General features: G+C 66.6%; 56 protein-coding genes, 2 tRNA genes, 1 other RNA gene and 1 pseudogene (2 of these 60 cut by a window edge). 44 read left to right on the top strand and 16 right to left on the bottom strand.

Annotated elements, in window-relative coordinates; all coding sequences use genetic code 11:
- The 5 genes from gspL to ASG11_RS17410 all read left to right on the top strand — a co-directional run.
- Positions 1-470 carry the final stretch of a type II secretion system protein GspL gene (gene gspL / locus ASG11_RS17430; RefSeq protein ID WP_055783291.1) on the top strand. It extends 625 nt beyond the left edge of the window, so only the last 470 of its 1095 coding nucleotides appear in the window; its start codon lies beyond the left edge, outside the window; its stop codon occupies positions 468-470.
- Positions 467-946 carry a type II secretion system protein GspM gene (gene gspM, locus ASG11_RS17425; protein ID WP_055783288.1) on the top strand — a complete coding sequence of 160 codons (480 nt, stop codon included), beginning with the start codon at positions 467-469 and terminating at the stop codon, positions 944-946. Before gspL ends, gspM begins: the two co-directional genes overlap by 4 nt.
- A complete protein-coding gene (locus tag ASG11_RS17420; protein WP_055783285.1) occupies positions 943-1662 on the top strand; it encodes a type II secretion system protein N in 720 nt (239 codons plus the stop codon). Before gspM ends, ASG11_RS17420 begins: the two co-directional genes overlap by 4 nt.
- Before the next feature lie 189 nt (positions 1663-1851).
- Positions 1852-1928 (top strand) — tRNA-His (locus ASG11_RS17415).
- Positions 1929-1950: 22 nt separating this feature from the next.
- Positions 1951-3003 (top strand): Glu/Leu/Phe/Val family dehydrogenase, encoded by a 1053-nt coding sequence (locus ASG11_RS17410; RefSeq protein ID WP_055783282.1) that lies wholly within the window; start codon positions 1951-1953, stop codon positions 3001-3003.
- 19 nt (positions 3004-3022) lie between these two features.
- Here ASG11_RS17410 and ASG11_RS17405 read toward each other — a convergent pair whose 3' ends face one another.
- A complete protein-coding gene (locus ASG11_RS17405; RefSeq protein WP_055783279.1) occupies positions 3023-3766 on the bottom strand; it encodes an HAD-IIB family hydrolase in 744 nt (247 codons plus the stop codon).
- A gap of 148 nt (positions 3767-3914) precedes the next feature.
- On the opposite strand from ASG11_RS17405, the gene ccmC reads away from it, so the two are divergent.
- The 6 genes from ccmC to ASG11_RS17375 all read left to right on the top strand — a co-directional run bounded on the left by ccmC (position 3915) and on the right by ASG11_RS17375 (position 8936).
- Complete coding sequence (gene ccmC / locus ASG11_RS17400) at positions 3915-4655, top strand: heme ABC transporter permease CcmC (RefSeq protein ID WP_055783622.1); 741 nt, start codon at positions 3915-3917, stop codon at positions 4653-4655.
- A 100-nt stretch (positions 4656-4755) separates the two neighbouring features.
- Positions 4756-5202, top strand: coding sequence for a cytochrome c maturation protein CcmE (gene ccmE, locus ASG11_RS17395; RefSeq protein WP_055783276.1), 447 nt, complete (start codon positions 4756-4758; stop codon positions 5200-5202).
- A 233-nt stretch (positions 5203-5435) separates the two neighbouring features.
- Entirely contained in the window at positions 5436-7256 is a 1821-nt protein-coding gene (locus ASG11_RS17390) for a heme lyase CcmF/NrfE family subunit (RefSeq protein ID WP_082472946.1), read from the top strand.
- Positions 7253-7780 carry a redoxin family protein gene (locus ASG11_RS17385; protein ID WP_055783271.1) on the top strand — a complete coding sequence of 176 codons (528 nt, stop codon included), beginning with the start codon at positions 7253-7255 and terminating at the stop codon, positions 7778-7780. Before ASG11_RS17390 ends, ASG11_RS17385 begins: the two co-directional genes overlap by 4 nt.
- A 125-nt stretch (positions 7781-7905) precedes the next feature.
- On the top strand, positions 7906-8292 hold the full coding sequence (locus ASG11_RS17380; protein ID WP_082472945.1) for a cytochrome c-type biogenesis protein: 387 nt from the start codon (positions 7906-7908) through the stop codon (positions 8290-8292).
- Positions 8253-8936, top strand: coding sequence for a tetratricopeptide repeat protein (locus tag ASG11_RS17375; RefSeq protein ID WP_236697580.1), 684 nt, complete (start codon positions 8253-8255; stop codon positions 8934-8936). Before ASG11_RS17380 ends, ASG11_RS17375 begins: the two co-directional genes overlap by 40 nt.
- Positions 8937-9042: 106 nt before the next feature.
- On the opposite strand, the gene ASG11_RS17370 is transcribed toward ASG11_RS17375, so the two are convergent.
- Positions 9043-9261: a DUF3072 domain-containing protein gene (locus ASG11_RS17370; protein WP_055783262.1), complete on the bottom strand. Its 219-nt coding sequence runs from the start codon at positions 9259-9261 to the stop codon at positions 9043-9045.
- Positions 9262-9300: 39 nt separating this feature from the next.
- Entirely contained in the window at positions 9301-10407 is a 1107-nt protein-coding gene (gene ald, locus ASG11_RS17365; RefSeq protein WP_055783259.1) for an alanine dehydrogenase, read from the bottom strand.
- Positions 10408-10541: 134 nt separating this feature from the next.
- Here ald and ASG11_RS17360 point away from each other — a divergent pair, with 134 nt between their 5' ends.
- The 4 genes from ASG11_RS17360 (at position 10542) to ASG11_RS17345 (ending at position 13733) form a co-directional block, all read left to right on the top strand.
- Positions 10542-11018: an Lrp/AsnC family transcriptional regulator gene (locus ASG11_RS17360; protein ID WP_236697579.1), complete on the top strand. Its 477-nt coding sequence runs from the start codon at positions 10542-10544 to the stop codon at positions 11016-11018.
- 178 nt (positions 11019-11196) lie between these two features.
- Entirely contained in the window at positions 11197-13071 is a 1875-nt protein-coding gene (locus ASG11_RS17355) for a potassium transporter Kup (RefSeq protein ID WP_055783618.1), read from the top strand.
- Positions 13068-13589, top strand: coding sequence for a 2'-5' RNA ligase family protein (locus ASG11_RS17350; RefSeq protein WP_055783254.1), 522 nt, complete (start codon positions 13068-13070; stop codon positions 13587-13589). Before ASG11_RS17355 ends, ASG11_RS17350 begins: the two co-directional genes overlap by 4 nt.
- A gap of 67 nt (positions 13590-13656) precedes the next feature.
- Positions 13657-13733: transfer RNA gene (locus tag ASG11_RS17345), tRNA-Met, on the top strand.
- 13 nt (positions 13734-13746) lie between these two features.
- Here ASG11_RS17345 and ASG11_RS17340 read toward each other — a convergent pair.
- A complete protein-coding gene (locus ASG11_RS17340; RefSeq protein WP_082472943.1) occupies positions 13747-14334 on the bottom strand; it encodes a peptidylprolyl isomerase in 588 nt (195 codons plus the stop codon).
- 257 nt (positions 14335-14591) lie between these two features.
- On the opposite strand from ASG11_RS17340, the gene trxB reads away from it, so the two are divergent.
- Positions 14592-15557, top strand: coding sequence for a thioredoxin-disulfide reductase (gene trxB, locus ASG11_RS17335; RefSeq protein WP_055783249.1), 966 nt, complete (start codon positions 14592-14594; stop codon positions 15555-15557).
- A gap of 3 nt (positions 15558-15560) precedes the next feature.
- Here the strand turns inward: trxB and ASG11_RS17330 are convergent, their stop codons facing one another.
- From ASG11_RS17330 to ASG11_RS17320, 3 genes are all read right to left on the bottom strand, one after another.
- A complete protein-coding gene (locus ASG11_RS17330; RefSeq protein WP_055783246.1) occupies positions 15561-16340 on the bottom strand; it encodes a hydrolase 1, exosortase A system-associated in 780 nt (259 codons plus the stop codon).
- The gene (locus ASG11_RS17325) at positions 16328-16969 is read right to left on the bottom strand and encodes a hypothetical protein (RefSeq protein WP_236697578.1); all 642 of its coding nucleotides are present in this window, start codon (positions 16967-16969) and stop codon (positions 16328-16330) included. Before ASG11_RS17325 ends, ASG11_RS17330 begins: the two co-directional genes overlap by 13 nt.
- A gap of 71 nt (positions 16970-17040) precedes the next feature.
- Positions 17041-17283 carry an acyl carrier protein gene (locus ASG11_RS17320; RefSeq protein WP_055783239.1) on the bottom strand — a complete coding sequence of 81 codons (243 nt, stop codon included), beginning with the start codon at positions 17281-17283 and terminating at the stop codon, positions 17041-17043.
- Positions 17284-17422: 139 nt separating this feature from the next.
- Between ASG11_RS17320 and ASG11_RS17315 the strand changes: the two genes are divergently transcribed.
- The 12 genes from ASG11_RS17315 (at position 17423) to ASG11_RS17260 (ending at position 33082) form a co-directional block, all read left to right on the top strand.
- The gene (locus ASG11_RS17315; protein ID WP_055783236.1) at positions 17423-18922 is read left to right on the top strand and encodes an acyl-CoA ligase (AMP-forming), exosortase A system-associated; all 1500 of its coding nucleotides are present in this window, start codon (positions 17423-17425) and stop codon (positions 18920-18922) included.
- Complete coding sequence (locus ASG11_RS17310; RefSeq protein ID WP_055783233.1) at positions 18919-20151, top strand: pyridoxal-dependent decarboxylase, exosortase A system-associated; 1233 nt, start codon at positions 18919-18921, stop codon at positions 20149-20151. Before ASG11_RS17315 ends, ASG11_RS17310 begins: the two co-directional genes overlap by 4 nt.
- 95 nt (positions 20152-20246) lie before the next feature.
- A complete protein-coding gene (locus tag ASG11_RS17305) occupies positions 20247-20891 on the top strand; it encodes an XrtA/PEP-CTERM system exopolysaccharide export protein (RefSeq protein ID WP_055783231.1) in 645 nt (214 codons plus the stop codon).
- Between the two features lies 1 nt (position 20892).
- Positions 20893-22413: an XrtA system polysaccharide chain length determinant gene (locus ASG11_RS17300; protein WP_055783228.1), complete on the top strand. Its 1521-nt coding sequence runs from the start codon at positions 20893-20895 to the stop codon at positions 22411-22413.
- A 5-nt stretch (positions 22414-22418) separates the two neighbouring features.
- Positions 22419-23318, top strand: a complete 900-nt coding sequence (locus ASG11_RS17295; RefSeq protein WP_055783616.1) for an AAA family ATPase — start codon at positions 22419-22421, stop codon at positions 23316-23318.
- Positions 23315-24916 carry a hypothetical protein gene (locus ASG11_RS17290; RefSeq protein WP_055783224.1) on the top strand — a complete coding sequence of 534 codons (1602 nt, stop codon included), beginning with the start codon at positions 23315-23317 and terminating at the stop codon, positions 24914-24916. Before ASG11_RS17295 ends, ASG11_RS17290 begins: the two co-directional genes overlap by 4 nt.
- A gap of 276 nt (positions 24917-25192) precedes the next feature.
- Positions 25193-26389 (top strand): AAA family ATPase, encoded by a 1197-nt coding sequence (locus tag ASG11_RS17285; protein ID WP_055783220.1) that lies wholly within the window; start codon positions 25193-25195, stop codon positions 26387-26389.
- 7 nt (positions 26390-26396) lie between these two features.
- Complete coding sequence (locus ASG11_RS17280; RefSeq protein WP_055783219.1) at positions 26397-27236, top strand: XrtA system polysaccharide deacetylase; 840 nt, start codon at positions 26397-26399, stop codon at positions 27234-27236.
- Positions 27237-27238: 2 nt separating this feature from the next.
- Positions 27239-28306: a FemAB family XrtA/PEP-CTERM system-associated protein gene (locus tag ASG11_RS17275; RefSeq protein WP_443024506.1), complete on the top strand. Its 1068-nt coding sequence runs from the start codon at positions 27239-27241 to the stop codon at positions 28304-28306.
- Between the two features lie 8 nt (positions 28307-28314).
- A complete protein-coding gene (locus ASG11_RS17270; protein WP_055783212.1) occupies positions 28315-29529 on the top strand; it encodes a TIGR03087 family PEP-CTERM/XrtA system glycosyltransferase in 1215 nt (404 codons plus the stop codon).
- On the top strand, positions 29526-31070 hold the full coding sequence (xrtA, locus tag ASG11_RS17265; protein ID WP_055783614.1) for an exosortase A: 1545 nt from the start codon (positions 29526-29528) through the stop codon (positions 31068-31070). The genes ASG11_RS17270 and xrtA overlap by 4 nt, the downstream gene beginning before the upstream one ends.
- Before the next feature lie 125 nt (positions 31071-31195).
- Positions 31196-33082, top strand: a complete 1887-nt coding sequence (locus ASG11_RS17260) for an XrtA/PEP-CTERM system amidotransferase (protein WP_055783209.1) — start codon at positions 31196-31198, stop codon at positions 33080-33082.
- 101 nt (positions 33083-33183) lie between these two features.
- Here ASG11_RS17260 and ASG11_RS17255 read toward each other — a convergent pair whose 3' ends face one another.
- Positions 33184-33609 (bottom strand): MAPEG family protein, encoded by a 426-nt coding sequence (locus ASG11_RS17255; RefSeq protein ID WP_055783206.1) that lies wholly within the window; start codon positions 33607-33609, stop codon positions 33184-33186.
- A 184-nt stretch (positions 33610-33793) separates the two neighbouring features.
- On the opposite strand from ASG11_RS17255, the gene ASG11_RS17250 reads away from it, so the two are divergent.
- Entirely contained in the window at positions 33794-34006 is a 213-nt protein-coding gene (locus ASG11_RS17250; protein ID WP_055783204.1) for a hypothetical protein, read from the top strand.
- A gap of 54 nt (positions 34007-34060) precedes the next feature.
- On the opposite strand, the gene ASG11_RS17245 is transcribed toward ASG11_RS17250, so the two are convergent.
- The 3 genes from ASG11_RS17245 to ASG11_RS17235 form a co-directional block, all read right to left on the bottom strand.
- Positions 34061-35032, bottom strand: coding sequence for an alpha/beta hydrolase (locus tag ASG11_RS17245; protein WP_055783201.1), 972 nt, complete (start codon positions 35030-35032; stop codon positions 34061-34063).
- Positions 35032-36081 (bottom strand): 1,9-bis(guanidino)-5-aza-nonane synthase, encoded by a 1050-nt coding sequence (locus ASG11_RS17240; RefSeq protein ID WP_055783198.1) that lies wholly within the window; start codon positions 36079-36081, stop codon positions 35032-35034. The genes ASG11_RS17245 and ASG11_RS17240 overlap by 1 nt, the downstream gene beginning before the upstream one ends.
- 126 nt (positions 36082-36207) lie before the next feature.
- The gene (locus ASG11_RS17235) at positions 36208-37428 is read right to left on the bottom strand and encodes a type III PLP-dependent enzyme (RefSeq protein WP_055783196.1); all 1221 of its coding nucleotides are present in this window, start codon (positions 37426-37428) and stop codon (positions 36208-36210) included.
- A gap of 203 nt (positions 37429-37631) precedes the next feature.
- Between ASG11_RS17235 and ASG11_RS17230 the strand changes: the two are divergent.
- Positions 37632-38534 (top strand): annotated as a pseudogene (locus ASG11_RS17230) (threonine ammonia-lyase); the annotation flags it as partial.
- 673 nt (positions 38535-39207) lie between these two features.
- Here the strand turns inward: ASG11_RS17230 and ASG11_RS17225 are convergent.
- Positions 39208-39864, bottom strand: coding sequence for an alpha/beta hydrolase (locus ASG11_RS17225; RefSeq protein WP_055783193.1), 657 nt, complete (start codon positions 39862-39864; stop codon positions 39208-39210).
- 103 nt (positions 39865-39967) lie between these two features.
- On the opposite strand from ASG11_RS17225, the gene ASG11_RS17220 reads away from it, so the two are divergent.
- The 7 genes from ASG11_RS17220 to ASG11_RS17195 all read left to right on the top strand — a co-directional run bounded on the left by ASG11_RS17220 (position 39968) and on the right by ASG11_RS17195 (position 45245).
- Positions 39968-41059 carry a cysteine desulfurase family protein gene (locus ASG11_RS17220; protein WP_055783612.1) on the top strand — a complete coding sequence of 364 codons (1092 nt, stop codon included), beginning with the start codon at positions 39968-39970 and terminating at the stop codon, positions 41057-41059.
- Complete coding sequence (locus ASG11_RS17215; protein WP_055783191.1) at positions 41056-42258, top strand: cysteine desulfurase family protein; 1203 nt, start codon at positions 41056-41058, stop codon at positions 42256-42258. Before ASG11_RS17220 ends, ASG11_RS17215 begins: the two co-directional genes overlap by 4 nt.
- Positions 42255-42587 carry a 2Fe-2S iron-sulfur cluster-binding protein gene (locus ASG11_RS17210; protein ID WP_055783188.1) on the top strand — a complete coding sequence of 111 codons (333 nt, stop codon included), beginning with the start codon at positions 42255-42257 and terminating at the stop codon, positions 42585-42587. The genes ASG11_RS17215 and ASG11_RS17210 overlap by 4 nt, the downstream gene beginning before the upstream one ends.
- Positions 42588-42629: 42 nt before the next feature.
- Entirely contained in the window at positions 42630-42905 is a 276-nt protein-coding gene (locus ASG11_RS17205) for a hypothetical protein (RefSeq protein WP_055783184.1), read from the top strand.
- Between the two features lie 42 nt (positions 42906-42947).
- Positions 42948-43043, top strand: an RNA gene (ffs, locus tag ASG11_RS18500) — signal recognition particle sRNA small type.
- Between the two features lie 211 nt (positions 43044-43254).
- Positions 43255-44925, top strand: coding sequence for a DNA polymerase III subunit gamma/tau (locus ASG11_RS17200; RefSeq protein WP_055783181.1), 1671 nt, complete (start codon positions 43255-43257; stop codon positions 44923-44925).
- Positions 44922-45245 carry a YbaB/EbfC family nucleoid-associated protein gene (locus ASG11_RS17195; RefSeq protein ID WP_055783178.1) on the top strand — a complete coding sequence of 108 codons (324 nt, stop codon included), beginning with the start codon at positions 44922-44924 and terminating at the stop codon, positions 45243-45245. Before ASG11_RS17200 ends, ASG11_RS17195 begins: the two co-directional genes overlap by 4 nt.
- A 121-nt stretch (positions 45246-45366) precedes the next feature.
- Here the strand turns inward: ASG11_RS17195 and ASG11_RS17190 are convergent, their stop codons facing one another.
- From ASG11_RS17190 to ASG11_RS17175, 4 genes are all read right to left on the bottom strand, one after another.
- Positions 45367-46005 (bottom strand): CAP domain-containing protein, encoded by a 639-nt coding sequence (locus tag ASG11_RS17190; RefSeq protein ID WP_055783175.1) that lies wholly within the window; start codon positions 46003-46005, stop codon positions 45367-45369.
- Positions 46006-46007: 2 nt separating this feature from the next.
- Positions 46008-46745 carry a monofunctional biosynthetic peptidoglycan transglycosylase gene (mtgA, locus tag ASG11_RS17185; RefSeq protein WP_082472942.1) on the bottom strand — a complete coding sequence of 246 codons (738 nt, stop codon included), beginning with the start codon at positions 46743-46745 and terminating at the stop codon, positions 46008-46010.
- A gap of 193 nt (positions 46746-46938) precedes the next feature.
- Complete coding sequence (gene rpoH, locus ASG11_RS17180) at positions 46939-47841, bottom strand: RNA polymerase sigma factor RpoH (RefSeq protein WP_055783172.1); 903 nt, start codon at positions 47839-47841, stop codon at positions 46939-46941.
- Between the two features lie 52 nt (positions 47842-47893).
- Positions 47894-48844: an RluA family pseudouridine synthase gene (locus tag ASG11_RS17175; protein WP_055783169.1), complete on the bottom strand. Its 951-nt coding sequence runs from the start codon at positions 48842-48844 to the stop codon at positions 47894-47896.
- Positions 48845-48887: 43 nt separating this feature from the next.
- On the opposite strand from ASG11_RS17175, the gene ASG11_RS17170 reads away from it, so the two are divergent.
- The 7 genes from ASG11_RS17170 to ASG11_RS17140 all read left to right on the top strand — a co-directional run.
- The gene (locus ASG11_RS17170; protein WP_330218916.1) at positions 48888-49253 is read left to right on the top strand and encodes a M67 family metallopeptidase; all 366 of its coding nucleotides are present in this window, start codon (positions 48888-48890) and stop codon (positions 49251-49253) included.
- An 86-nt stretch (positions 49254-49339) separates the two neighbouring features.
- Complete coding sequence (locus ASG11_RS17165; RefSeq protein ID WP_055783165.1) at positions 49340-49984, top strand: histidine phosphotransferase family protein; 645 nt, start codon at positions 49340-49342, stop codon at positions 49982-49984.
- A gap of 63 nt (positions 49985-50047) precedes the next feature.
- The gene (locus tag ASG11_RS17160) at positions 50048-52426 is read left to right on the top strand and encodes a chemotaxis protein CheA (RefSeq protein WP_082472941.1); all 2379 of its coding nucleotides are present in this window, start codon (positions 50048-50050) and stop codon (positions 52424-52426) included.
- Positions 52423-52854: a chemotaxis protein CheW gene (locus ASG11_RS17155; RefSeq protein ID WP_055783163.1), complete on the top strand. Its 432-nt coding sequence runs from the start codon at positions 52423-52425 to the stop codon at positions 52852-52854. The genes ASG11_RS17160 and ASG11_RS17155 overlap by 4 nt, the downstream gene beginning before the upstream one ends.
- Positions 52855-52925: 71 nt before the next feature.
- On the top strand, positions 52926-53291 hold the full coding sequence (locus ASG11_RS17150) for a response regulator (RefSeq protein WP_055783161.1): 366 nt from the start codon (positions 52926-52928) through the stop codon (positions 53289-53291).
- 13 nt (positions 53292-53304) lie between these two features.
- Complete coding sequence (locus ASG11_RS17145; RefSeq protein WP_082472940.1) at positions 53305-54417, top strand: chemotaxis protein CheB; 1113 nt, start codon at positions 53305-53307, stop codon at positions 54415-54417.
- A gap of 65 nt (positions 54418-54482) precedes the next feature.
- A protein-coding gene (locus ASG11_RS17140; protein WP_055783606.1) for a CheR family methyltransferase crosses the window boundary here: on the top strand, positions 54483-54602 show its beginning. The gene runs 675 nt beyond the window's last position; the window shows 120 of its 795 coding nt (coding positions 1-120); the start codon lies at positions 54483-54485; its stop codon lies beyond the right edge, outside the window.

Genomic DNA, 54602 nt, shown 5'->3' with positions numbered 1-54602 from the left:
TCGCGATCGATTGGGCGCTGGTGCGGCGGCTCGGCTGGTTGTCGGCCGCGATCCTCGCCGTCACGCTGTGCATCGTGCTGGTGGACCTCGTGAAGTACAGCTTCGCCGCCGACGCGCTCGAGCAGCGCACCGATCTCCTCGCGCGGCAGGGGCTGCCGCGCGGCGAGACGATCAACGATGCCGATCGCCAGTTGGACGAGCGCCTGTCGCGGCTGCGCGGCGCGGGGCTGGGCTTCACGCGCACCGGCGCGGCTTTGTTCTCGGCGGTGCGTGCGGTGCCGGGGGCGGAGATTTCGACGCTGGCGTTCGATCCCAATGGCGACGTCCGCGCGACGCTGTCGACCGAACGCGAGGGGCAGGCGACCGACGTGCGCCTGCGGGTCGAGGCGCAGGGCTTCACGGCCCGGCTGAGCACGCTCGAAGCCGCCGCCGGACGCGTGAGCGGCCAGATCACGGTGAGTGCGAAATGATCGCCAATCTGAAGACCTGGTTTGATGGCCGGTCGCTACGCGAAAAGCGCCTGCTGCTGGTGATGGCGGCGCTGGCGCTGCTGACGATCGTGTGGGGCGGCATCATTCGCCCCCTTAGCGACGCTTTGTCCTCGAGCCGCGAACGCTTCGCCAGCGCGGTAGTCCGGCTGGGCGACACCGAATCGCGCGTCGGGGCGGTGCAGGCGCTTCAGGCGAACAAGCCGCCCACCTTGTCCGGCCCGCTCGACGCGATCATCCGCGCGCGCGCCGATGCCGCCGGATTCCCGCTCGCCTCCACCAATCCGCTGGCCAACGACCGGGTGCAGATCGCGATCAATTCGGCGCGGCCGGCGGCGCTGCTTGCGTGGATCGCCGATCTGGAAGCGTCGGGCATTCTGGTCGATTCACTGAACGTCACCAACAATGGCGACAAGACCGTCGCGGTGCAGATGACGCTGAAGGTGCGCGGGCTGTGAGGCGGATCCGCCTGACGACCGGGCCGGGCCTGCTGTTCGCCGCCGCCTTCGTCGTCGCGCTGATCGCGTTCCTGCCGATGCGGCTCGTGCTGGGCTGGATCGGGCTTGGCGAGCAGGGGCTCAGCGCGCGGTCGGTGAATGGCAGCGTGTGGTGGGGCACGCTGAGCGAGGCGCGGTTCGGCGAACTGTCGGTCGGGGACCTGGATGCCGGCCTGTCGCCGTTCCAGTTGCTGGTCGGGCGGGCGCGGGTCGGGCTCGACAGCCGGGGTGACGCGCGCGCGCTACACGGCGCGATCGGCGTCAGCCGGCACAGTTACGGGCTGGACGACATGACCGGGGCGCTCTCGGCCGGCACGGTGTTCGCGCCGGTGCCGGTCACGGGAATCGAACTCGACGACGTGTCGGTGCGCTTCCAGGACGGATCGTGTCAGCGCGCCGAGGGTCGGGTGAAGGCATTGCTGTCGGGCGATGTCGGCGGATTGCCGCTGGCGCAGGGCCTCAGCGGCACGGCGAAGTGCGAATCGGGCGCGCTGCTGCTGCCGCTCGCCAGCCAGTCGGGCAACGAGACGGCGGCGATCCGCCTGTGGCCGTCGGGGCGCTTCCGCGCGGAACTGACGGTGCGGCCGGGCGATCCGGCGGACGGCGCGAAACTGATGACGAGCGGGTTCCAGCAGTCGGCCGGAGGGTATACGCTGGCGGTCGAGGGGACGCTTTAGCGATCACGCCTGCCCCAACCCCGTCTGTGCTGAGCTTGTCGAAGCACTGCCCTTCCTTCGCCCGGTTGGACAGAAGGACAGCCCTTCGACAAGCTCAGGGAAGACGGGATGGGGGAGGGGGACGTCCATAAACGCGAATGGCAATCTTGACGCATCCACCCGCCAGCCGCTAGGGGCACCCGCTCTGCGGCGATCGTAGTTCAATTGGTTAGAGCGTCGGCTTGTGATGCCGGATGTTGCGGGTTCAAGTCCCGTCGGTCGCCCCACTTTCTTCCCCGAGAGCATTTCATGACCAGCAGCTGGGGCTTCCCCGATTTCGACGCGCATGAGGGCGTGCACCTGTTCACCGACGCCGCCAGCGGCCTGCAGGCGGTGATCGCGGTGCATTCGACGCATCTTGGACCGGCGGCGGGCGGCGTGCGCTTCTGGCATTATGCCGATAGCGACCGCGCGATCACCGATGCGCTGCGCCTGTCGCGCGGCATGAGCTTCAAGAATGCGATGGCCGGCCTGCCGATGGGCGGCGGCAAGGGCGTCGTGCTGGCGAGCAAGCCGGGCGACACGATCTCGCAAGCGCAGCTCGAGGCATTCGGCCGCGCGGTCGAATCGCTCAACGGCAAGTACGTGACGGCCGAGGATGTCGGCATGTCCGAAGCGAGCATGAAGGTCATCGCCACGCAGACACGCCACGTGTCGGGCCTGCCGGTCGCAGCGGGCAGCGCGGGCGGCGATCCGGGCCCGTATACTGCGTATGGCGTGTATCTCGGCGTGAAAGCGGCAGCGAAGCGTGGCCTCGGGGCTGATTCGATGCAGGGCGTGCATGTCGCGATCCAGGGTGTCGGCAGCGTCGGCGGCGGGCTGGCCAAGCTGCTCGCCAAGGATGGCGCGCGGCTGACGCTGGCGGACGTCAACGCCGGTCGCGCGCAGGCGCTGGCCGACGAGCTCGGGGCGCAGACGGCGGCGGCGGATGCGATTCTGGGCGTCGAGGCCGACGTGGTGAGCCCCAACGCCCTGGGTGCGATCCTGACCGAATCGTCGATCGCCGCGCTGAAGACGAAGGTGATCGCCGGTGGCGCCAACAACCAGCTCGAAAAGCGCGAAGACGGCGCGCGGCTGGCCGAGCGGGGCATTCTGTACGCTCCCGATTACGTGATCAACGCGGGCGGCATCATCAATGTCGGCCTCGAATATCTCGGCCAGGGCGACGAAGCCGAGGTCATGGCGCGGATCGAACGCATCCCGGCCCGTTTGATCGAGGTGTGGGACGAAGCCGACCGCAGCGGCGCACCGAGTTCCGACGTGGCGGACATGCTGGCGCGGCGGCTGATCGGGCGAGGCTGATCAGGGTGATGCGTCGGCGTTACACCATGAACGCCAGCATCCCCGTCAGCGCCGTCACCGTTTCCTCTGGATCGCGCACCTTGATCGTGTCGATGCCGGCCGCGCGCACCGGATCGTCATTGCCGCCGGGATAGATCGCGTCGCCCAGGAAGATCATGTCGGCGGTCGCGATGCCGGAATGGTCGGCCAGCTTGGCCATCGCGGTCGCCTTGTCGGTGCCTTCGCGAGTGATGTCGATCGAGGTCGAACCGCCGACGTTGATCGCGAAACCTTTCAACTCGCCCTGCAGGATGCTCTGCAATTTTCTGCGCTTGGCGAAGTCGGGATCCCATGCCTTCTTGGCGTCGATCGGCGCATCCTGGCCGAGGCCGGAGAATGTGATCTGGCTGCCGCGGTCCTCGATCTTCTCGCCCCAGGTCTGCTGATCGGCGAAACCCGCCGTTTCCATCGCATCGTCCAGCGCCTTCAGGATATGGTCGTGCTCTTCCTTAGAAAACACATCGGCATAGATCGCGCGCCATTCGCCGTCATAGCGATACAGTTTCGTGCCGGTGGTCGGCATGATGTAGAGGTTTTTGAGCTTGGCGTCGGCGGGCAGGCGGGCGACGATCTGCTTCTCGAATTGCGGCCAGTCTCCGCCCGAGATCACCGCGAGGGGGATGTGCGCGGTGATCTTCGCCAGCAACGCGGCCATGTCGGCCCCGATCGCCTGCTTGCTCTCGGCGAGCGTTCCGTCGAGATCGAAGGCGACGAGTTTCTTCATGGGAGCAGACCTTTGCGTGGGAGTGTGTGGTGGCATTCTGGGGGCACAACCGACGAGCGGCGATATGGTCGCACGCCGCACACCGTCTGGTCGGTTGAGTAGCACGCCAACTCGCTCTAGACGCGGGATCATAGTGCCCAGCCTTCCCATCCCCCGCTTTCACGCGTTAGCCAACCCCGCTCGTTTCCTGAAGATCGCGCGGCCGCTGACGCCCGCTCTGTTCTGGGCCGGCGTGGTGCTGATCGCGTTCGGCGCGTGGGCGGGGCTGACGCAGACGCCGCCGGACTTCCTGCAGCGCGATTCGGTGCGGATCATGTACATCCATGTGCCGACCGCGTGGCTCGGCATGGGCGGCTGGACCGGCATCGCGGTGTCGAGCCTCGTGTTCTTGGTCTGGCGCCACCCGCTGGCCGGGATCGCGGCGCGAGCGATCGCCTTGCCGGGCGCGGTGTTCGCGGCGTTGTGCCTGGTCACCGGATCGATCTGGGGCCGACCGACCTGGGGCACGTGGTGGCAATGGGACGGGCGGCTGACCTCGATGCTGCTGCTGTTCTTCGTTTATCTCGGCTATATGGCGCTGGCTCGCGCCGATGCCGATCGCGGCGGCGACGGTCGGATTCCGGCGCTCTACGGCGTGGCGGGATCGGTGCTGCTGCCGATCATCCGCTATTCCGTGGTGTGGTGGAACAGCCTGCATCAGGGGCCGAGCATCGGGTTGACCGGTTCGACGATCGACCCGTCGATCCTGTGGCCGTTATGGTTCACGCTGGCCGGGTTCAGCCTGTTCTTCAGTGGCGTGGTGCTGATGCGGATGCGCGCGATACTCGCTGTCGCCAAAGCCGAAGCGCGGATGCGGCGGATGGCGGCAAAGGATTGGGTGGGGGCATGAACCACTGGCCGTTCATCATCGCCGCTTACGGCGTGACGCTCGCCGGTGGCGGTGCGCTCGCACTCGTCAGCTATCTGGCGATGCGCCGGGCGGAGCGGAAGTGAAGGCCAAGCATCAGCGATTGACGCTCGCCTTGCTCGCCGTCGCGGCGGTGATCGGGGCCGGGCTGCTCGCGCTCTCCGCGCTCAAGGATCAGGCGGCGTTCTTCTATGCGCCGGGCGATGTCGCCAAGGCCGGGCCGCCGGTCGGCCGTGCGGTGCGGCTGGGCGGGATGGTCGAGAACGGATCGATCAGGCGCCAGCCGGACGGCGTGTCGATCGCGTTCGTCGTGACCGATGGCGTGGCGACCGTGCCGGTCCGCTTTCGCGGCGTGACGCCGGACCTGTTTCGCGAGGGATCGGGCGTGGTGGCGGAGGGTCAGTTCAACGCCGACCGCAGCTTCATCGCGACCAACCTGCTCGCCAAGCATGACGAACGCTATATGCCGCCACAGGCGGCCAAGACGGCGCAAGGCGACATGCACGAGACGAAGACGCTGGAGCCATGATCGCCGAGGCTGGCCTTGCCGCTTTGTGGTTCGCGGCCGCGCTGGCGGCGTTGCAATTGGTGCTGGCGATTGTGGGTATTAGGCTCAACTCCCGCGCCGTCGGTCCTGAGCTTGTCGAAGGACTGCCTTTTTCCTCGGCGGCGGAAAAACAGGACAATGCTTCGACAGGCTCTGCACAGACGGGTTTGAGGAGCGGGGGGGGGAGTCAAGCAGGCGTAAGTGCGCACGAGATCATGGCCGCGGTCCGCCCGGTCGCCTTCGTGCAGGGCCTGCTCGCTCTGCTGGCGATGGGGCTGCTAATCGCCGTATTCATGCGATCGGACATGTCGGTCCTGCTCGTCGCGCAGAACAGCCATTCGGACAAACCCCTGCTCTACAAGTTCGCCGGGGCGTGGGGGAATCACGAAGGCTCGATGCTGCTGTGGGTCACGATCCTCGGCCTGGCGGGGGCGGCGGTGGCCATGCTGGAACACAATCTGCCCAAGCCGACGCTGATCGCGACGCTCGGCGCGCAGGCGGCGATTGCGCTGGGTTTCTATGCCTTTCTGCTTTTCTCCTCCAACCCGTTCGCAAGGTTGGACCCAGTGCCGGCGGATGGGGCCGGGCTCAATCCCTTGTTGCAGGACCCGGGCTTGGCGTTCCATCCGCCGACGCTCTACATCGGTTATGTCGGCATCTCGGTCGCCTTTTCCTTCGCGGTCGGCGCACTGGTGACGCGCGACGTCGGCCCGGCGTTCGCGCGGGCGATGCGCCCCTGGGCGCTGGGCGCGTGGATATTCCTGACCTTGGGCATCACCGCCGGAAGCTATTGGGCCTATTACGAACTCGGCTGGGGCGGCTGGTGGTTCTGGGATCCGGTCGAGAACGCCTCGCTGATGCCGTGGCTGGCGGCGACGGCGTTGCTGCATTCGGTCAGCGTGCTGGCGACGCGCGACGGTCTGCGCGCATGGACGGTGATGCTGGCGGTGGTCGCCTTCTCGATGTCGATGGTCGGCACGTTCCTCGTCCGCTCGGGCATTCTCACCAGCGTGCATGCGTTCGCGGTGGACCCGAAGCGCGGCAGCTTCATCCTCGCGCTGCTGGCGATCTATATCGGCGGTGCGCTGGTGCTGTTCGCGCTCAGGATCGGCACCGTGCGGCAGGGGCGGACGTTCGATCTGGTCAGCCGCGAGGGCGCGCTGGTCGCGAACAATCTGTTGCTGTCGGTGATCCTGGGAATCGTGCTGATCGGCACGCTGTACCCGATCGTCGCGGCGTCGTTCGGCGTACAATTGTCGGTCGGGCCGCCCTTCTTCAACAAGGCGGCGGGGCCGGTGGCGCTGGCGCTGGTCGCGATCATGGGCGCGGGTCCGCTGCTGCGCTGGCGGCGCGATGACGGCAACGAACTGGTCGAGCGCATGATGCTGCCGATCGCGGCGGCTGCTTTGGCCGGGGCGGGGGTGTTCATCGCGACCGGCGGGATCGCGATCCTGCCGTTCCTCGGCATCGCGCTGGCCGCCGGACTGGCCGCGGCGAGCGTGGCACCATTGTGGAAGCGAAACCTGCGCCGCACGCCCCTGTTCACCTGGGGCATGGTGATCGCGCATCTCGGCATCGCGGTCAGCCTGGCCGGCATGGCGTCGGAAAGTGCGTTCACCAAGGAGACCTTGGTCGCGGCGCGCGTGGGCGAGCCGCATCGGGTCGGACCGTATATCGTCCGGCTGGACGGCATCTCGCCGGTGATCGGCGCGAACTGGTCGGCCCTGCAGGCGCGCCTGAGCGTCCGGCGTGGCGAGGATGGCGACTGGTTCGTGCTGCGCCCGCAATCGCGCTTCTTCGCCTCGCCGCCCACCGTGACGAGCGAATCCGCGATCGCGACGGTGTTGGATGGGCAACTCTACACCGTCCTCGGCGCTCCCGACGAACAGGGCCGCTGGCAGCTGCGCTTGTGGTGGAAGCCGTTCGTGACGTTCATCTGGCTCGGCGGCGCGCTGATCGCACTGGGCGGCGCGCTGTCGCTGATCGGGCGCGTGCGGCGCGAGCGCAAGGCGTCGTACCGGGAGGCGTACGTATGAAGCGCGGGCTGATCTGGCTGCCGCTCGGCATGTTCGCCCTGATCTTCGCCGTCGTGGCGATCGGCCTGACGCGGCCGGCCGAGCGGACGGTGCGATCGGCGATGGTCGGCAAGACGCTGCCGGCGTTCACGGTCGGCGCGATCGTGCCGGGCAAGCCGGGCCTGTCCAATACGATGTTCGCCGATGGGAAGCCGCGGCTGCTCAACGTGTTCGCCAGCTGGTGCATCCCGTGCATCGCCGAGGCACCGATGCTGCTGCGGCTGAAAAAGATGGGCGTCGCGGTGGATGGACTGGCGATCCGCGATACTTCGATCGCGATCCGAGCGTTTCTCGCGCGCAATGGCGACCCCTATGAGCGGATCGGTGACGACAGGCAGAGCGCGGTGCAGCTTGCGCTCGGGTCTTCCGGCGTGCCCGAGACGTTCGTGATCGACGGCAAGGGCCGGATCGTGCTGCAGCATGTCGGCGATATCCGGGCTGACGACATTCCGGAAATCCTTGCGGCGCTGGAGAAGGCGAAGTGAGCGACACTCACATCCGTCATCCTGGGCTTGTTCCGGAGTCCACCGTGCCAAAAACCTCTCGGCCGCTGCGTTTGCGCGCCGGTGGACCACGAAACACGTCCGGGGTGACGGCTTGGGTTTTCGCTTTGGCTCTTCTCACGGCCACGCCGGCGCTCGCCGACAGCACTCTGCCGCCGGCGGATTTTGCCAACACGCAGCTCCGCGATCCGGCCAAGGAGGCACGGGCCCGCGACCTGATGGGCACGATCCGCTGCCTGGTCTGCCAGGGCCAGTCGATCGCCGACAGCGATGCCGAAATGGCTGGCGACATGCGCTCGCTCGTGCGCCAGCGCATACTCGCCGGGGAGAGCCCGACGGACATCCGCGATAAACTGATCGCCAGCTATGGCGACTATGTCACCTACGATCCCCCGTTCAACTGGCTGACCGCGCCACTCTGGCTGATGCCGCTGATCCTGATCGGGATCGGTGCGTGGCTGGCACGCGGGTCGTTCAAACGGCGGCGCGGCTGATGGGCTGGGCGATGCTGGCGGTGATCGGCGCGTGCATCTTCGCCTTGCTGTGGCGGATCGGACTGCCGCGCGGGCTTTGGGCGTTCGTCGGATCGGCATTGATGCTCGGTGCGGCCGGTTATGCCTTGCAGGGCGAGCCGATGTTGCCGGGCCATCCGGTCAAGGCGGCGGCCGACCCGATCGTTGTCGATCCCGATCTGATCGCGCTGCGCGATGCGATGGTGGGCCGGTTCACCGGGGATGGCGCCTATCTCGTCGCCTCGGACGGCATGACGCGCGCCGGGGATACCGGCGCAGCGGTGTGGATGGTGTTGGCGGGGATCAACAAATATCCGCAGAGCTACGCGCTGTGGACTGGCCTCGGCAGCGCCCTTGCCGCGCACGACGGCGGGCAGGTTTCCCCGAGCGCGCTGTTCGCGTTCCAGCAGGCGGCGCGCCTGGCACCCAGGCAGCCCGCGCCGCCATTCTTTGCCGGGCTGGCATATGTGCGGGCCGGGGAGTTCGCCAAGGCGCGGGATTATTGGGCGCGGGCGGTAGCGCTGACGCCAAAGACCCTGTCCTATTATCCGGAACTGGCCGCGCGACTGGCGCTGTTGGATCGCTTTCTGGCGGCGACGGAGCGACAGCGCGCCGGGGTGCGATAGTCCCAAAGTCGTCACCCCAGCGTAGGCTGGGGTCTCGTTGAGGCGAGCGTCGCGCCCACCCCACAGAGATCCCAGCCTGCGCCGGGATGACGATTTGGGCGGGGCCCTAGTCGGACCCGCGCCCGGTTTTCGACTGCAGCGCGTCGATCCGCTTCGATGCATCCGCCTTGGTCAGCGTGTCGTTGAATTCCTCGTGCGCTTCTTCGCTGAGCGTCTTGAGATAGCTGGCCTGGGCACCGGTCATCGGCTCGTCGCCGGTGGTCCAGTCGTCCGGGTCCTTCTCGGCGTTGCCGGTAGGGTGGTCTTTCGGGTTCTGGTCGGTCATCGGAGTGTTCCTTTCGAAACACTCCAACGGCCATGTTCCTTATCCGTTCCACGCCTCGTACGGCAGATCGAGATCGTCCGCGACGGCCTTGAACGCGATCTTGCCCTTGTAGACGTTGAGGCCGTTGGCGAGATGCGGATCCGCCTTCATCGCGCCCTCCGCGCCGAGATTGGCGAGCTTCAGCACGAACGGCAGCGTCGCGTTGTTGAGCGCGAAGGTGCTGGTGCGGGCGACCGCGCCGGGCATGTTGGCGACGCAATAATGGATCACGCCGTCGACTTCGAACACCGGATTGTCGTGCGTCGTCGCATGGCTGGTCTCGAAGCAGCCGCCCTGATCGATCGCGATATCGACCAGCACCGACCCACGCTTCATCGTCTTGAGCATCTCGCGCGTGACGAGCTTGGGAGCGGCCGCGCCGGGCACGAGCACAGCGCCGATGACGAGATGCGCGTTCTTCACCGCCGCCGCGATCGCCGCCTTGCTGGCATAGGCGGTCTTGATCTGGCTGGAGAAGAACATGTCGAGTTCGGCGAGGCGCGCGTTCGAGATGTCGTAGATCGTCACGTCGGCGCGCATGCCGACCGCCATCTGCGCCGCGTTGACGCCCGAGACGCCGCCGCCGAGGATCGCGACCCGCGCCGGGGCCACGCCGGGTACGCCGCCGAGCAGCACGCCGCGCCCGCCTTGCTCCTTCTCGAGATAATGTGCGCCGACCTGGATCGACATGCGGCCGGCAACTTCCGACATCGGCTTGAGCAGCGGCAGCGAGCGATCGTTCGCGGTCACCGTCTCATAGGCGATGCAGGTCGCGCCGGACTTCATCAACCCCTCGGCCTGCGGCTTGTCCGCGGCGAGATGGAGATAGGTGAACAGTAGGTGGCGAGGTTCCAGCAACGCGATCTCGCTCGGCTGCGGCTCCTTGACCTTCACGATCATGTCGCTGGCGGCGAAGACGCTCGCGGCGTCGGGCAGGATCGTCGCGCCGGCGTCGATATAATCCTGATCCTCGAAATCGATGCCCAGGCCCGCGCCGGTCTGCACCGCGACCGTGTGACCCTGCGCGATCAGCTCGACTACCGAAGGCGGCGTCAACCCGACGCGATATTCGTGGTTCTTGATTTCCTTGGGGACACCGACGCGCATCACGAAAACTCCGGACAGAGATGAGATGACGATACAGTATCGCAATTCCGATCTGGAATCTCTGCAAAGACCTATGGCGCGGACGGTGCCGCTTGCATAATATTTCTGCAATCCCATTTCTCGGAGTGGAAATGATGCAGATAGATCGAATCGATTCGGGGATTCTCCAGCAATTGGCGGCAGATGCGCGCGCATCGGTGAGCAATATTGCCGCGCGGGTCGGGCTGTCGCAATCCGCTTGCACACGCCGGATCCAGGCGTTGGAGGCGTCGGGCCATATTCTGGGATACGGAGCGCATCTCGGACATCGTCGACTCGGGTTTCGGGTTACTGCGTTGGTCGACATCACGCTCGGCACGCAGGTCGATGAGGACCTGGCGCAGTTTGAGCGGGCGGTGGCGCAGATCGACGGGGTGGTCGAATGTGCCCTGGTATCCGGCGCGCAGGATTACCGGCTGAAGATCGTCTGTCGTGATCTCGACGATTACGAGCGGCTGCACCGCGAACATCTCGGCCGTTTGCCCGGCGTCAACACGATCAGCAGCAGTTTCGTACTGCGCGCCGTGCCGACGCGCGGCGAGGCCGACGCGCTGTTTGGTGGCGCGTCATGACCGGCCATGGCGGAGAACGTTTGCGGGGGACCTCGCGCGGGTGTAAGTCGCCGATCTTCGGGCCAAGGGGGCGCGTCGGCGAACTTCCAATGATGTATGATGTTGTAATGCGGATACGAATGGTCCGTCCGTGACCACCGATATCCCGACCGAAGATCGCGACGGCAGCGACCCGCACCTGACCGGAGGCCATCATAAGGATGGTCTGCCCAAACTCGCGCTCGGCGCGATCGGCGTGGTGTTCGGCGATATCGGCACCAGCCCGCTCTACGCGTTTCGCGAGACGTTCCACGGCCATCATCCGCTCGCGCTGGACCCGGTGCACATCATGGGGGTCGTCAGCCTGATGTTCTGGTCGATGATGATCGTCGTTTCGCTGAAATACGTCTCGATCATCATGCGCGCGGACAATAAGGGCGAGGGTGGCAGCCTGGCCTTGCTCGCGCTGATCTCCGGCCGCACGCAGATGAAGCGCTGGTCGCGCGGCATCATCTTGCTGGGCGTGTTCGCGACGGCCCTTTTCTATGGCGACAGCATGATCACGCCGGCGGTCTCGGTACTGTCGGCGGTCGAAGGGCTTGCGGTCGCCGCGCCGGCGTTCGGTGGACTCGTGCTGCCGATCGCGGTGGTGATCATCATCGGCCTGTTCTCGATCCAGCGTAGCGGCACGTCGAAGGTTGGGCTGTTCTTCGGACCGATCATGCTGACCTATTTCGCGGTGATCGCGACCTTGGGCGTGATCAGCGTGTGGCAGACGCCGGAGATCCTTTGGGCATTCTCGCCGCATTACGCGCTGGAATTCTTCTATCTCGATCCTCTGCGCGCGTTCCTGGCCCTCGGGTCGGTGGTGCTGGCGGTGACGGGAGCGGAGGCGCTGTACGCCGATATGGGGCATTTCGGGCGCAATCCGATCCGCGTGTCGTGGCTGTTCTTCGTGCTGCCGGCCCTGATGGCGAATTACATGGGGCAGGGCGCGTTGCTCTCACGGGAGGGCGCGGCGGCACTGGTCAGCCCGTTCTACAATCTGGCGCCGACCGGTCTGCAACTGCCTCTGGTCATCCTGGCGACCTGCGCGGCGGTGATCGCGTCTCAGGCGGTGATCTCGGGCGCATTCTCGGTAACGCAACAGGCGATCCAGTTGGGCTTCATGCCGCGCCTGCGCATTGAGCATACCAGTGCGGCCACGGCGGGGCAGATCTACATCCCGCTGGTCAACTGGATGCTGCTGACAATGGTGTTGTTGCTGGTGATGTTTTTCCGCACCTCGTCCAATCTCACCTCGGCTTATGGCATCGCGGTGACGGGGGCGATGCTGATCGATACCTGCCTGCTTGCGGTCGTCCTGTTCAAGCTGTGGGGTTGGAAACGGCGCTATGCCATTCCGTTGCTGGGGCTTTTCTTCGTCGTGGATGGCGCGTATTTCGCAGCGAACCTGACGAAGGTGCCGGCTGGTGGCTGGTTTCCGCTGCTCGCGGGGCTGATCATCTTCACCTTCCTGACGACGTGGTCGAAGGGGCGGCAGTTGATGATCGAGCGGATGCGCGAGGCGGCGATGCCGATCAAGGTGTTCATCCAGTCCGCCGCGACCTCCGCCACGCGCGTGCCCGGTACGGCGGTGTTCATGACCTCTTCGCCCGCCGGTGTGCCGCATGCGCTGCTCCACAACCTCAAGCATAACAAGGTGCTGCACGAGCGCATCATTCTGCTTACCGTCAAGGTGATGGACGTGCCGTATTATCCCGATGACGGGCGCTGCCACCTTGAGGATCTCGATCAGGGCTTCCACCGCATGGTCCTGAAATACGGCTTCATGCAGGAGCCGGACGTGCCGGCGGCGCTGGCGCGGATCACGCAATGCGGTGCGGATTTCCGTATGATGGACACCAGCTTCTTCCTCTCGCGCCAGACCTTGCTGGCGTCCGAGCGGCCTGGGATGATGATCTGGCGCGAAAAGCTGTTCGCCTGGATGCTGCGCAATGCAGAAAGCGCGATGGAGTTCTTCCGCCTGCCGACCAACCGCGTGGTCGAACTGGGCAGCCAGGTCGAGATTTGACCCAGGATCCACCGGCTGCCGCGCCGATCATCGTGACGGCGTTGTTCGGCAAGGGCGACGCGACGTATTTCGATGGCTTGCGGCGTGCGCATTTTCCACCCGAACGCAACCAGTTGGCGGCGCATCTGACGATGTTCCATCACCTGCCGCCATCGCTGGAGGTGGAACTGAAGCAGCGGCTGGCGGGGGAAACGCGCGGCGTGCCTGCCCCGGCCGCACGGGTGGCGGGGCTGATGTCGCTGGGGCGCGGGGTGGCATTCCGCATCGAATCGCTCGAACTCGAGGATATCCGCGATCGGTTGCGCGATGCCTTCGCGTCGATGCTGACGCCGCAGGATTCGGCCGGTTGGCGTCCGCACGTCACGGTCCAGAACAAGGTCGAACCCTATCAGGCCAAGGCGTTGCAGGCCGCGCTGGAGGTGGAATTCCACCCCCGACCGGTCGCGATCGCGGGGCTGGCGAGCTGGTGGTATCGTGGCGGGCCATGGGAGCCGCTGTCGCGTCATATGTTCGCTTGACCGCTTCGGGCGCGGTTCCTATAGCCCGCGCCTCGCGAGTGGAAACGCGTTCCCGCACACCGGGTACGGCGAAGTAGCTCAGTTGGTTAGAGCACGGGAATCATAATCCTGGGGTCGGGGGTTCAAGTCCCTCCTTCGCTACCACTCGCGATTATTCTCATGTCGCCGCGACGCGCCGCGCCGTCTTGATCAGGATCGGCGGTACGATCATCTGGCCCCTCATTACGCCCTCTCCGGCGGTGGGCGAGGTGGGCGAGTCGAAGATCTTCTGGATCACGTCCATCCCCTCCACGACATGGCCGAACGCGGCATAGCCCTGATTGTCGCCCGGTGCGGACGGGTCGGCGTCCAGACTGGGCTGATCGCCGACCATGATCGTGAAATCGCCGTTCGCGGTGCCGGGCGCATAGCGTGCGATCGAGATCGTGCCGTCGAGATGCTTGAGGCCGGTCAGCGTGGTGGGTTCGTGCTTGATCGGCGGAAGCACGCGCTTGGGGGCGTTCTGCACCCCGAACTGGACGAAGCCGAAATGCGGGCCAGCCTTGGCGGTACGGTAGAAACCGATGCCGTCGAGCCGCTTCTGATCGACATATTTCAGGAAGTTGGCGGTGGTGATCGGCGCGCGGCCCTTTTCCAGTTCGATCACGATGCGGCCCTCGGTCGTGTCGAGCGCGACGCGGACGGTGGCGGGGGGTGGTGGCGAAACCGGGACGGGCGCCGGTGTGGCCTGTGCCGCCAGCGTCATGGCGAAGATCAGTCTAAGCACGCTTCATCTCCCAAAATTCGTCGTCACGGGTTCCGGGGGCCACCGGACAGCACGATCGTCAGCGGCGAATTTGCGGCACAGTGGACCCCGGAACAAGCCCGGGGTGACGGATTGGGCAATTGGCGCTTCCCCATCCACAAGTTTCCCTGTCCTTTTCCTCGCTGCCACTCCCTCCCATGTTGCATCCTGACGCAAGCGCCCCCTAGAAGCGCCGAAACCCAGTACGGACAAAATCCATGACCACGCACACGACGAAGATGCTCATCCTCGGCTCCGGCCCGGCCGGCCTGTCCGCCGCGATCTATGGCGCACGGGCCGGGATGGCGCCGATCGTCGTGCAGGGCATCCAGCCTGGCGGGCAGCTCACCACCACGACGGACGTCGAGAATTATCCCGGCTTCAAGGACGTGATCCAGGGACCGTGGCTGATGGAGCAGATGCAGGCGCAGGCCGAGCATGTCGGTACGCGGCTGATGTGGGACACGATCGTCGAGGTCGATCTCACCCGGCGTCCGTTCCGCCTGATCGGCGATGGCGGCGATGTGTACGAGGGCGACGTGCTTGTTATCGCAACCGGCGCGCAGGCCAAGTGGCTTGGCCTCGACAGCGAGGAGGTGTTGAAGGGCAAGGGCGTTAGCGCCTGCGCGACCTGCGACGGTTTCTTCTATCGCGGCAAGAAGGTGGCGGTGATCGGCGGCGGCAACACGGCGGTCGAAGAGGCGCTGTACCTGACAAATCATTCGCCCGACGTGACGTTGATTCACCGCCGCGACAGCTTCCGTGCGGAGAAAATCCTGCAGGAACGGCTGTTTGCGCACAAGAGCGTCAACGTGTTGTGGAACAAGGAGGTCGCGCAGTTCGTCGATGGCGGCGGTGCCAGTGGCCTTGTCGCGCTAGAGTTGCGCGATACTGTGACCGGAGAGATGTCGCGTCTGGATGTGGAAGGCGGGTTCGTCGCGATCGGGCATCACCCGGCGACCGAACTGTTCCGCGGCCATCTCGATCTCGATTCGGACGGGTACATCGCGGTGCAGACCGGCAGCACGAAGACCAGCGTCCCCGGCGTGTTCGCGTGCGGCGACGTGATGGACAAGATCTATCGCCAGGCCGTGACCGCGGCGGGCACCGGTTGCATGGCCGCATTGGATGCCGAACGTTTTCTGGCGGAGGCGGAGTTCGAACTCGCCGAGGCGGCGGAATAGGCTTCAGGCGAGCGCTGCGCGCAGAATGGCTTCCAGTGCCGCCTTGTCACCCGCGTGGGCAAAGCTGTGTGAGGCGGTGTCTAAAGCGTCAGTTTGAGCGGTAAGGCTCGCGGCCGCGCCCGATGCGGCAAAGGCGATAGCGGTCGCGTCGCCTTTGGCCAGGACAATGCGGACTGGTTTATCCGCTGTTTCCATTGCCGCCTTCAGTCTAACGGCGAGGCTGCCTGCGTCTTGCGGCTGGCTGGCCGATAGCTTGGACAAGCCCTTGATCAGCTTGCGAAAATCGATACCACCACGCACCAGCCTGAGGTACGTGCCGGGATTTTTCAGCCGATCCACGTAGCGCGCGCGGATCGCTGCGGTCGGGGGGAGGTCGTCGGGCTGGTCGATCGTCCAGGGATTGGCAAGGACCAGCGCGTCGATACCGGCTTTGCGATGGAACAATGCAAGCGCGGTGGCCGCATCACAATTTCCAAATCCAACGATGCGTGTGACTTGGGGTGCCTCTTTGCGGAAGGTGGCCAGTGCTGCGGCCATGTCGTCGGCGGAATGTTCGAAGCCGGTATTTTCGCCGGTCGAGTCCCCGATCCCGCGGCGGTCGTAGCGAAACACCGGAATGCCCGCAGCGGCCAACCGTGCCGCGAGCAGGGCCATGCCGCGATGCGCGCCGACGCGGACTTCATTGCCGCCCGAGACGATCAGCAGGCCGCTCGTGTGGCCGCCCTCGTCCAGCGTACCAACCAGCATTTCGCCGGCGCACGGAAACGCGATCAGCTTTCGCATGTTGCGATCCAGTCGGCGATGTCGTTGGCAAGACACTCTGCCAGCGCAATATCGTTGTCCGGCTCGCTGCGTCTCCAAAGCGGTGCCGCATCGACCCTAACGTCGGCGGGCTTCGGATCGCTCATCAGTCGCACGGTCCGACGGGAGGTGCCGGGCGCGACGACGTATGCCTCTACTGCAAGTGTGCTCAGCAGGTCGGCGGAGATCGAATTGCCCGCGATCTCGGCCGAAGTGCGAGAGCCGTCCAGAAACCACATTTCGCGCAATGGCTTGGCGATGCCGAGTTCGGCCTGCTTGACGCGAGTAAGTTCGCGCAGAAGGTCTTCGCCACTTTGGGGCGCGAAGTGCCAGCGGCCGGACAACGGGCCAAGCGTGTCCAGCAATGCGCCGCTGCGGATTCCGATACCATAAGCGCGGCGGCCTTCACGGTCGGTCGCGGAAACGAGATCCTCATAGGCGCCCTGCATGCGCTGGATCGTCATGCTTTCGAGCGGGGTGAGGCTTTCCCCGGTTCCCGGCAGATCGGGCAGGATCGAGCCGATTTCGCGCTGCGCCAGCGCGCGCAGAATCGAGACCATGAACGCCCGTGTTCGATTGGCTTCCTCGAACAGCGGCAGCGCGGCGATCACGACCGGGCCGGTATCGGGCCCGAAGCGTAGCATCGCCTCGGTCCCGCCGGACCAGTCGTAATGCCCGATCCTCATCCAGTGACCTTGGCGGTGGCGAAGCGGACGAGGGCGCCGAAGGTTTCCAGCATCTCCCCGTCGACCTCGTCATCCTCGATCAGGATGCCGAGCCGTTCCTCCAGTTCGGTGAGCAGTCCGGCGACGGCCATCGAATCGAGTTCGGGCAGCGCGCCGAACAACGGCGTCTCGCTGCGGAACGTGTCGACGCGCTCCTGGCTCACGCCCAGGATGTCGCGCAAGGTTGCGCGTACGGTCATGTCGATCTGGTCGCTATCGTCTGGCAAGCCTAAGTGCCCCCGTTTGGCCCGGTTTTTCCTGGTCGCCCGTTAGAGGGTAGCGGCGTGTATGCCAAGTGCGGGCCTTGGCAGTCGCCCCGCGCCCTGCGTATCAGGGGCGATGATTCCGCTTGATCCGATACCCCGGCCGATCGATGCCCTGCCTCTGCGCGGGGCATCCGACGCTGTGGCGCTGGTCGATCGTGCGGGCGCGCTGGATTTCGCCGGGTTGGAAATGCTGACCGGGCGGACGGCGGCGTGGCTGGCGGCGGCGGGTCTGAAACCGGGCGATCGGGTGGCGAGCTGGCTGCCGAAGACGCGTATGGCCTGCGTATTGCCGATGGCCGCGCCCCGGGCCGGTTTCGTGCATGTACCGATCAATCCCATGCTGAAGCACGCACAGGTGGCGCATATCCTCGGCGATAGCGGAGCCAGCGTATTGGTGACGCAGGCGACGCGGGCCGGGACGTTGGCGGCGGAGGATGTGCCGGCGGGGTGTCGGGTCGTGTTCGAGGACGAGGTGACGGCGGAGGGCGCGATGCCGCCGTCGGTCGCCGATCCGGATGATCTGGCCGCGATCCTCTACACCTCGGGATCGACCGGGCGACCCAAGGGCGTGATGCTGAGCCATGCCAATCTCTGGCTCGGCGCGATTTCGGTGGCGCATTATCTGAAATTGTCGCCCGAGGATCGCGTTTTGGGCGTCCTGCCGCTCAGTTTCGATTACGGACAGAACCAGCTATTTTCGACCTGGGCATCGGGGGCGTCCTATGCGCCGCTGGACTATCTCACCGCGCGTGATGTCGTGAAGGCGGTCGAACGGCTCGAGGTCACTACATTGGCCGGGGTGCCGCCATTATGGGTGCAGCTGTTGGAGGCGGAGTGGCCCGTCGAGACGGCGATGCGGCTCAGGCGGCTGACGAATTCGGGCGGGGCACTGACGCCGCGCTTGGTCCGAGGGCTGCGCGAGCGGTTTCCACAGGCCGATCTGTATCCGATGTACGGGCTGACCGAAGCGTTTCGATCGACCTATCTTCCGCCCGACCTGGTCGATGCGCATCCGGACGCGATGGGCAAGGCGATCCCCTTCGCCGAGGTGGGTATTGCGCGGGCGGATGGCTCCCGCGCCGACCCAGGGGAGGCGGGGGAGTTGGTGCATGCCGGCCCGCTGGTGGCGCAAGGCTATTGGCGAGACGCGGAACGCTCGGCGCTGCGGTTTCGCGATGCGCCGACGTGGATGGCGTCCGGTGGCAAGGCGGTTTGGTCCGGCGATACCGTGATCGCGGGCGCGGATGGGCTGTTCCTATTCGTCGGGCGCGACGACGAGATGATAAAATCGGCCGGCAACCGGATCAGCCCGACCGAAATCGAGGAAGCGGTGCTGGCCGGAGGCGAGGTGGCCGAGGCGGTGGCGCTGGGCGTGAAGGACGAGCGGCTGGGGCAGGCGATCGTGGTGGTGGTACGAGGAGACGGCTCAGCGGAGCCGGTGTTGCGGGAGAGGTTGCGGCGGGATCTGCCGAGTTTCATGCAGCCGGGGCGGTATGTCTGGCGGGAAGAAATGCCGCGCAATGCGAACGGGAAGCTGGACCGGGCGGCGTTGAGGGAGGACGTGACGTCATGAAGCCGATGGGGCCTGTGCCGCCGGAATTCGCGGGCGAGGGGGCCTTGTCGATCGGCGGACGCTCGGCTGAACACTGGGCGGCCGAGGGCGGCACGCCGTTGTTCGTCTACGACCTGAACGTCGTCCGGGCGCGAGCGGCGGCGCTTCGCGCGCACATGCCCGCCGGGCTGGACGTGCACTTCGCGATCAAGGCCAATCCCTTGCCGGCGTTGGTCGGTGCGGTGGCACCCTTGTTCGATGGGCTGGACGTGGCGTCGGCGGGGGAGTTGGAGGTCGCGCTGACCGCCAAGCCGGCGGCCGCGATCAGCTTTGCCGGACCGGGCAAGCGGGACGGTGAGCTGGAGGCGGCGATCCGGGCGGGCGCGACGATCAATCTGGAATCCCCAGGCGAATGCGATCGGGCGCTGGCGATCGGCGATCGGATCGGCATCACGCCGCGCCTTGCCGTGCGGGTGAACCCGGACTTCGAATTGCGCGGATCGGGCATGAAGATGGGTGGGCGCGCCTCTCCGTTCGGGATCGAGGTGGACGAGGCCGTCGCCGTGGTGACGAAGCTCCGCGCGGCCGGGGCGGAGTGGCGCGGCTTCCATATCTTCGCGGGATCGCAGGCGCTGGATGCGGCCGCGATCATCGAGATGCAGGCCGCGACTTTGCAGCTGGCGGCGCGACTGTCGGAGCAGGTCGGCGCGCGACCGCCCCTGGTGAACCTCGGCGGCGGGTTCGGCATTCCGTACTTCGCGGGTGACAGCGCGATCGATCTTCCCGCAATTGGCGCGGCGCTGGGCCGGGAGCTCGATCGGCGCGCGGACATCCTGTCCGAGGCAAAGTTCGCGATCGAACTGGGGCGCTTCATCGTCGGGGAATGCGGTGTCTATCTGACACGGGTGATCGAGCGGAAGGTCAGTCGCGGCGAGACCTTCCTCGTCGTCGATGGCGGGCTGCACCACCAGCTTGCCGCATCGGGCAATTTCGGGACGGTGGTGAAACGCAACTATCCCGTCGCCGTCGCCACCGCCGCCGCCGGAACCCCGACCGAGACGGTGAACGTGGTTGGTTGCCTGTGCACGCCGCTCGACCGGCTGGCCGATCGGGCGACGCTGCCGGTTGCCGGTCCGGGTGATCTGATCGCGGTGTTCCTGGCCGGGGCGTATGGCCGATCCGCCAGCCCGACGGCGTTCCTCGGCCACCCCATGCCGGCCGAGCTGCTGGCCGATACACCCGCTTCCTAACGCAATCTTTACCCTGCCGACCGCATAGCCGGACCATAGCCCGAAGACCGTGTGGGGAGACGTCTCCGCCGGATCAATCGGCAGGAGGTGTCACGATGCGTATGGGTTCCGGTTTCAAGACTCTGACGACGGCGATGATCGCCAGCACCGCGTTGTCCGGCTGCATGGGGGGCGGGGGCCGATCGCAACTGCCGCCGGCCAGCTTCGTCGCGACGCAGGAGCAGCCGGGCGAGGAATATGTGATCGGCCCGCTCGACCAGTTGCAAATCTTCGTATGGCGCAATCCCGAACTGTCGTCCGACGTCCAGGTGCGCCCCGACGGCCGCATCACCACGCCATTGATCAGCGATATGCCCGCCGTCGGCAAGACCCCGGCGATGCTGGCCGACGATCTAAAGATCTCGCTCGGCGAATATATCAAGGACCCGATCGTATCGGTGATCGTCAAGAATTTCAGCGGCACGTTCAGCCAGCAGGTGCGGATCGTCGGCGCGACCGAAAAGCCCGCGTCGATCCCGTACCGCGCCAACATGACTCTGCTCGACGCGATGATCGCGGTCGGTGGGCTCAGCCAATATGCGGCGGGCAACAAGGCGCGTCTGGTGCGCTACGATCGCAATACCGGCAAGCAGGTCGAATATAATCTGAAACTCTCCAGCCTGCTCAAGAGCGGCGATTCGCGCGCCAATGTCCGGCTCGCGCCGGGCGACGTGATCATCATCCCGGAAAGCATGTTCTGAGATGAGCGGACTTTATGACGAGGTCCGGGTCGTGCTGCACACGATCTGGAAACGGCGCTGGCTGGCGATGGCGGTGGCCTGGGCGATCGCGATCGTCGGGTGGCTGTTCGTATCGCAAATTCCGAATTCGTACGAATCGAAGGCGCGCGTGTTCGTGCAGATGCAGTCGATCCTGCCTTCGACCGTGGGCATCACCACCGCCGACCAGCAGAAGGACGTGGACCGGGTTCGCCAGACGCTGACGAGCGCGGTCAATCTGGAGAAGGTGGTGCGTGGCACCGACCTCGCCAACACGGTGCAGACCGATCGCGATACCGCGGACCGCGTGGCCGGCCTGCAGAAGGCGATCACGATCACCGCGCAGCAGGACAATCTGTTCGAGATCACCGCAAAGGGCAGCAGCCCGAAGGTCACCCGCGCGATCGTGCAGAAACTCATCGATATCTTCGTCGAGGAAAACCTGGCCGGGGATCGCGACGAGACGACCCAGTCGCTGCGCTTCCTCGATGCGCAACTCGAACAGCGCCAGAAGCAGTTGCAGGATGCCGAGGCCAAGAAGACCGATTTCCAGAACCGCTACCTGGGCTCGCTGCCCGGCACCGGAACGCTGACCGACCGGATGGGGGCCGCGCGCAGTGCGATGGCGCAGGTCGACAGCGATCTTGCCGCCGCCCAATCGAGTCTCGCCGCCGTGAACGGGCAGATGGCAGGAACGCCGGCGACGGTGGCCGGGCCTCCGGGCACGGTCACGACCGGTCCGGCACGCGCGCGCCTGGCCGCGATCCAGGGACAGATTGCCGAGGCCCGATCGCGCGGCTTCACGGACAATCACCCCGACATGATCGCGTTGAAGAGCCAACTCGGCGCGGCAACCGCAGCCGCGCGCAGCGAACCGGTCGGTTCGGGCGGCGCAGGCGGTGCTTCGGCCAATCCGCTCTATCTGTCGCTGCGATCGATGCAGGCCGACAAGCAGTCGCAGGTCGCGGCGCTGTCGATGCGCAAGGCGCAGTTGCAGGCCGATCTGGATACGATCAATTCGAAGCTTGCGGGCGACCCGGCGGTGGCCGCCGAGCAGGGACAGATCGAGCGCAACTATGCCGTGCTGAAGGATCAGTACGACAAGATGCTGGCCGATCGCGAGGACATCAAACTGCGCGGGCAGGCGCAGACACAGACCGATTCGATCAAGTTCAGCGTGATCGATCCGCCGAGTGCGCCGCGCGTGCCGAGCGCACCAAATCGCCCGATGCTGCTGACCGGCGTGCTGATCGTCGCGATCGGCGGCGGGATCGGCGCGGCCTTCGCCTTTGGCCAGCTCAAGACCACCTTCGCCACCGCCGCGCGGCTGGAACGCGCGACGGGCATGCCGGTGATCGGATCGATCGGAGAGGCGGTGACGGCGGCGCAGATCGCCGCGCGACGTCGCAATCTGATGTATTTCGGCGGGGGCGCAGCCGCGCTCGGCGCCGCCTATGTGGCGCTGCTCGGCGTCGAGATGGTCTCACGGGGGCTCGCGGCGTGACCGAGATGCGGAAAATCAAGCCGTCGCTGCTGGAACGTGCGGCACAGATCTACGATTTCGAGGCGCATCTGCGCACTCGGGACGGTGCCGCGCCGATCCATGACGAGATCGATGCGCCGGTCGTGGACCAGCCGGAGTCAAAGGCGGGTCTGTTGCGACCGCGCGCGGCCGGCGGCGTCGCGATCGATCGGGCGATGCTCGAAGAGCAGGGTTTGCTCGTGCCCGGCGCGGCGATCGGCGCGCTGGCGGAGGAATTCCGCCAGGTGAAGCGCCAGATGCTGATCACCGCGCGCTCCGTGCGCCGGGAAGATGCGGACCGGTCGCGTACGATCCTGATCTGCTCGGCCAATCCGGACGAGGGCAAGACCTATTGCGCGGTCAATCTCGCCATTTCGATGGCGGCGGAACGCGATACCGAAGTGCTGCTGATCGACGCCGATTTCGCCAAGCCGGACGTGATGAACCGGCTGGGGGTGCGCGACAGCGCGGGTCTGCTCGATGCGTTGGGCGATCAGCGTATCGACGTGGAAAGCTGTGTCGTGCGCACCGACATTCCCCAATTGAGCCTGTTGCCGGCCGGGACCAAGACCCACCAGGATACGGAGTTGCTCGCCAGCGGGCGGACGCGCGAACTGATCGCCGCTTTGCTCGCCGCCGATCCGCGCCGCATCCTGATCTTCGATTCGCCACCGGCTCTGGCCGCGTCGCCGGCGTCGGTGCTGGCGGGCGAGGTCGGGCAGGTGCTGGTCGTGGTGCGCGCCGACAAGACCGGCGAGAGCGATCTGCGCGAGGCGGTCGGCGAACTCGATGGCTGCGAGCAGATTCAGCTGATCCTCAATGCGGTGTCGTTCGCCCCCGGCGGACGGCGCTTCGGCAGCTATTATGCACAGGACGAGGCGAAATGAAGCGGACCCCATTTCTCGCGGCCGGGGGCATCGCGCTGCTGGTCGCCAGCCCGGCGGTGGCGGGCGCGCGCAAGTCGATCACGCCGTATATCGAACTGGGCCAGGTGCTGACCGCCGACCTGCAGAGCGGCGACGTGCTGACCTATTCCACCGCATCGGCGGGCGTGGATGCGACGATCAGCACGCGCAACGTCGAGGTGCAGCTGAGCTACAACTATCAGCACAACTTTTCCTGGGACAAACGATACGGCGATGACGATCTGCATTCTGGCCTCGCGCGCGCATCGGTGAAGGTCGCGCCCGGCGTGAGCATCGACGGCGGTGCGCTGGCGACGCGCGCACGCTCCGATATCCGTGGCGCGGCACCGGCGGTGCCGGTCGGGCGGCAGGACAATGTGACGCAGCTCTATTCGGCCTATGTCGGGCCGACGGTGGCGACCGAGGTCGGGCCGGCGAGCCTGAACGCCAGCTATCGCTTCGGCTATACCAAGGTGGAGGCACCGGGTGCGACCGGCGTGGCACCGGGCAGCCCGCGGCTGGACAATTTCGATGATTCGAAGACGCATCTGGCGACCGCATCGATCGGGATCGGATCGGGCCACGGCCTGCCGGTCGGCGTGACCGTATCGGGCCAGTACGAGCGCGACGATGCCAGCCAACTGAAGCAGCGCTACGAGGGCAAGTTCGGGCGCGGCGATGTCGTCGTGCCGGTGCTGCCGACGCTCGCGCTTACGGCGGGCGCGGGATACGAGAAGATCGAGGTATCGCAGAAGGATCCGGCGCTCGATGGCGCGACTGGGCAGCCGGTGGTCGATGCCAACGGCCGCTTCGTGACCAACGAAGCCTCGCCGCGCCGGATCGCGTACGAGACGGACGGGCTGATCTACGACGCTGGTCTCGTCTGGAAGCCCTCGCCCCGCACCACGTTGCAGGCGCGCGTGGGCAAGCGCTACGGCGGCATGACCTATACCGGATCGCTCAGCTATGCCGCGAGCCGGTCGATCGGCATCCAGATCGCGGTGTACGACAGCGTCGATACGTTCGGTCGCCAGCTGCGCGACGGGATCGCGGCGCTGCCGTCGAGCTTCATCGATCAGCGCGACGCCTTCAGCCAGCAATTCTCCGGCTGCACCTTTGGCCAATCGAACATCGCGGCGGGCAGTTGCCTGAACGGCGTGCTGCAATCCATCTCCACCGCCAGCTACCGCGCGCGCGGAGTCGATGCGGTGCTCTCGGCCAATCGCGGGCCGCTCAGCTTCGGCGTCGGCGCGGGCTATGCCAATCGCAAGCTCTACGCGCCGGGCGGCGTCGGCTACACCGTCTATGGCGTGACCGACCAGAGCTATTACGGACAGGCCTATGTCAGCGCGCACCTCGATCGCAATTCGGGAATCAACGGGAACCTCTTCGTCAATTATTACGAGAGCGGGCTGAGCAATGCGCCGGCGGTGTTCTCCACCGGCGCGACGGCGAGCTATTACCGTAACTTCGGCCGGGTCGGCACGACCTTGTCGGCCGGATTGTACAACTTCAGCCAGGACGGTTTCGAGGATCAGACTTCGGGCCAGGCGCAGGTCGGGGTGCGGTATAGCTTCTGAGGATTGGCTTGTCGCAATCTTACCGTCACCCCGGACTTGTTCCGGGGTCCGCCAAGCGGCTTTCGATACGGGTAAAAATGGCCGCTGAACTGGCGGCACGGCGGACCCCGGAACAAGTCCGGAGTGACGGCATGGGGTAAGATCATCCCGATAAACGAGGACTCGTCTTTCCGGTGGAGAGAAGATGCCACGCAATTCCACAGTGAAGGATCGGTTAACCGATTGCGGATAGAGATGATGGTGTAGAGTTATCCTACGCCCTTTGAGGTGGTGACGATGTACGACGACCATTATGGCCTGACCGGACGGCCGTTCCAGCTGACGCCCGATCCGCGTTTCTGGTTCGACACGGCCACGCATCGCAAGGCGATGGCCTATCTCGGCTATGGCCTGGCGCAGGGCGAGGGCTTCATCGTCATCACCGGCGACGTCGGGGCGGGCAAGACCACTCTGGTCGGGCATCTGATGGCGACCGTCGACCGCGAGCGGCTGAACATCATCAAGATCGTCTCGACCCAGATCGAGGCCGACGACCTTTTGCGGCTTGTTGCCGGCGGGCTGGAAGTGGAGTCCGATGGGCTGACCAAGGCGCAACTGCTCACCGCGATCGAGCGCGGGCTGCATGCCACGGCGCGGGCCGGGCGGCGGACGCTGCTGATCGTCGACGAATCCCAGGCGCTGCCGGTATCGAGCCTCGAAGAACTGCGCATGCTGTCCAACTTCCAGGCGGGCGGGCATGCGCTGTTGCAGATCTTCCTGCTCGGCCAGCCCGAGTTCCGCGAGCGGCTGCATGGATCGGATCGGCTAGAGCAGTTGCGCCAGCGCGTGATCGCGATGCACCATCTCGATCCGATGGGGGCCGACGAGGTCGAGCCTTATATGGTCCACCGCCTGTCGCTGGTCGGCTGGCAGGACAATCCGCATTTCACGCCCGACGCGTTCCGCGCGCTGCACGATGCGACCGACGGAGTGCCGCGCCGGCTGAACCAGCTCGCCGGCCGGGTGCTGCTGTACGGCGCGATCGAGCAGTTGCAGACGATCGACCGCGATGTGATCGATACCGTCCTGGCCGATATCGCGAACGATACCCCGTCGATGGCACATGCGGTGATCCAGCCCGCAGCGGTCGCCGATAATGGTCCGGTGGGTTTGCCCGAGGCACCGCCGGAGGTCTCGGACGACGAGCCTGCGCCGCGTCCGCTGTTCCACACACCGCCGCCGAGCGAAGCGCGTCCGATCCGGGCACCGCTGTTCGTGGAGCCCGAACAGGTCGCCGAATTGGAACCGGAAGCCGAGCAGGTCGCCGAAGTTGCCGAAGTTGCCGCCAAACCCGCTCCGGCCGATCGCATTTCCGCGCTCGAAGCCCGGATCGAGGAGCAGGAAGAGGCGCTGCGCCGCGTGCTGACGCTGCTGGTCGATTGGGTCGAGCACGATCCGCGCGCCGCGGCCGCGCTCGCCTCCGTGGGCCGGTAAGGCCGCGATGCGCCACGCGCTGTCCGTCGATGTCGAGGACTGGTTCCAGGTCGGCGCCTTCGAGAAGGTGATCGACAAGAGCGACTGGGACAGCTTGGAAACCCGAGTCGAGCGCAACACGGATGCCGTGCTGGCGCTGTTCGGCGAGAGCGGGGTGAAGGCGACGTTTTTCACCTTGGGTTGGGTGGCCGAGCGCTATCCGCAACTGATCCGCCGCATCGCCGATGCCGGGCATGAGGTGGCGAGCCACGGCTGGGACCACCAGCGCGTCTTCACGATGGATGCGCCGATGTTCCGCGCCGATCTGGCGCGCGCGCGGAAGGTGCTGGAGGACGCCGGAGGACAGGCCGTGACGGGATACCGGGCGCCGAGCTTCTCGATCGATCAGCGCACGCCCTGGGCCCATGTCGAACTGGCCGAGGCGGGATACACCTATTCGTCCAGCGTCGCGCCGCTGAAGCACGATCATTACGGCTGGCCGGAAGCGCCGCGCTACGCCTTCAGGCCTTTGAAGGATGCCGATCTGATCGAGGTGCCGGTGACGGTGGCCGATCTGGCCGGGCGGCGCATGGCGACGGGGGGCGGGTTCTTCCGCCTGTTGCCCTCGGCGCTGATGAACTACGCGGTGGGTCAGGTGTCGGCCGAGGGCCAGCCGGCAGTGTTTTATTTTCACCCGTGGGAGATCGATCCCGGCCAGCCGCGTGTCGCGAATGCGCCGCTGCGATCGAAGGTGCGACACTACAGCCGGCTGGGCGCGATGGCCGGCAAGCTGCGCGGATTGATCGGTCGGCACGACTGGGGGCGGATGGACGCGGTGGTCGCCGAGGCGCGGACCGCGTTGCAATGAACATGATGCCGGTCGGCAAACCGCTGGCGCTGCGCTTTGCCGATCTGGGCGACGGGCACGAACGCGCGCGGATCGACGCCTGGGTGCGGGCGCAACCGGGTGCGACGCCCTTCCATCTGCCGGCGTGGAGCGTCGCGGTGGCGCGCGCGTGTGGGCATACCAGCCACACCCTGATCGCCGAGCGGGCAGATGGCGTGATCGCCGGGCTGCTGCCGCTGACCGAGATATCGTCGCCCTTGTTCGGGCGCGCCCTGGTGTCGAATGGTTTCGCGGTCGATGGTGGCATATTGGCGGGGGAGCCGGCAGCGGTGCGGCAATTGGGCGAGGCTGCCTGGGCGTTGGCGCAGGAATTGCGCTGCCCGACGCTGGAACTGCGCGGCGGCCCGGCGGAGGGGCCGGAATGGCTGCGCGACGACAGCACGTATCTCGGCTTCGTGCGCGATCTGGCGACGGATGACGAAGCGGAATTGCTGGCGATCCCGCGCAAGCAGCGCGCCGAGGTGCGCAAGAGCCTGGGGTTCGATCTCGACGTGAGCATCGGTCGCGATGCGGCGGCGGCGCGCGCGCATTATGCGGTCTATGCCGAATCGGTGCGCAATCTCGGCACGCCGGTATTCCCGTCGCGATTGTTCAGGGAGGTGCTGCGCGAGTTTGGTGACGACGCCGATACCCTGACGGTCCGTGCGAACGGCGTTCCGCAGGCAAGCGTGCTCAGCCTGTATTTCAACGGCACGGTCTATCCCTATTGGGGCGGAGGCACGGCGGCTGCGCGAGGCTTGCGCGCGAACGACCGGATGTATTTCGCCTTGATGGGGCATGCGCGCGCCAAGGGCTGTACACGGTTCGATTTCGGAAGGTCCAAGGCAGGCACCGGGCCGGCGGCGTTCAAAAAGAATTGGGGTTTCGAGGGCGTGCCGCTCGCTTATGCCAAGCGCGCCGCGCCGGGGCAGGAACCGCGCGAAATCAACCCGCTCAACCCACGATATCAAGCGAAGATCGCGCTGTGGAAGACGCTGCCCTTGTGGATGGCGAACATGATAGGACCGCATATCGCGCGCGGCCTGGGCTGAGGCGAGGAATGGGGGGCATCCTGTTCCTGGCACACCGCGTGCCGTATCCGCCCGATCGTGGCGACAAGATTCGCGGATTCAACATCCTGAAGTTTCTCTCGGCGCGCCAGCGCGTGCACCTGATCGCGTTCGCCGACGACGAGCGCGACATGGAGGACAAGAGCGGCCTTGCCGAATATGCCGGCAGCCGCTCGATTTTCTGGCGATCCAAATCGCAAGTCGTGGCGGCCGTGCAGGCGCTGCTGCGCCGCCGGCCGGTATCGCTCACCGCGTTCGAGAACCGGCCCTTGCAGGAGGCGGTCGATGCGCTGCTGGCGGAACATGCGATCGACACGATCTACGTCTTCTCCAGCCAGATGGCGCAGTATCTGCCGGCCAATACCAAGGCCCGCGTCATCATGGATTTCGTCGATATGGATTCGGCGAAGTTCGCCGCCTACGGCAAGGCGCAGCGCGGGCCGATGGGCTGGATGATGCGGCGCGAGGGGCGGTTGCTCGCCGCTTATGAGCGCGGGGTGGCCCGGCAGGCCGCGGCAAGTCTGTTCGTCAGCGAAGCCGAGGCGGACCTCTTCCAAGACCAGACCGGGGCGGATCGCGTGTTCGCGGTAGAGAACGGCATCGACACCGAATTCTTCGATCCCGCCGCGACGTTCGAACGCCGACAGGCGGACGTGCAACTGCTCGTCTTCACCGGACAGATGGATTACCGACCCAATATCGAAGCGGTGACGTGGTTCGTGGAAGCGATCCTGCCGCACGTCCTGATCGAATTTCCGCGGGCGCGTTTCGCGATCGTCGGCCGTGCACCGACCGATGCGGTGAAGGCGCTGGCGCAGCGACCTGGCGTGATCGTGACCGGCGAGGTGGCGGATGTGCGGGGCTGGCTTGCCGCCGCGTCCGTCGTGGTCGCGCCGTTAAAGCTTGCCCGCGGCGTCCAGAACAAGGTGCTGGAGGCGATGGCGATGGCCCGGCCGGTGGTCGCCTCGGCTCCGGCGGCCGAGGGGATCGATCATGGCGACACGATTCGGGTCGGCGAGACGGCCGGGGAGATCGCCCGACAGATCGGCATGCTGCTGGCCAGTCCCGAAATCGGCGAAATGCTGGGCGGCAAGGCGCGGGCTCAGGTGAGGAAGCGCTATAGCTGGGATGCGAGGCTCGCGCCGCTCGATGCGATCATCGGCACGCACGTCGAGGATTGGCCGCGCGCTGGTGCCAGCGCATGACGATCGCCGTTCCGACCGCCGATTTCGCGACCGCCCGGCTGGACGCGCTGTGGCGGCGGCATCTTCTCGTGCTGGGCGGCGTGGTGGCCGTGCTCCTGGCCATGTTCCGCAACGATGTCGGCGATCTCGCGCACATCTGGTGGACCAGCACGACCTTCGGGCATTGCCTGTTCATCGGCCCCGTTCTCGCCTGGCTGGTTTGGCAACGGCGCACGCAACTGGCGGACGTGACGCCGGTGGCGTGGTGGCCGGGTCTGGCGCTGGTCGCGGTCGGCGGGTTCGGCTGGCTCCTCGGCGATGCGTCGAGCGTAGCGTTCGCCCGGCAATTCGGGCTCGTGATGATGCTGCAGGGTGCGGTGGTCGCCCTGCTGGGACCGAATGTCGCGCGGGGGCTGTTGTTTCCGCTCTGCTACGCGGTGTTCTCGGTGCCGTTCGGTGAGGGGCTGGAGGCACCGTTGCAGACGATCACCGTCGCGATGACGATGCCGCTGCTGCATCTGTTCGGCGTGCCGGCGATGGTGGACGGCGTGCTGATCACCATTCCCAATGGTTATTTCGAGGTCGCCGAGGCCTGTTCGGGCGCGAAGTTCGTCATCGCGATGATCGCCTATGGTGCGCTGGTCGCCAACGTCTGTTTCGTGTCTTGGCGGCGGCGGGCGATCTTCATGCTCGTCGCGTTGATCGTGCCGGTGATCGCGAACGGATTACGGGCGTTCGGCACGATCTACGCCGCCCATCTGACGTCGGTAGAGCGCGCGACGGGGCTGGACCATATCGTCTATGGCTGGATATTCTTCGGCCTGGTGATGGCGGCGGTGATCGCGATCGGCTGGCGCTGGTTCGATCGTGCGCCGGACGATGCTGTGTTCGATCCTGCCGCGTTGCAAGCGGTACCGAAGCGGCGGATCGACCTCCTGCTGGCGGGTGCGCTGACGTTGACGGTAGCGGGGGTGTTTCCGGCGTGGGGCGGGGCGATCGACGGGCGGGCGCAGGTGCTGCCGGATGCGATCAGCCTGCCGGACGTGCCGGGCTGGCAGCGCACGCGGATGAGCGTGCGGGCGGCATGGTCGCCTTATTACCCGGGCGCGGACCATTTCCTCATCGGGCGCTACGAGGATGGCAGAGGCGCTTCCGTCGATCTGGCGATGGCGGTCTACGGCAGCCAGCGCGAGGGCAAGGAACTGGTGTCCTTCGGCACCGGCGTGCTGCGGCAGGACGACCGATGGGTGCGGGTGGAGGATCTGCCCGATCTCGCGGGTGGATCGGCGATGCGCATCACCGCGCCTGGGCCGGTCGAGCGGCTGGTAGCGACTTGGTATGTTGTCGGCGACGTGGTGACTTCGGACGAGAAGGTCGTGAAGATCGAGACGTTGAAGGCGAAGCTGTTCGGCGGGCCTCAACGGGCGGTGGCGGTGCATGTTTCGGCGGAGGTGATGCCGGGAATGGATGCGCGGGCGGCGGCAGAGCGGTTCTTCGCGGCGCTCGGGCCGATCGACCGGTTGGCGGATCGTGCGGCAGGCATGGAACGCTCCGTCCGATAAACCGTCACCCCGGACTTGTTCCAGGGTCCACTGTTCCGCAAAGGATGCGATGGCAGGCGGCGTGGCACGGTGGACCCCGGAACAAGTCCGGGGTGACGGTGCGCTGGTTGGAACGGATTTCACGCATGTGCGGCATTGCCGGTCTCTATTATCCGCAGACCCCGAAACCCGTGGATCCGGCGCGGATCCGCGCGATGGCGGATGTACAAGCGCATCGCGGGCCGGACGGATCTGGCCTGTGGACCGCGCCGGGCGTTGGGCTGGGGCATCGCCGGCTCTCGATCATCGACCTGACCGGATCGCCGCAGCCGATGGCGAGCGCGGACGGGGCGTTGACCGTCACCTATAATGGCGAGATCTACAATTTCGCCGACTTGCGCGCCGAATTGCAGGCGCGGGGCGCGGTGTTCGTCACGTCGGGCGATACGGAGGTCTTGCTGCACGGCTGGGCCGCTTGGGGCCCGGCGATGCTGGAACGGTTGAACGGGATGTTTGCCTTCGCCTTGCACGATGCGCGGCGGCAATGCCTGTTCCTGGCGCGCGACCGTTTGGGCGTGAAGCCGTTGCATTATGTCGAATTGTCGGACGGCGCGGTGGCGTTCGCCTCCGAACTGAAGGGGGTGCTCGCCCACCCGCTAGTGCGGCGTGATCCCGATATCCGCGCGGTCGAGGATTACATGGCCTTCGGCTATGTGCCGGACGATGCGTGCATCGTGGCAGGCGTCAAGAAGCTGGCGGCGGGGCATTCGCTGTTGATCGAGCGGGGCCGGCCGGTGCCCGCGCCGTCGCGCTGGTGGGGCGTGGACTTCTCGAACCGCGCGACCGGGTCGGCCAAGGCGCTCGAGGAGGAACTGGTGGCGCTGATGCGCGGGGCGGTCCGTTCCCGCATGGTGTCGGACGTGCCGCTGGGGGCGTTCCTGTCCGGCGGGGTGGACAGTTCGGCGGTGGTTGCGCTGATGGCCGAGGCGTCGGGTCGGGCGGTAAAGACCTGCACGATCGGCTTCGACGAGGTGGGGCATGACGAGCGCTCCCATGCGGCGCAGATCGCGGAGCGGTTCGCCACCGATCATCGCGAGCGCGTGGTGGCGGCCGACGATTTCGCGCTGATCGATACTCTGGTCGCGGCGTTCGACGAGCCGTTCGCCGATGCCTCGGCGCTCGCGACCTACCGGGTGTGCGAACTGGCGCGCGAGCAGGTGACGGTGGCGCTGTCGGGCGATGGCGCGGACGAGGCGATGGCGGGATATCGCCGCTACAAGTTCCAGGCGGCGGAGGAGCGGGTGCGCGGGCTTTTGCCGGAACATCTGCGCACGCGCGTGTTCGGGGCATTGGGGCGGGCCTATCCCAAGGCGGACTGGGCGCCGCGAGCGTTCCGCGCGAAGACGACGTTGCTGGCGCTCGCCGAGAATGGGGCCGAGGCGTATGCGCGGGCGGTGGGGGTGACGACGCCGGCGCTTCGCGCGGCGTTGTTCTCGGACACGGCCAAGCAAGCTTTGGGCGGGCATCGCGCCGAGGATCGCTATGTCCGCGCGATGCGCGATGCTCCGGCGCGCGATGCGCTCGACCGGGCGCAATATGCCGATTTCCAGCATTGGCTGCCGGGCGACATCCTGACCAAGACGGACCGGACCAGCATGGCAATCGGGCTGGAAGCGCGCGAGCCTTTGCTCGATTACCGGCTGGTGGAATTCGCCGCCACGCTGCCGGTGTCGATGCGTTTGCGGGGCGGGCAGGGCAAGTGGCTGATGAAGCGATCGATGGAGCGCTATCTGCCCAAGGACATCCTGTACCGGCCGAAGATGGGGTTCGTGACGCCGGTCAGCGCGTGGTTTCGAGGTCCGCTGGCCGACGAAGCGGCGCGGCTGGCCAAGTCGCGCGTGCTGGGCGGGATGTTCGATCCCGCCGCGATCGCCCGGCTGGCGGCCGACCATCGCAGCGGCCGGGCCGACCATGGGCGGACCCTGTGGCAGCTGGTGATGCTGGAGCGAGCGATGGAGCGGCTGTTCGGATAGGTTTCTCTTCGTCACCCCGGCGAAGGCCGGGTGCGCCGTGTGGAGGACGCACGCGTGCCCACATCCAGCGGCCCCGGCCTTCGCCGGGGCGACGGATCGGTTCAGAACACCGCCATCGCGGCGTGCAGCGTCAGCGCGATCAGCACCAGGCTGGACAGCAGGAACAGCGCGAAGCGGATGCTGATCTTGTTGAAGGTCGCCTGCACGATGCTGTGCACGATGCGCAGCCCGACATAGGCCCAGGCGAGCGCGGCGTTGAAGCCGTTGCCCGTGCCGGTGAGCGCGAGCACCAGCGCGACGGCGTAGAACAACGTCGGCTGTTCCATCAGGTGCATATAATTATGCGCGGGCCACTGCGCCTCATCGGGCACCACGCCGTCGAGCACACCCGGCTTGCCGCCGCGCGCCTTGGACAGGTCGATTCCGACCTTCTTCATCGCCGGCAGGCGCACCGCGATCATCCACGCCCACATCACCAGCGACCAGGCGATGAGCACGACGACCGGTTTTAGAATCTCGCTTTGCATTTGCTTCTCTCCCCGTTGTGCCGGGAAGGTGCACCACGCGCCACGCTGCGGCAACGGATTTGCAAGCGGCGGCAGAGGCGGGTGGATGACGGATTTGTCATGCAACGATCAGGATATCGGCGGGGCGTCCGGAGCATCATGGGCGCATCGCCGGGACAGACCGGTTCAAGCAGGAGGATATTCCATGAAATTCACCATTATCGCAGCCCTTGCCGGCGCCACTCTGGTCGCGGCGGGTCCGGCCGATGCGAAGGGCTGTCTCAAGGGCGCAGCAGTCGGCGGCGTGGGCGGGCATCTGGCCGGTCATCATGCCGTGCTGGGTGCGGCTGCGGGATGCGCGATCGGGCACCATCGCGCCGCGAAAGCCGCAAAGACCCAGGCGGCGGCGCGTCGCTGAGTCGACCACCTGATATCCGGGTGATGCATCGCCCGATGCGATCTGCATCACCCGTCAGGCATGCGCCAGCGCGCCGTTCAGCCAGCGTATGAAGAGCTGCGGCCAGAGCGAGCCGGGCAGGCCGTCGGGCAGGCCGACGCCGAAGCCGTGGCCGCCCTGCTGGAAGATGTGCGCCTCGGCGGGCACGCGCGCGGCGCGGGCATAAGCGAGGAGATCGAGCCCGTTGATGACGGGCACGGTGGGATCGTCCTCGGCATGCATGATGAACAAGGGCGGCGTATCGGCGCGGATGTTGCGATCGGCGGCGTAGCGCGCTTCCATCGCCGGCGACGGATTGGGACCGAGCAGATTGGCGCGCGATCCGCCCCGGCTGCGACCGGGATCCATGTTCGACACCGCATACATGAGGCCGCCGAAACGCGGACGGGCCGATTCGGCGTCGGCGGCATCGACGGCGGCGTAGACCTTCGCCGCATATTGCGTGACGAGCGAGGCGGCGAGGTGGCCGCCGGCGGAGAAACCGATCACGCCCAGCCGCGCCGGATCGATGCGGAAGCGGGCGGCCTGGGCGCGGATCAAGCGCATCGCGCGTTGCGCGTCGGCAAGCGGCGTATCGGCACGGTCGCGCCAGCCGTCGCCGGGCAGGCGATAGTTCAGGACGAAGCTGGTGATGCCATGCTGGGCCAGCACGCGCGCCACGCTGACGCCTTCATTTTCCAGCGAGACGAAGCTGTAGCCGCCGCCGGGCGCGATCAGCACGGCGCGGCCATCGGGACGGAGCGGCCGGAACACACCGACATCGGGCGAGGCGGTGCCGCGCATCCGGATGTCGCCGCGCTCGGTGATGTCGGGCGTGATGCGCGGCATGCGGGCGGGGGCGCCGGGCGGAAGGCCGGGCCACAGTTTGAAGCTCTCGACCGGCGGCCAGATCGGCGCGGTGGGCCGGCTTTGCGCGGCTTGCGCAAGCGAAGGGACCGCCGCGGCCCCGAGCGAGAGGCCCAAGAGCGCGCGGCGATCGGTCTGCATCAATCGAAGCTCGCGCCCCAGCGACGCTTGGTGCGGGTCTTCCACAGGCCGCGATGATAGGCGTCGCTGGCGAGCAGCGGCATGACCGAGCCGGCTTCGGCGAAGACCATCTGTTCGATGCCGGTATTGACCTTCCCCCAGCTCGCCGCTTCCTGCAGCGTGGACGAGGAACAGGCACCGTCGCGCACGTCGGCGACGGTGATCTGCACAGCATACTTATGGACCTGGACATCGTCATGACCGAGGATCTCGGCGCAGACGACGGTGTCCTGGATGAAGTTCTTCGGCACGCCGCCGCCGATCATCAGCAGGCCGGTGGTGCCGGCCTTGATCTTGATGTCGGTGAGTTCGCGGAAGTCGGCGATCGCATCGAGCACCATGTACGGCTTGCCTTCCTTGGCGCGATCGACCTGATGCTTGACGAGACCGAAGCCGGCCGAACTGTCGACGAAGGCGGGGCAGAAGATCGGCACGTCATGCTCGTAGGCGAGCTTGACCAGGCTGTTGTCCTTCTTGCCGTTCTCGACCAGATACTTGCCCATCGCGCGGATGAATTCGCGGCTCGAATAGGGGCGCGGCTCCAGGCTGTTGGCGATCTCGAGGATCGTGTGGTCGCAATCCTGCAGCTGCTCTTCGTCGATATACGTGTCGTAGATGCGATCGATCAGCAGCGAGCGCAGCGTGTCGTCGTCCGGCACCTCGAGTGCCTGATAATGCTTGTGGCCGAGGCCTTCGAAGAAATCCATGTCGACGATCGACGCGCCGGTCGCCACGACGCCGTCGATCATGTTGTTGCGCAGCAATTCCGCATACAGATCCATGCAGCCGCCGGCCGAGGTGGAGCCGGCGATGACGAGGAAGATCGAGCAATCCGGATCGGCGAGCATCTGGTTGTAGATGTCGGTCGCGCGGCCGAGATCGCGGCTGGTGAAGCTCATCTTCTTCATCGCATCGACGATCGGGCGGGCGTCGAACTTGGTGATGTCGATATGCTCGACGGTGGTCGAGAGGAGTTCGGCCTTGCGGTTGGTGTTCAGGGGTTCGGTCATTTCAAATCTCCATTTCCGAAAGGCGTCCGCGAGCAGGACGTGCAATAGCGGACCCTGGCGGCCGACAAGTTCGAAATACTCCCGCAAGCGGGAGGGGAGGAAGAAGGCGCAATTATTGGAAGCCTGTTACAGCGTGACGACGTTCGAGGCGACCTGTTCGTCGGCCTCGAAGTATAGCGAGGCCATCGGCTCGTCGTCCATGATCACCGTTTCGTCCGAGCCGAAGCCGTTGAACGCGGTGCGCATGGCGCAACCGTACGCGCCGAGCATGCCGATCTCGATATAGTCGCCGGCCTGGGCATCGGCAGGCAGCATGAACGGGCCGGCCATGTGATCCATGTCGTCGCAGGTCGGTCCGTAAAAGCTGAACGCCATGTCCTTGGCGCGGCTGTCGGGTTCGCGGAGCAACTGCACCGGGAAGCGCCAGCCGACATGCGCGGCATCGAACAATGCGCCGTAGGCACCGTCGTTGATATAGAGTTCGTCGCCACGGCGGCGCTCAACGCGGACAATCAGCGAACTGTATTCCGCACAGAGCGCACGGCCCGGTTCGGCCCAGAGTTCGGACGAATAGCTGACCGGCAGCGATTCGAACGCACGATGGATCGTCTCGAAATAGCGTTCCAGCGGGGGGGGCTCCATGCCGGGATAGCTGGACGGGAACCCACCGCCGACGTCGATGACGTCGACCGTGACCGCCGCCTCGACGATCGCCGCACGGACGCGTTCGAGCGCGTTGGCATAGGCCTCCGGCGTCATCGCCTGCGATCCGACATGGAAGCAGATGCCGAGCGCATCGGCCGCCTGGCGGGCGCGGAACAGCAATTCCTTCGCCTCGTGCGGCGCGCAGCCGAACTTCGAGGCGAGGCTGAGCTTCGAATGCTCGGACGACACGCGCAGGCGGACGCAGAGCGTCAGATCCGTCGCATGCTTCGTCGCGAGCAGGATCTTGTCCAGCTCTTCCAGCGAATCGAGGCTGAAGGTGCGGCAGCCGTGCGTGAAATACGCCTCGGCGATCGCTTCCGGCGCCTTGACCGGGTGCATGAAGCAGAGCGTCGCTTCGGGCAGCAGGCGCGCGACGAGGCGCACCTCGGCGATCGAGGCGACGTCGTAATGCGTGATGCCGCTGTCCCACAGGACCTGGATCAGGTCCGGCGAGGGATTCGCCTTCACGGCGTAGAGCGACCGACCCGGAAACTTCTCGACGAAGAAGCGGGCGGCACGCGCGGCGGCATGCGGACGGATGAGCGTGACCGGCTGAACCGGCCGAGACTTAGCGATGTCTGCTGCGGTGATCGCAGTCGGACGGGTGGTCGCTAACCCCAGCGTGTTATGATGCTTGTGCAATTCAAGGGACCTCCAATGTCCGTAGACAAGTTCACGAAACACTGCCTTGCGGTTGGAAGTCCCATGGGGCAGCGGAAGGGCGAAATAGGATCGTGTTTCGGCGATGTAAAGCGGTATTGGACCCCCTGGCCCCGCTCAGGAGATAAAGTGTGACGTTTGTGCGACAACCCACCCGTGCCGGGGTTCGCGACGCGGCCGCGAAGATCGCTTCGGTGGTGCCGCCGTCTCCGCTGTTCGTCGCGGAAATCCGTGGAAGTTCAATCGCTTTCAAGTGCGAGTGCCTGCAGCCGATGGGCGCGTTCAAGCTGCGCGGGGCGTGGCATCGGCTGACCGCGATCGATCCCGAGATGCGGCCGCGCGGCGTCGTCGCCTTCTCCAGCGGCAACCATGCGCAGGGAATCGCCTGGGCGGCGAAGCGGCTCGGCATGCCGGCGACGGTCGTGATGCCGGCGGACGCGCCGAAATCGAAGCGCGAGGGGACGCTGGCGCTGGGCGCCGAGATCGTGTCCTATGACCGGCACAGCGAGAGTCGCGAGCAGATCGCCGGGCGACTGGCCGAGGCACGCGGGGCGGTGCTGGTGCCGAGCTTCGACGATCCGTGGGTGATCGAGGGGCAGGGCAGTACCGGAATCGAGGCGGCGGCGCAGATGGAGGCGCAGGGGCTGGGGCCGGCGGTGCAGGTGGTGGTGCCGTGTGGTGGCGGCGGGCTGGCGGCGGGAATCGCGCTCGGCCTGCCGGATGCGATGATGACGGTGGCCGAGCCGGACGGCTGGGACGATATGCGGCGATCGCTGGAGGCGGGGTGGATCGAGGAGGTCGGTCCGGATGCTCCGCCGACCGCCTGCGACGCGCTGCAGACCAAGCGGGTGTCCGACCTGACGTTCGACGTATTGTCGCGCCGGGGCGTGCGCGGCGTGGCGGTAAGCGAGTTCGAGATCCGGAACGCGCAACGCTGGGCGGCGGAGCGTTTGCGGCTGGTGGTGGAGCCGGGCGGCGCGGTGGCGCTGGCGGCATTGCTGTCGGGCAAGGTCGAGGCGACCGCGGGGACGTTGGTAATCCTGTCGGGCGGGAATGTGGAGCGGGAGGCTTATGGGCGGGTGTTGGCGGGGGGGGGGTTGAACTGCCCGCTTCGATCCTCTCCAATTCCCCCTCCGTTCGTTTCGAGCGAAGTCGAGAAACTTTGCGCAGCGCTGAAGGCGGTTTCTCGACTTCGCTCGAAACGAACGGGTAAAGGGGGCGCTATGAATACCGAAACTCTGACCGGCATTGGTGCCGCTGCGCCTGCCATCGCGATGCTCGGGATGTTCGCGTGTATCGCCGGCGGCATCTATCTGATCGCGACGAAGCGCGACCGGACGAAGGGTGTGTTGCTGCTGGTGATGTCGGTGGTGCTGCTCGGCAACGTGCTGGTTTGGACGTTGTAGATTGCGGCGAAATCTGGGCGAAGTTCACACAAGGTCATACGGTATGAGGCAGTGCGTCGCGAGGCGCAGAGGTGGTTCGCAGCGATGTGAAAGAGCGGGGTCGCTTATAATCGGACCGGTGCTTGTAGGACAGGGCTGTAGGGACCGGCCTTCCTGCCGCCCTGCTGTTGAAGCGAGCTTTTAGGAAGAAGAAGAAGAAGCGGGATCCCGGGTCGAGCCCGGGATGACGGTGGGGAAGGGACGGCTTGTGGGGCGGGCATGGGCGAAGCCCATGCCGTCGGCCGGTGCGAGGGCACCGCCGGCCGGGCTCGACATCGCGGGCGCGGATTAGCGCAGCTAATCCGCTGCTCCCAATTCACCTTATGGGTGAATTAGGGTCGAGCCGCATATCCAGATACTTGTCCACGCTGCCCATCAGTTCGGGCATCTCATGCTCGAAGAAGTGGTTCGCCTTGGGGATCGTGTCGTGGTGGATCGTGATGTGCTTCTGCGTGCGCAGCTTGTCGACCAGCTTCTGGGTCGCCAGCGGCGGGGAGACTTCGTCGTTCTCGCCCTGGATGATGATGCCGCTGGCCGGGCAGGGGGCGAGGAAGGTGAAGTCGTACATGTTGGCCGGCGGCGCAACCGAGATGAAGCCGCGGATTTCCGGGCGGCGCATCAGAAGCTGCATGCCGATCCACGCACCGAAGCTGAAGCCGGCGATCCAGGTGGTCGAGGCTTCGGGGTGGAAGCTCTGCACCCAATCGAGCGCCGAGGCGGCATCGCTCAGTTCGCCGATGCCGTTGTCGAACGTGCCCTGGCTCTTGCCGACGCCGCGGAAGTTGAAGCGCAGGGTGGCGAAGCCGCGGCGCTGGAAGGTCTTGTAGAGCTGCTGCACGATCGCGTTGTTCATCGTGCCGCCCGCCGTGGGGTGCGGATGCAGGATCATCGCGACGGGCGCGCGCGGGCGCGGGCCCGGGGAGAAGCGGCCTTCGAGACGGCCTTCGGGACCGGGGAAAATGACTTCTGGCATGGGAAACCTGACTGATCTGTGCGCGCAACTTGGGCGCTGGAAGATGGGCGCTATATAAGATGGGTGCACCTTTTCGCAATTGGAACGACTCCTGACCGCCAACATGCCTTCTGACCCGATCGGGCGCATCTATCTCGATCATGCCGCGACCACCGCGATGCTGCCTGCTGCGATCGATGCGGTGGCGGCGGGGATGCGGCGTTGGGCGAACCCGTCTTCGCCGCATGCCGAGGGGCGCGCGGCCAAGGCAGCGCTGGAACGGGCGCGGGCCGAGCTGGCGTCGGCCTATGGTTGGACGGGCGAAACGTTGTTCACCAGCGGGGCGAGCGAATCGCTGGCGATCGCGACGCAGCGGGCGGACGTGGCCGTGCGGATCATTACCGCGGTCGAGCATGACGCGGTGATGCGCTGGGCCACGCCGGAGACGATCGTGCTGCCGGTCGGTGCGGATGGCGTGGTGGGTTTGGCGGCGTTGGAGCGCGCTTTGCCTTCCGAGGGCCGTGCGCTGGTCACGGTGCAATGGGCGAACAGCGAGACGGGCGTGCGTCAGCCGATCGCGGAGATCGCGCGCGTGGCGCGTGGCGGTGGCGGACTGCTGCTGGTCGATGCGGCGCAGATGCCGGCGGGGGTCGATCTCGATGTGGCCGAGCATGCCGATTTCGTGGCGCTGTCGGCGCACAAACGTGGCGGGCCACCGGGAATCGGGGCTTTGCTGGTGCGCGATCTCGGCACGCTGACGCCGACCGGGGGGCAGGAGCGGGGGTATCGGCCGGGGACGGAGAATCTGCCGGCGGTGCTGGGCTATGCCGCCGCCTTGGCCGAGCCGGAGCCGGTGGACGAACATGCGCGGCTGCGCGCCTTGCTGGACGATGCGGTGGCGCGGTCGGGGGGCGAGGTGATTGCTGCGGGGTCGGTCAGGCATGCGGCGATCGGCGCGTACCGGATGCCGGGCGTGCCGAGTTTCGTGCAGTTGATCGACTTCGACGCGGCCGGATTCGCGGTGTCGGCAGGGAGCGCGTGCGCCTCGGGCAGCATGAAGCCGAGCCACGTGCTGGCGGCGATCGGCCTGCCCGAAGCGGCCGGGCGCGAGGTGGTGCGGGCGAGTTTCGGGCGGACGACGAGCGAGGCGGAGGTGCGCGCGTTCATCGCGGCGTGGCGTGGTGTGGCGCGATCGAAGCAGCGGTTCGTGGCATGATCTATCTCGATTATCAGGCGACCACGCCGCTGGCGCCCGAAGCGTTCGAAGCGATGCTGCCCTGGTTGCGCGACGATTTCGCGAATCCGCATTCCGCGCATGGGGCGGGGCGACGCGCGAAGGCGGCAGTCGAGGTGGCGCGGGAGCAGGTGGCGGCGTTGCTGCCCGAGGGCGGGCGGGTGAGCTTCACCAGCGGCGCGACCGAGGCACTGAACTGGGCGCTGAAGGGGGTCGGGCCGGGGCGGATCGTGACGCTGGCGACCGAGCATGCCGCGGTGCTGGACACGGTCGAGGCTCTGGCGCGAGGCGGGCGCGAGGTGATCGTGATGCCGGTCGGGGCGGATGGGCTGGTCGATCCGGACGTTGCGCGGGCGGCGATCGGGCCGGGGACCGCTCTAGTCGCGGCGATGCTGGTGAATAACGAGATCGGAGTGATCCAGCCGGTCGCCGAACTGGCGCGACTCGCGCATACGGTGGGCGCGCTGATGCTGTGCGATGCGGTGCAGGGCTTTGGACGGGCCGCCGTTCCGGAGGCGTGCGACTTGGTCGCGGTGTCCGCGCACAAGGTGCACGGGCCGAAGGGGATCGGGGCGCTGTGGGTCCGAGACGGGATTGCGCTGGAGCCGCTGATGCATGGCGGCGGGCAGGAGGCCGGTGGGCGGTCGGGGACTTTGTCGCCGGCGCTATGCGTGGGGTTCGGGGTGGCGGCGCGGTTGATGGCGGAACTGAAGGAGGCGGATGCGGCGCATGTCGATGGGCTTTGGCGGGCGGCGATGGGGCGTTTGCTTGGCCGTCACCCCGGACGTGTTCCGGGGTCCACGAAGCCGCAAGGTTTGGAGGTAGAACTTCAATCCGGATCGGAAGCCGCTTCGTGGACCCCGGAACAGGTCCGGGGTGACGGGTGGTGGTTGAATGGATCGGCCATCGCCCGCTACCACGGCAATCTCAACATCCGACGCGACGGGCTCGACGTGGCGCGGCTGATGTCGGACCTGCGCGACGTCGCGTTTTCCGCCGGGTCGGCGTGCGCGAGCGGATCGGGTCGGTCGAGCCATGTGTTGCGAGCCATCGGGCTCACCGAGGCACAGGCGCGGTCGAGCATCCGGATCGGGTTCGGACGCTACACCACGGAGGAAGAACTGGGCGAGGCGATCGAGCGGATCGTCGCGGCCGCCGATGCCCAGAGGATCGCGGCGTGACGCTGGTGCGCTTCGTCGGGATCGACGGTGCCGTGCGCGAGGTTCGCGGCGCGGCTGGGGATCGGTTGCTCGATCTCGCCCAGGCGGACGGCCAGCCGCTGGAGGGGACGTGCGAGGGACAGATGGCATGTTCGACGTGCCATGTGATCGTGGCGGCAGAGGATTTCGCGCGGTTGCCGAACGCGAGCGAGGATGAGGAGGATATGCTCGATCTGGCGATGGGCGCGACGCGGACCAGCCGGCTCGCGTGCCAGATCTGGCTGGATGCCGCCTGGGGCGAACTGACGGTACGGATTCCGGGCGAAGCGCGGAACATGAGCGGACGATAATGGTTTCGCTCCCGTGCCGAAGAGGCATGGAGGAGATAAGACATGAAGATTTTGGGATTGATCGCCGCCGGGTTGCTCGGCGCCGTGACGTTGGCGCCGGCTTCGGCGAGCGCCGCTCCGGTCGCAGCGGGTTCCGCTACCCTGATGGTGGCCGGCGTCGTCGTCGCGCCGCAGGCGGTGGTCGTGCGCGAGCGCACCACGGTGCGTCGTGGACCGGGCTATCGCGGCAATCGCTGGGCCACGCGCCGCGTTTGCACCAATCGCTGGCGCGGCCATCGCAAGATCCGCACCTGCCGCCAGGTCCGCTATCGCCGCTGATCTGAGCTATTGATCGCACCGCCCGACTTCCCTATCTGAGCCGCGGAAGTCGGGCGGACGTGGTCGTCGCCAACCTGGTCAGATCCGGAAGGAAGCAGCCACAACGATTTCGCCACGGGTCGTTCCGGCTTCCACCGCGAGCCGCAGCAAAGGTGCGGTGAGCGCGGCCGGCGGGCAGAGCCCGTTCGACGACGCGGCTTTGCCGCGGTGCTGTCCGGCTCGGATGGGTGGCAAAAGAATCCACTTCTATCGCGGCTTGTTGGATACCGGATCAAGTCCGGGATGACGGTGGTCTTTGGGCACAACCTTTTCCTTACATCGCGCGGCATCCGCCCTTAGATAGTCGGCGATGTCCGAATCCCCAGATCTTCCTGCCTTCGACCTCGGCGACCCCGTGCAGCCGCAAAAGCCGGAGGCGTACCGCGTGCTGGCGCGCAAGTATCGGCCGCAGACGTTCGCCGAGCTGATCGGGCAGGACGCGATGGTCACGACGCTGGGCAATGCGATCCGGCGTGGGCGGCTGGCGCATGCGTTCCTGCTGACCGGCGTGCGCGGGGTAGGCAAGACGAGTACCGCGCGGCTGATCGCCAAGGCGCTGAACTGCATCGGCCCGGACGGCGAGGGCGGGCCGACGATCGACCCGTGCGGGGTGTGCGAGCCGTGCCGTGCGATCGCCGAGGGTCGTCACATCGATGTGATCGAGATGGACGCCGCCAGCCATACCGGCGTGGACGACGTGCGCGAGATCATCGATGCGTCGCGCTATTCGGCGGTTTCGGCGCGCTACAAGATCTACATCATCGACGAAGTCCACATGCTGTCGAAGAACGCGTTCAACGCGCTGCTGAAGACGCTGGAGGAGCCGCCGGCGCATGTGAAATTCCTGTTCGCGACGACCGAAGTGAACAAGGTGCCGGTGACGGTGCTGTCGCGCTGCCAGCGCTTCGATCTCAGGCGCATCTCGGCGGAGCAGCTGGCGGCGCATTTCGCGTTCGTCTCGGCGGCGGAACAGGTTGAGGCGGAGCCGGAGGCGCTGGCGATGATCGCGCGCGCGGCGGAAGGATCGGCGCGCGACGGGCTGTCGATCCTCGACCAGGCGATCGCGCATGCGGGGATCGAGGGCGGCGGCGTGAAGGCGGCGGCGGTGCGAGACATGCTCGGCCTGTCGGATCGCGGCGCGGTGCGCGACCTGCTCGGGTTGCTGCTGGCGGGCGACGGGCTTGGCGCGCTGGCGGCGCTGAGGCGGCAATACGATCTCGGCGTCGATCCGCAATCGGTGCTGCGCGCGCTGCTGGAGACGGTGCACGGCGTGACGCTCGTCAAGCTCGGCACGCCGCCCGAATCGGGACAGGCGCATGAAGAGCGCGCGGCGCAGGAGGGCTGGGCGACCGCCTTGTCCTTCGCGGCGCTGCATCGTTTGTGGCAGTTGCTGCTGAAGGGGCATGACGAGGTCGCGCGCGCGGCGCTGCCGATCGAGGCGTGCGAAATGGCGTTGCTGCGCGTCGTCCACGCTTCGCAACTGCCCGATCCGGGCGAACTGGCGCGGCAATTGGCGGCGGGCGGGCCGGTGACGATGGCCGCCGCGCCACCCGCTCCGCCAGTGAAAAACGCCGAGCCGGTCGAGGCGGCGTTGCCCGATACGATCGAGGGCATCATCGCGGTGCTGGAAAAGGCCGGCGAATATGGCCTGGCGGTGAAGCTCGAGCGTAGTGCGAGCGTGATCCAGATCGCGCCGCCGGAGATGGTGCTGAGTTCGTTGCGGCCATTGCCCGCCGATATGGTGCGCGACCTGATGGTCGAGCTGAAACGCTGCACCGGGCGTGCGTGGAAGGTGACGACCGAGGATGCCCCCGGCGCGCCGACGATCCGCGAACGGCATCTCGAATCGAAAGAGGCGGTCCGCGCGGAAATCCTGTCGAGCCCCGTCGTCAAGGCGGCGTTCGAGGCGTTTCCCGATGCGGTGCTGCCCGAGGATGAACTGGACCGGCTGATTGCCGCCAAAAGGAGCGAACAGAAGTGAAGAGCATCGAAGACATCATGGCGATGGCGCAGAACGTGCAGAACGAGCTGACCAAGGCGCAGGCGAACCTCGATACGATCGAGGTCGAGGGCGCGGCCGGCGGCGGGCTGGTGAAGGTGAAGGCGTCGGCCAAGGGGCGGATCATCGGCATCGCGATCGACGATTCGCTGATCGTCGCATCCGAGAAGCAGATGCTGGAGGATCTGATCGTCGCGGCGTTCAACGATGCGCGGGCCAAGGCCGATGCCGCGTCGAACGACGAAATGGGCAAGCTGACCAGCGGGATGCCGTTGCCGCCGGGGTTCAAGCTGCCGTTTTGAGCGCTTGGCACCCATTGAGATTTCCCCGTCATCATCTTCGCGTAGGCGAGGATCCCGCTTCTTCCACTTGGTGCGGGGCAAGGCAGCGGGATCCCGGATCAAGTCCGGGATGACGGATGGGCTATTCTGCGTGGGGTTTGCCGGCGGGCCAAGCGGAGAGATCGATCACGCACATCGCGCCGTAGCGGGCGTGTGGGCCGCACCAGATGCCGGCGAAGCGCAATTCGGGTGAGAGAATCGTGCGACGGTGGCCGCGTCCGGGTACGCCGTCGTCGACGACCAACTGGCGCACCACCGCTTCGGCGCTGTCGAAGCCGTAGCTGACCGCTTCCACGACATAGATATCGCCACCCTGTGCGCGGACTCGGTCGCCGGGAGACCGGCCCGGCGCGCTGCGGTGGCCGGTCGCGCCGGTTCGAGCCTGTTCGTCGGCGAGGATGCGGGCGGCGTTTTCCAGGACGCGGCCGGGGGCGAGGGGAGCGACCGACGCCTGGCGGTTCAGCGCGGCGATCGCTTCCGCCACGGCGGGTGCGCCGTCGATCGAAAGGCGCGCCAGCGTCTCGCCGGGAAGCGTGTAGGTTCGAGAGTCGGGCGTGCCGAACAGGTGGCGATAGTCTTCCAGTCCGGCGGCATAGCCCGCCGGATCGGTGCGCAGGCGGTTTAGCTCTGCCAGCACCTCCGCCGCAGTCGGATAGCCGGGCGCGGAGGCCGGCAACAGTGCCAGCATGACGACGAGGAACGGGAGGCGGAGCGCGCGCATGTCTATTGCAGGCAGGCGTCCAGGCGATCGTTGCGCACCACGCCGACGCGGCGGGTGATGGCGTTGCCGTGGCGACGGGTGAAGCCGTGCGGGGCGATGGCGGCGCGCTTCTTAGGCAGCGGCAGGATGGCGGCGATGCGCCCCGCCTCGGAGGGCGACAGGGTATCGGCGCCGTGGCCGAAATAGCGGATCGACCCGGCCTCCACGCCATAGGTGCCGATGCCGGTTTCGGCGACGTTGAGATAGACTTCCATGATCCGGCGCTTGCCCCACAGGGTTTCGATCAGGACGGTGAAATACGCCTCCAGCGCCTTGCGGGCATAGCCGCCGCCCTGGATGAGGAAGACGTTCTTCGCGGTCTGCTGGCTGATCGTCGAACCGCCACGGACGCGCCCGCCTCTGGCGTTGCGATAGGCGGCGTTGGCGATGGCGGTGAAGTCGAAGCCATGATGCCGACAGAAGCGCGCATCCTCCCCGGCGATGGCCGCGCGCGGCATGTTCGGATCGATCTGCGACAGCGGCTTCCATTGCTTGGTCACGCCGTTGCCGCCGATCAGATCGCCGATCATCGTGAGGGTGATCGGTGGCGGCACGAAGCGGAAGACGAGCACCAGCAGGACCGAGCCGAGCAGGAACCAGAGCAGGCCCTTGACGATCCATCCGGTGATGCGGCGCGCAAGCGGGCGGCGGGGCTTGAGGGGGCGTGCGGCGGATCGGTTGCGGAGGGTGGCGTCGCTCATCGGGCGAACTTGCCGGATCGGGGGGCGTGGGGGAAGGGGTTTGAGGTGAGGCGGCGGGGGTGATTGTCCCAACTACCGTCACCCCGGACTTGATCCGGGGTCCAACGGGAGGAAAGTGCAACGCTCGATCATCAGCGTCTTCCCGAGCGGCTAGTTGGATCCCGGATCAAGTCCGGGATGACGGTAGTAGGGTTCAGACGGCCGCCAGCAGACGCCGGTCGCCCGCCAGGCGCATCATCGCCTTTTGCAGCTTTTCGAACGCGCGCACTTCGATCTGGCGGACGCGTTCGCGCGACACGCCGTAGACCTGCGAGAGCTCTTCCAGCGTCTTGGGATCGTCGGTCAGGCGGCGTTCGGTCAGGATGTGCTGCTCGCGCTCGTTGAGGTCGTCCATCGCGCTGGTCAGCATTTCGTGCCGGACATCGGCTTCCTGCGCCTCCGCGACGACGGTGTCCTGTAGGGGGGCGTCGTCCTGCAGCCAATCCTGCCACTGGCCGTCGCCATCCTCGCGCATCGGAACGTTGAGCGAAGTATCCCCGCCCATCGCCATGCGGCGGTTCATGCTGGTCACTTCGGCTTCGGTGACGCCGAGATCGGTGGCGATCTTGGTGAGATGCTCGGGCGACAGATCGCCATCCTCGAACGCATCGAGCTTCGACTTCATGCGGCGCAGGTTGAAGAACAGCTTCTTCTGCGCGGCGGTGGTGCCCATCTTAACAAGGCTCCACGAGCGCAGGATATATTCCTGGATCGAGGCGCGGATCCACCACATCGCATAGGTCGCGAGGCGAAAGCCGCGATCGGCCTCGAACTTCTTCACGCCCTGCATCAAGCCGATATTGCCTTCGGAGATCAGTTCGGACGTCGGCAGGCCATAGCCACGATAGCCCATCGCGATCTTCGCCACGAGGCGCAGGTGCGAGGTGACGAGCTGCGCCGCCGCATCGGTGTCGCCATGTTCCTCGAAGCGCTTGGCGAGCATATATTCCTGCTCGGGTGCGAGGATGGGGAATTTCTTGATTTCCGACAGATAGCGGTTGAGGCTTGCCTCTCCGCCAAGAGCGGGGACCGTGGCTGGCACGTTGCTTTTAGCCATGACTTGATCTCCCTTTAAACTGGGTATGCCGCATCGCAGCGAAACCCGATAGCTATACGTTAAGGTGGCTGAACAGTTCCTGCATGTCCGCAGGCATTTCGCTTTCGAATGCCAAAGCTTCGCTTCTAATAGGGTGGATGAACCCCAAATGGGCGGCGTGCAACGCCTGGCGATGGAAATCGAGCGTTTCCAAAAGCGGCCGGTGACCTTGTTTTGTTCTACCATAGACCGGGTCGCCCAGCAAGGGATGACCGATCGACGTCATGTGCACGCGCACCTGATGCGTGCGGCCGGTTTCCAGCCGGCATTCGACCAGAGCGGCGTTCCTGAGCGGGGTGACGGTACGGAAATGCGTCACGGCGCGCTTGCCGCCCTGGACGATCGCGACCTTCTTGCGATCGGTCGACGAACGGGCGAGCGGGGCATCGACCTTGCCCTCCATCGGCATCGGGCGACCCTGCACGATCGCCTTGTAGCGGCGATCTATGCTGTGATCGTGGAACTGGCGGGCCAGCCCCTCATGCGCGCGATCGGTCTTGGCCGCGACCATCAGGCCCGACGTGTCCTTGTCGATACGGTGGACGATGCCGGGCCGGGCGACGCCGCCGATGCCCGACAGGCTGCCGCCGCAATGATGTAGCAGCGCGTTGACCAGCGTGCCGTCGAGATTGCCCGCCGCCGGGTGGACGACGAGCCCGGCCTGCTTGTCGATCACCATGAGATGCTCGTCCTCGAACACGATGGTGAGCGCGATATCCTGCGGCACGTTATGGGCTGGGGTGGGATCGGGCACCGCGACGTTGAACATCGCTCCGGCCGCCGCCTTGCGCGAGGGATCGCGCGCCAGCGCACCGGAGGGGTCGCTGACCGCGCCGCCGTTGATCAGAACCTTCAGGCGTTCGCGTGATAGCGTCGGCACCGCATCGGCCAGCGCACGATCGAGACGCCAGCCATCGGCGGCGTCGGAGATCGTTGCGGCGATGATGGAAACCCCCCGGCTCATGGCCTAGGATGTGGTCATGGCGTGGGAGATTTCAAGCACTCTGGTGGCGAGACTGCTAGACGAGGCGGCGGCGTCTCCATGGGTGGAAGTGTGCGGGTTGCTGTTCGGAACGGGCGGGCGGATCGCAGCGGCCGAGGCGTGCGCGAACGTGGCGGTCGAGCCGGCGCGGCGGTTCGAGATCGATCCGGCGGCATTGTTCGCGGCGCACCGGCGGGCGCGGGCGGGGGATGCGCAGGTCATCGGGTGCTATCATTCGCATACCTCCGGCGATCCCGTGCCTTCGGCGACGGACGCGGAGAGCGCGATGGGCGACGGGGCGATCTGGGTTATCCTCGGACGGGGCGAGGCCCGCGCGTGGCGAACGGTGGAGCGTGGCCGCTTCGAGGCGGTGGTGTTGTCCGTTCGATAGGGGCATGCCGGCCCGGCATGGGTTGCGCACATGGCGCGGCATCGCCAGAAGAGCGTCAACGCCTATTACCCATCGGACCTTATTCCATGACCATCAGCCCGGTCGATTTCGCCAGCCTGCTTTGTTCGCGATTGTGCCACGATCTGCTCTCGCCCGTCGGTGCGCTCAACAACGGGCTGGAATTGCTGGCCGACGAGCATGATCCCGAAATGCGCCAGCGCTGCCTGGAACTGCTCAACGAAAGCGCGCGCGCGTCGGCGAACAAGCTGAAATTCTTCCGTCTCGCCTTCGGCGCGGCGGGCGGGTTCGGCGAGATGGTGGATTCGCGCGAGGCGCGGGCGGCGATTGAAGGGCTGTTCGGCGACAATCACCGCGTCAAGCTCGGCTGGCTGATCGAGGACAGCACGCTGCCCAAGCCGGCGATCAAGGTGCTGCTGAACCTGGCGCTGATCGCGGGCGATGCGCTAATCCGGGGCGGGCAGCTGGATGTCGGGGCGGAGAGCATCGATGGCGCGGTGGAGATCGTGGTGCGCGCCGATGGGCCGCGCATCGTGCTGGACCAGGAAATGCGCGGCGCGCTGACCGGGGCCGACCCCGATGCGGTCATCACGCCGCGCGCGGCGGCGGCCTATCTGGTCCATGCGCTGGTGAAAGAGGGCGGCGGGCAGGTGCAGGTGTCCGATCCGGAAGAACCGGTGCTGCTGTTCGGCGCGTCATTCAAGGCGGCGTGAGCGGCAACCTAACCGCTCCTTAACCAATCATCGCCAATGGTTCCCGCCAATCGCGGGGGCCTAATGGACGATCTGCTTCAGGAATTCATTGCCGAGACCCGCGAGACGCTCGAAGCGCTCTCGGGCGAGATCGTCGCGTGGGAGAGCGATCCGTCGGACCGCAACCGGCTCGATGCGATCTTCCGCTTCGTGCACACGGTGAAGGGCAGCTGCGGTTTCCTCGATCTCCCGCGTCTCGCCCGGCTGAGCCATGCCGCCGAGGACGTGCTGGCGGCGGTGCGCGACGGCTCGCGCGCGCCGGACACGAAACTGGTGAATGCCGTATTGGCGATCGTCGACCGGATCGGCGAGATCGTCGAGGCGATCGATGGCGGCGTCGCGCTGGACGATTCGGGCGAGGATCTGCTGATCGCCGCGCTCGACGAGGGTTCGGAAGATCTGGTCGTCGCGACCACCCCGCTGGCGGTGCGGGCGCAATCGCGCAGCGTGCGGCTGAACGTGGACCTGCTCGACCGGATGATGTCCGGCATGTCGGACATGGTGCTGGCGCGGAACGAGCTGGCGCGGCGGCTTCGTGACGACGGTGCGGACCCTGCGGTCGAAGCTGCGCTGGAGCGTCTGTCGCTGACCGTGGCCGAGATGCGCGACACGGTGACGCGTACGCGCATGCAAAAGATCGATGCGCTGTTCTCCGCGCTGCCGCGGATGGTGCGCGACACGGCGGCCGAACTGGGCAAGGCGGTGACGCTGAACATCGAGGGATCGGACGTCGAACTCGATCGCGAGATGATCGAGATGATGCGCGATCCGCTGGTCCATATGGTGCGCAACTCGATCGACCACGGGATCGAAGGCGTGGTGGAGCGCATCAAGGCGGGCAAGCGCGAGAACGGGCGGCTGACCGTATCGGCGCGCCAATCCGGCAACCAGATCATCATCGAGATTTGCGACGACGGGCGCGGCATCAATGTCGAGCGGCTGATCGAGAAGATCGCCGCCGGCGGCCGGCCGATGCGCGACCTGCTGGCGCTGAGCGACAAGGCGAAGCTGCAACTGGTGTTTGAACCGGGCATCTCGACTAAGGACGAGGTGACGTCGATCTCCGGTCGCGGTGTCGGCATGGACGTGGTGCGCGCCAATATCGAGCAGATCGGCGGGCGGATCGAGATCGACAATGCGCCGGGCCGGGGCCTGCGCATCGCGATCCACGTGCCGCTGACGCTGTCGATCATGGCGACGATCGGCGTGGGCGTGGGCGACCAGCGTTTCGCGATCTCGCGCCAGGTGATCGAGGAGATCGTGACGGTGCGCGGCGGTTCGCACGAGGGAGCGATCCGCATCGACATGCTGGGCGACACGCCCGCCGCCACGGTGCGCGAACGGCGCATGCCGCTGATCGATCTGGGCAACATCCTGGCGCTGCGCGACGGGGCGCACGATCACCCCGCGATGCTGGTGATCGTCAGCGTCGTCGGCGGCAGTTATGCGCTGGCGGTCGATTCCGTGCTGGATCACGAGGAACTTGTGATCAAGCCCGCCGCGCCCGCGGTGATGGCGACGGGCGTCTATGCCGGGCAGACGCTGCCCGACAGCGGCCTGCCGATGCTGCTGCTCGACTGTGCGGGCATCGCGGCGGTCTCGGGCCTCGAATTCAAGCGTGACGTGAGCGCCGACGATGCGATCGAGGAGGTCGCGGCGGACGGGGTTTCGGCGTTGCTGTTCGACGATCTGGACGGCGTGCGCCGCCTCGTGCCGCTATCGGTGATCGACCGGGTCGAGCCGGTGCAGGCGGATGCGATCCGCTTCGCCGCCGGACGGCTGCGGCTGTCGGTGGAGGGAAGGATCATCCCGCTCGCCGCGATGGCGGGGATCGCGGACGGGCAGGACGTGCACGTGTTGCGCCTGCGCGATGGCCGGGACGAGATCGGCTATGCTATATCGGCCGCGCTGGACATCGTGACCTTGCCCGAGACGATGGTGTCCGCGCGCGAGGCCGGACCGGTGGCGGGCGTGATCGCGATCGACGGCGACCAGATCGAACTGCTCGACGTGCACTGGCTGTTCGCGACGCATGGCGACGGACAGCAGGAAGAGACCCCGCCGGTCTGCCTGATCGCGGGCAGCGAATCCGCGTGGATGACGACGTTCCTGAAACCTGCGCTGGAGGGTGCCGGCTACCGCGTGGCGACGAAGCTGAAGACGGGCGAGAGCGCCACCGTCGTGCTGACGATGGACGAGGAGACGGTCGCCGCGCCGCATGCCGCGCCGGTCGTCCGGCTGCGCCACGATCGATCGCAGGCGGCGAACGACGGCAGCATCTATCGCTACGATCGTCCGGGATTGCTCGCGGCGTTGGCAGAGAAATCCGGGGCAGAGAAATCCGGTGCCCAGAAATCCGGGGCAAAGAAATCCGGCGGCGAACGGGCAGGGGGTTTCAAATGAGCGCATTGTTCCTGATCGCGCACATCGCCGGGCGCGCCGTGGCGATCGATTCCGCGCAGGTCGAATCGGTCGTGGATATCGGCACCGTCATCCCGGTGCCGAAGACGAGTTCGCAGGTGCTGGGCCTGACCGCATTGCGCAGCCGGGTCGTGACGGTGATCGATACGCGCGCCGCTCTCGGCGTGGCCGCATCCGACATTCCGGCCAAGCGTGCGGTGATCACCGTGGCCGAGGGGCACCATTATGCCGTGCTGGTCGATTCGCTGGAGGATGTCGCGCCGTTCGATCTGCTGCCCTTGTCGCCGGGCATCGTGCTGGACGGCGGATGGCACGGAGCCGGCTGCGGGATCGTCGAACGGGACGGGGAGCCGGTGCTGGCGATCGACCTGCGCGCGGTGCTACCGGGGCTCACCGCGCTGGCCGCGTGAAATTGTACCGAATTAACGGGACGCTTACGGATTTAGGGCAGACCGGCTATGTTGCATAACGGGAAGCATTCATGAAAACGTGCCTGGTCGTCGATGATTCGAAGGTGATCCGCAAGGTCGCGCGGCACATTCTGGAAACCCTGAACTTTCAGGTCTCCGAGGCCGGAGACGGCAAGGAAGCGCTGGATTCCTGCCTCGCCTCCGCGCCCGACGTGATCCTGCTCGACTGGAACATGCCGGTGATGAGCGGGATGGATTTCCTGCGCGCGCTGCGCGTCAGCGCGGTGACGAACCGCCCGAAGGTGGTGTTCTGCACGACCGAAAACGGCATGGGCCATATCCGCGCCGCGATCGAAGCGGGGGCGGACGAATATGTCATGAAGCCGTTCGATCGCGAGACGTTGGAAAGCAAACTCCAGATCGTCGGCATGGCCTGAAGGGGCCGCCGACATGAAGCCCGCGCCCGCCGAGGCCGCAGCGCCCCCGGGGCGACCCGCCGCCGATCACCCAACGGCCGTCTCACCAACCATCCTGCCGAAAATCCTGATCGTCGACGATTCGGCGGTCGCCCGTGCGGTGATCGGACGGATGATCGAGGCCAGCCGCCGCTTCGCGCTGGCCGGCACCGTGCCCGACGTGCAGGCCGCCCTGGCCTTTCTGAAGACGCAGCACGTCGACGCGATCCTGCTCGACATCGAAATGCCCGGCATCGACGGCCTGACCGCCTTGCCCGACATGATCGTGGCCGGCGCGGGCGCCAAGGTGCTGGTCGTGTCCTCGTCGTGCGACGATGGCGGCGCGGCGACGATCCAGGCCTTGTCGCTGGGGGCCGCCGACACGCTGGTGAAGCCCGGCGTCGGTGCGTTCGCCGGTCGCTTTTCCGACGTGCTAATCGACAAGTTGTCGCGCTTGCTGGCGATCGATCCCGTCGCCGCTCCGGCGGTCCAGGCCGCGCCCGCCGGCGTGACGCCGCGCGTCGCGCAGAACCGCTTCGACATCGTCGCGATCGGTGCCTCGACCGGCGGCATCCATGCGCTGAGCCAGTTGCTGCGCGAGATACCGGCCGATTTCACCACGCCGATCCTGATCACGCAGCATCTGCCCGAATCGTTCATGCCCTATTTCGCGGCCCAGGTGGCCGTGCTCGCCGGACGCCCGTGCGATGTCGCGGTCGATCGGCTGCGCATCCGATCGGGCCGGGTGATCATCGCGCCGGGCGACGGACATATGCGGATCGTCTCGCTGGGGGACGGCAATTTCGCCGTCAGGTTGACGCGCGATCCGGCCCGCAGCGGCTGCATGCCCTCGGTCGATCCGATGTTCGAGAGCCTCGCCGAGACGCACGGCGCACGCGCGATCGGCATCGTGTTGAGCGGGATGGGACGCGACGGCAGCGAGGGGGCGCGCAAACTGGTCGAGGCGGGCGGTGCGCTCGTCGCGCAGGATCGTGCGAGTTCGGTGGTCTGGGGCATGCCCGGCGCGGTCGCTCCGCTGGCCGGCGTGATGCTGCCGCCGGGCGAGATCGGCCGGCTGATCGCCGACGGGCGGAAACCGACATGCTGAGCCCGCTGCCCCGCCGCCCGATCGGCCTGCCGAAGATCGCGCCTACGCCGCGTCCGGCCGCGGCGATGCAGATCCTGGCCGCGCTGCTCGAACAGCGTACCGGCCAGCAGATCGCCGCCAATCGCGAATGGCGGATCGAGACGGCGCTGAAGCCGGTGCTGCGCGAACGCGGGCTCGATACGCTC

It is taken from the genome of Sphingomonas sp. Leaf357, from assembly GCF_001423845.1.
Lineage (GTDB): Bacteria > Pseudomonadota > Alphaproteobacteria > Sphingomonadales > Sphingomonadaceae > Sphingomonas.
The sequence above is the reverse complement of the archived record's forward strand: the minus strand, read 5'-3'. Positions and strand labels throughout refer to the sequence as shown.

What these genes read in the sequence shown, in the direction of transcription:
- gspM (WP_055783288.1), top strand. Translation starts at nt 467, where the DNA reads ATGATCGCCAATCTGAAGACCTGGTTTGATGGCCGGTCGCTACGCGAA.
- ASG11_RS17410 (WP_055783282.1), top strand. Translation starts at nt 1,951, where the DNA reads ATGACCAGCAGCTGGGGCTTCCCCGATTTCGACGCGCATGAGGGCGTG.
- ASG11_RS17405 (WP_055783279.1), bottom strand. Translation starts at nt 3,766, where the DNA reads ATGAAGAAACTCGTCGCCTTCGATCTCGACGGAACGCTCGCCGAGAGC.
- ASG11_RS17390 (WP_082472946.1), top strand. Translation starts at nt 5,436, where the DNA reads ATGGCCGCGGTCCGCCCGGTCGCCTTCGTGCAGGGCCTGCTCGCTCTG.
- ASG11_RS17385 (WP_055783271.1), top strand. Translation starts at nt 7,253, where the DNA reads ATGAAGCGCGGGCTGATCTGGCTGCCGCTCGGCATGTTCGCCCTGATC.
- ASG11_RS17370 (WP_055783262.1), bottom strand. Translation starts at nt 9,261, where the DNA reads ATGACCGACCAGAACCCGAAAGACCACCCTACCGGCAACGCCGAGAAG.
- ald (WP_055783259.1), bottom strand. Translation starts at nt 10,407, where the DNA reads ATGCGCGTCGGTGTCCCCAAGGAAATCAAGAACCACGAATATCGCGTC.
- ASG11_RS17360 (WP_236697579.1), top strand. Translation starts at nt 10,542, where the DNA reads ATGCAGATAGATCGAATCGATTCGGGGATTCTCCAGCAATTGGCGGCA.
- ASG11_RS17340 (WP_082472943.1), bottom strand. Translation starts at nt 14,334, where the DNA reads ATGACGCTGGCGGCACAGGCCACACCGGCGCCCGTCCCGGTTTCGCCA.
- trxB (WP_055783249.1), top strand. Translation starts at nt 14,592, where the DNA reads ATGACCACGCACACGACGAAGATGCTCATCCTCGGCTCCGGCCCGGCC.
- ASG11_RS17330 (WP_055783246.1), bottom strand. Translation starts at nt 16,340, where the DNA reads ATGCGAAAGCTGATCGCGTTTCCGTGCGCCGGCGAAATGCTGGTTGGT.
- ASG11_RS17320 (WP_055783239.1), bottom strand. Translation starts at nt 17,283, where the DNA reads ATGACCGTACGCGCAACCTTGCGCGACATCCTGGGCGTGAGCCAGGAG.
- ASG11_RS17315 (WP_055783236.1), top strand. Translation starts at nt 17,423, where the DNA reads ATGATTCCGCTTGATCCGATACCCCGGCCGATCGATGCCCTGCCTCTG.
- ASG11_RS17310 (WP_055783233.1), top strand. Translation starts at nt 18,919, where the DNA reads ATGAAGCCGATGGGGCCTGTGCCGCCGGAATTCGCGGGCGAGGGGGCC.
- ASG11_RS17305 (WP_055783231.1), top strand. Translation starts at nt 20,247, where the DNA reads ATGCGTATGGGTTCCGGTTTCAAGACTCTGACGACGGCGATGATCGCC.
- ASG11_RS17300 (WP_055783228.1), top strand. Translation starts at nt 20,893, where the DNA reads ATGAGCGGACTTTATGACGAGGTCCGGGTCGTGCTGCACACGATCTGG.
- ASG11_RS17295 (WP_055783616.1), top strand. Translation starts at nt 22,419, where the DNA reads ATGCGGAAAATCAAGCCGTCGCTGCTGGAACGTGCGGCACAGATCTAC.
- ASG11_RS17290 (WP_055783224.1), top strand. Translation starts at nt 23,315, where the DNA reads ATGAAGCGGACCCCATTTCTCGCGGCCGGGGGCATCGCGCTGCTGGTC.
- ASG11_RS17285 (WP_055783220.1), top strand. Translation starts at nt 25,193, where the DNA reads ATGTACGACGACCATTATGGCCTGACCGGACGGCCGTTCCAGCTGACG.
- ASG11_RS17280 (WP_055783219.1), top strand. Translation starts at nt 26,397, where the DNA reads ATGCGCCACGCGCTGTCCGTCGATGTCGAGGACTGGTTCCAGGTCGGC.
- ASG11_RS17275 (WP_443024506.1), top strand. Translation starts at nt 27,239, where the DNA reads ATGATGCCGGTCGGCAAACCGCTGGCGCTGCGCTTTGCCGATCTGGGC.
- ASG11_RS17270 (WP_055783212.1), top strand. Translation starts at nt 28,315, where the DNA reads ATGGGGGGCATCCTGTTCCTGGCACACCGCGTGCCGTATCCGCCCGAT.
- xrtA (WP_055783614.1), top strand. Translation starts at nt 29,526, where the DNA reads ATGACGATCGCCGTTCCGACCGCCGATTTCGCGACCGCCCGGCTGGAC.
- ASG11_RS17260 (WP_055783209.1), top strand. Translation starts at nt 31,196, where the DNA reads ATGTGCGGCATTGCCGGTCTCTATTATCCGCAGACCCCGAAACCCGTG.
- ASG11_RS17255 (WP_055783206.1), bottom strand. Translation starts at nt 33,609, where the DNA reads ATGCAAAGCGAGATTCTAAAACCGGTCGTCGTGCTCATCGCCTGGTCG.
- ASG11_RS17250 (WP_055783204.1), top strand. Translation starts at nt 33,794, where the DNA reads ATGAAATTCACCATTATCGCAGCCCTTGCCGGCGCCACTCTGGTCGCG.
- ASG11_RS17245 (WP_055783201.1), bottom strand. Translation starts at nt 35,032, where the DNA reads ATGCAGACCGATCGCCGCGCGCTCTTGGGCCTCTCGCTCGGGGCCGCG.
- ASG11_RS17240 (WP_055783198.1), bottom strand. Translation starts at nt 36,081, where the DNA reads ATGACCGAACCCCTGAACACCAACCGCAAGGCCGAACTCCTCTCGACC.
- ASG11_RS17225 (WP_055783193.1), bottom strand. Translation starts at nt 39,864, where the DNA reads ATGCCAGAAGTCATTTTCCCCGGTCCCGAAGGCCGTCTCGAAGGCCGC.
- ASG11_RS17220 (WP_055783612.1), top strand. Translation starts at nt 39,968, where the DNA reads ATGCCTTCTGACCCGATCGGGCGCATCTATCTCGATCATGCCGCGACC.
- ASG11_RS17215 (WP_055783191.1), top strand. Translation starts at nt 41,056, where the DNA reads ATGATCTATCTCGATTATCAGGCGACCACGCCGCTGGCGCCCGAAGCG.
- ASG11_RS17205 (WP_055783184.1), top strand. Translation starts at nt 42,630, where the DNA reads ATGAAGATTTTGGGATTGATCGCCGCCGGGTTGCTCGGCGCCGTGACG.
- ASG11_RS17200 (WP_055783181.1), top strand. Translation starts at nt 43,255, where the DNA reads ATGTCCGAATCCCCAGATCTTCCTGCCTTCGACCTCGGCGACCCCGTG.
- ASG11_RS17190 (WP_055783175.1), bottom strand. Translation starts at nt 46,005, where the DNA reads ATGCGCGCGCTCCGCCTCCCGTTCCTCGTCGTCATGCTGGCACTGTTG.
- mtgA (WP_082472942.1), bottom strand. Translation starts at nt 46,745, where the DNA reads ATGAGCGACGCCACCCTCCGCAACCGATCCGCCGCACGCCCCCTCAAG.
- rpoH (WP_055783172.1), bottom strand. Translation starts at nt 47,841, where the DNA reads ATGGCTAAAAGCAACGTGCCAGCCACGGTCCCCGCTCTTGGCGGAGAG.
- ASG11_RS17175 (WP_055783169.1), bottom strand. Translation starts at nt 48,844, where the DNA reads ATGAGCCGGGGGGTTTCCATCATCGCCGCAACGATCTCCGACGCCGCC.
- ASG11_RS17165 (WP_055783165.1), top strand. Translation starts at nt 49,340, where the DNA reads ATGACCATCAGCCCGGTCGATTTCGCCAGCCTGCTTTGTTCGCGATTG.
- ASG11_RS17160 (WP_082472941.1), top strand. Translation starts at nt 50,048, where the DNA reads ATGGACGATCTGCTTCAGGAATTCATTGCCGAGACCCGCGAGACGCTC.
- ASG11_RS17155 (WP_055783163.1), top strand. Translation starts at nt 52,423, where the DNA reads ATGAGCGCATTGTTCCTGATCGCGCACATCGCCGGGCGCGCCGTGGCG.
- ASG11_RS17150 (WP_055783161.1), top strand. Translation starts at nt 52,926, where the DNA reads ATGAAAACGTGCCTGGTCGTCGATGATTCGAAGGTGATCCGCAAGGTC.
- ASG11_RS17145 (WP_082472940.1), top strand. Translation starts at nt 53,305, where the DNA reads ATGAAGCCCGCGCCCGCCGAGGCCGCAGCGCCCCCGGGGCGACCCGCC.